Origin of the sequence: Desulfovibrio desulfuricans (assembly GCF_004801255.1) — a bacterium.
GTDB lineage: Bacteria > Desulfobacterota > Desulfovibrionia > Desulfovibrionales > Desulfovibrionaceae > Desulfovibrio > Desulfovibrio desulfuricans_C.
On the sequence record NZ_CP036295.1, the window covers coordinates 2,111,691 to 2,166,461 of the forward strand.

Here is a 54,771-nt window from a genome sequence, read left to right on the forward strand (position 1 = left end):
CCGAGCTGGTCTAAGGAGCACGATTGGAAATCGTGTGTACGTTAATAGCGTACCGGGAGTTCGAATCTCCCCCTCTCCGCCAGATTTCAAGGGGTTACTGAAAAACAGTAACCCCTTTTTTGTAACTGCCCGCTGCAGTTTGCAGTACTAGCTGAAAGCATCCCCAAGCCGCCGCAGCCCATCAGGTACAGCGCATCGTGGAACGATATCGCCATCACTTCGGCATTTGACATCTCGTTTTATCTCTCTCACGCCAGCCAGATTCGTCTAAATACGCTCACGGTCGTGCACTGCTCTTTATCTTACCGGCCTCAAATCAATCTGGCTCGCCTGCCCGATACAGAATTCATGAATGCCCTCAACCAACATCTCTATTTGCTGCTGAATGCTGGCGACAACGCTTCCGCCCTCGCCATCCAGGCTGCCCGCCTGCTGGCTGAGCTGCCCGTGGGCCTGGGCATTGTCCTTGTGGTCATAGCATGGTGCAGGCAGAAAGAACGGCGATTTTTTGCGCGGCGCCTGCTCCTGTCCGTGGCGCTGGCCATGGGCGCGGCAGTAGCCGCTCGCGCGCTGTTTTACAATCCCCGACCTTTTGTGCTGGGCCTTGGCCGCATGCTGATCGAGCACGAGGCCACGTCGTCCTTCCCCAGCCTGCACGCTACATTTTTGTTTTCTCTGGCCTTGCCGCTGCTTGCCATGCATGGTTCGCGCAGTATTGGCCTTATGGTTTTTGCGTCGGGAATCATGGTCGCATGGGCGAGGATATTTGTGGGGGTGCATTACCCCTTTGACATGGCTGGCGCAGTTGTCACCGCTGCAATGGCGACAGCCGTAGCCTGCGCCGTTGTAAAAAGAGCACGGCCGCCCCGCATTGTCTATCTGCAACGCTAGCGCTGCGCGTGGCGGCAACAAACGCACAATGGTGAAAGGCTTCATCCCCCCCGTACAGACACTGCAACGCAGGCAATATGGGTGCACTAGGTGTAGAGTGTCAACACGTTGTTCACCCTCCCAGCCTTGAAGCTTGAGGTTTTCTGCCAAGAGCCGAGTGTGGTCGCAAGAAATTATAACGATGCGTCCATATCGGCAGATACGCTGTTCTTTTCCAAGAGTGGGTATATGTTTCTGCGTATGCCCACTCTTGCATTGCTGTTCTGATGAAGCGTTCAGCCTTGCCGTTGGTTTGTGGTCGATAAGGCCGTGTCCGCTTATGCGTTATTCCGAACTCACGACAGGCGTCACGAAACTTCCTTGACCTGTAGCAAGATCCGTTATCTGTCAGAATTCGTTCTATCTTGATGCCGTGTGAGGCGTACCATGAAACGGCAAACCATAAAAATTCTACCGCCGATTTGGCTGTTTCGTCTGGAAGGACGGCGGTGTACGCAGCTCTGGAAGCATCATCCACGCACACGTGCAGGTATTCCCATCCTGGCCGTCTGCGATGAACTTGCCGCGTTCCCGCTTTTCTATGCCCAACGCCATCAATCTTGCCCAGCTTTTTGATGTCCAGGTGCAGCATTTGCCCTGGATTTTCCCATTGATAGCGCTGAATTGGTTCCTTGTGTTCCAGTGATGATAACCGTGAACAGGCAAGTTGCCGCAGAACACGAAAAACACTGCTTCGGCAAATGCCCAGGCGTAGGGCGATTTCATCCCCGGTTTTTCTCTCTTTTCGCAGCGTGTATATCTGACAAAAATCAAGCTCAGATAGTATGTTGCGACAATGTCTGGGGCGCGAACTGCGGTCTGCAAGTGCGTCTTGCCCACCATGAGCATGCCGACTTTTCCACTTCCTCGCGGTGCGCAAACTTACGCCATAACCAGCCGCCACTTTTGCCGCTGGTTCATGCTGCATACGCCGCACCATTTCTTCTCGACTACGAACCGTCAGTTTGGCATTCTTATGGCTGTTCACCCTTTCCCTCTCTCGGTTTGCTGTGTGTGGTAACTCCAGCTTTACCGATTTGGGGAGGGTGAACAACCTATTGGAACATTACAACTAGGCCTGCGCATACAAGCAACTACTACAAGCGGACGCGGCGATGCTCACCTGCGGCGTGAACCAGTGCCCTCATACAGGGCAAGGACCTTAAAAATATCGTTCTGGTTTTGCGCAAGCTCATCATGTGCGGCATCGGCCTGCTGCTTGAGAATTTTCTCCGCCCGTTTCAAAAAGGCCTCAGCGCCTTTGGTCTTGTAAGTTTCTTCGCTGCCAACGCTGATATTGACTGTTTTTCCATCGCCAACAGGCGAAACCAGCATTTTTTGTCCATCATACAATATAAAAACTTTTTCATCTTTGCTTTTGAGCACATTCAAGACAAGTCTTAATTTATAATTCATACTTACTCCATTTTTTTGCGCTATCAATTTAATATAATACAACACTATAATTGTTGTCTAAAAATAATTTTTGAAAAATAATTTTAAATCACATATCTAGCTGAACCATTTGATAATAGTGCAATAAAAGATGTTTTTATTCAAAAATAACCATTATTTTAAAAAAATATTTGTTGACATTTCATTGACTCAGCCCTACTTTCACCTATCACTGATTGGGTATAGTAAATTTTTCGCCAGAGACTTTACATGGGTAAGGCTTCAAGCAGAAAGTCTACCTACCGTAACCCCCATGGAGTCTATAATGGCTACTTCTATTTATGTCGGCAATCTTTCCTGGTCTGCCACCCAGGACGGCGTTGAATCCCTGTTCAAGTCTTACGGTCAGGTTCTTTCCGTTAACCTGATTTCGGACCGCGAAACCGGCCGTGCGCGTGGTTTTGGCTTTGTTGAAATGGAAGACGGCGACGCCGTCAACGCCATCGCTGCTCTCGACGGCAAGGAAGTTGACGGACGCGCCCTGCGCGTCAACAAGGCCGAGCCCAAAAAGCCCGCCGCCCGCCGCTGGTAAGACCACCAAGCATTGACTATGCAGAAGGCCGTGAGTAATCACGGCCTTCTTTTTTGTATTGAGGCCCGTTGGCGGCACAGACCGCGACAAGCCCCATCAAACGATCCACAAATTACAAACCGTGTTGCCTGTCTGGCAGCGGTATAAAACAAGGGCCGCAATAGTACGGCCCTGATTTTATCGCTTGGTTTTAAAAAATCGCCGCGTCGAGGCGTTTCCGTAATTCACTAGCAAATGACCGCAAATTATTACTAAAATCATCTTTTTTTACTAACGATGTATTCATTCCCAACCATTTATGCAATTTCAAATCATCTGATGCTGGCGGCAAACTATCAAGGTAATTATTCCAACCAGATAAAATTCGTTCTATCTCAACACGCTGTTTTGAGTTAATCCGCAAAGTCCATTCTCCTATTCCTTTTCAAAAAAAAGTACCTCCTTTGCCGGGCAAGCAACAAACTGGTTTGCCAGGGCAAAATAAAATACAGGTTATTTATCTGCTGAAGCAGAAACAAAAATTTTCATGAGCTTTGATTGCTGCCCAGATGGGCAACATTGCCCACAGCGGAGCCTTCGGCTTTATACATGGAGAGCACCTGACAGGTGTCCTGCCCCGCTCGCATTTCATCCCATCCGGTCACGTCTGTTTGACAGGATTTCTACAATTTTTTTGATAAAATCATCCGCTCCTTTTGTTTTATGTGACACATTGTCATCAATGTTGATGTTCATTGTTTTCCGTTGCCAGCAGGAGTGATTGTCATTTCATGACCGTCTTCGATAGTAATTTTTTACTACCAACACTCTTAAGCGCTATGGGGGCCAGCTCATACATATAGTCCATAATCCAGCCCCTTCGCATTACTGTTGAATACAGAATAGCACCACAAGCAAAAACAGTCTGTATAATCATATAAAATTAAAAAAAATTATATAGAATGATATTATAGCAATACAACTTGTTTTGAAGATATTGATCAATCTTGCAGGACGCCACCCGCGCCACGTCCGCCTTCACCCCGGTTTTGCCCGCATGTCAACCGCACGGTTATTGGCGTCGCACCCCAAACAGATATCCTCACTGCCAGTGCGCAACGCGCACGCCGCTTTCTGCTCAGCGCTGGAGCCGCACTGGTTGTTGACGCAAGGACAGTAACCGCTGCCGGAGTTGACGAATTGCACTCAGCCCTCGCGCTAGCTGTAATGTTTCCATAGGTTGTTCACCCGCACTTCAATCGGTAAAGCTGGAGTTGCCAGACAACAGCAAACCGAATGAGGAAGCGGGTGAACTGCCATAAGAATGCCAAACTGACGGTTCGTACGTAATCGAGCAGAAATGGTTCAGAGGATGCTGCATCAACCAGCGGCAAAAGTGGCGGCTGGTTATGGCGTAGGTTTGCGCACCGCGAGGAAGTGGAAAAGTCGGCATGCTCATGGTGGGCAAGACGCACTTGCAGACAGCAGTTCGCGCCCCAAACGTTGTCGCAACAAACTATCTGAGCTTGATTTTTTTCAGATATACACGCTGAGGAGAGAGAGAAAAACCGGGGATGAAATAGCCCTACGCCTGGTCATTTGCCGGAGCAGTGTTTTTCGTGTTCTGCGGCAACTTGCCTGCTCACGGTTATAATCGATGGAACACAAGGAACCAATTCAGCGCTATCAATGGGAAAATCCAGGGCAAATGCTGCACCTGGACATCAAAAAGCTGGGCAAGATTGATGGCGTTGGGCATAGAAAGGCGGGAACGAGGCAAGTTCATCGCAGACGGCCAGGATGGGAATACCTGCACGTGTGCGAGGATGATGCTTCCAGAGCCGCGCACGCCGCCGTCCTCCCAGACGAAACAGCCGAATCGGCGGTAGAATTTTTATGGTTTGCCGTTTCATGGTACGCCTCACACGGCATCAAGATAGAACTAATTTTGACGGATAACGGATCTTGCTACAGGTCGAGGAAGTTTCGTGAGGCCTGTCGTGAGTTCGGAATAACGCATAAGCGGACACGGCCTTATCGACCACAAACCAACGGCAAGGCTGAACGCTTCATCAGAACAGCAATGCAAGAGTGGGCATACGCAGAAACATATACCCACTCTTGGAAAAGAACAGCGTATCTGCCGATATGGACGCATCGTTATAATTTCTTGCGACCACACTCGGCTCTTGGCAGAAAACCTCCAGCTTCAAGGCTGGAAGGGTTAACAACGTGTTGACTCTCTACAGCTAGGGCGGCAAACGCAGGTTTGCCGCTTTTTTTCTGCATGCTCTTGACACTGATCAAACAATGTTGAAATATCATTGTATGGAAAGCAAAACCGCTGCAAGCATATTTGAAGCCCTCTCATCAGAGGTACGCCTGGATCTCTTCAGGCTGCTGGTCAAAAACGCCCCGAACGGCCTTGTGGCGGGCGACATCGCGCGGCAGTTGGGCATCCCCTCCACTAACCTTTCCTTTCACCTCAAGGCTGTTGTGCACAGCGGTCTTGTGACGGTTGAAAAAGAGGGGCGCTTTATGCGTTACAAAGCCAACATCGCCCTTATGCTTGAGGTCATAGCCTACCTTACGGCAGAGTGCTGCTCTGCCAACCCCGGAGAATGCCAACGCTTCCGGGTTGCCAGTGGTGTACTGCCAGGAATTTTGCCCAGCATATTACCTGACCGCTAGCGGGATGCATTTTTTTTGTTTTTAAATATCAACATTTCAACAAATATCAAAATATGAGCACGCGCCATGAGCAAACAAGACAAACAACAATGCTGCTGTGAGACAAACAGCCTGAAAAAAGCAGGCGCTTCATCCGGGCCTAACTGGAACAGCAAATACGCCCTTGTCATAACCGCCCTGGCGATATTGTGGGGAATGGCGTACGTGGCAATACAGCCAGCGGCCCACTGGCTGGCCGTCGGCGTTTTCGGTCTTGCGCAAGGTTCGCCCATGGCCGAATCGGTGGAGTTTTTCTTTTACGACACGGCTAAAATTCTGCTTTTGCTGGCGGCGCTCATCTATGCCATTGCCTGGGCGCGCGCTGGCCTCAATGTGGAGCGCGTACGCGACTACCTTAGCGGCAAGGCGCGCGGGCTGGGCTATTTTTTGGGTTCGTCGTTCGGCGCCATAACGCCCTTCTGCTCCTGCTCCAGCATCCCGCTGTTTCTGGGTTTTACCACGGCCAATATCCCGGTGGGCATCACCATGTCCTTTCTCATCACCTCGCCGCTCATCAACGAACTGGCGGTGGTTTTGCTGTGGGGGCTGCTGGGCTGGAAGATAACCGTGGCCTATGTGGTCGTGGGCATGGTCGCGGGCATTATCGGCGGCTACCTGATGGACGCCTTGCACGCCGACCGCTGGCTGCACCCCGCCATACTCGAGGCCATAGCCAGCATGCCCGCGCAACCGACCCCGGTTACGGCTTCCGCTTCCGCCCGCAAGATATCCCTGCGCCAGCGGCACGACTTTGCCTGGGGTGAAACCTCGTCCATTTTCAGACGCGTATGGAAGTGGGTGATCATCGGCGTGGGCCTTGGGGCCGCCCTGCACGGTTTTGTGCCCGACAACTGGTTTGCGCAGCATCTGGGTGCGGGCGAATGGTGGTCGGTGCCGCTCTCGGTGCTGCTGGGCATCCCCCTGTATTCCAGTGTTACGGGCATTATCCCCGTGATGGAAAGCCTCCTGGGCAAGGGGCTGCCCCTTGGCACGACGCTGGCTTTCTGCATGAGCACCGTTGTGGTCAGCCTGCCCGAAATGATCATGCTGCGGCAGGTTATGACCCCCCGCCTGCTGGCTGTTTTTGTGGGCTATCTGCTGACTATGTTCACCCTGGTGGGCTGGCTGTTCAATTTGCTTGGATCATTCACGATGTAAAAACAGGAGAACGCATATGGAAATCAAGGTATTCGGCCCCGGCTGCACCCGCTGCGTAGAGGCCGAGGGCGTGGCGCGGCAGGCGGCGGCCCAGGCGGGTGGGGATATTACGGTAAACAAGGTGACTGACTTCAGAGAGATCATGGCCGCGCGCGTCATCTCCACCCCTGCGGTCATGATTGACGGCAGTATAAAATGCACGGGCAGGGTTCCCAGCGTCGAGGAAGTGGCCCAATGGATTGAAGAGGCCAAAAGCTAACCCTGCAGACCCGCATGGATATTTTCGGCCCGCCGCGCCCGGCAACCCGCTTGCCCCGCACGGCGGGTCACGCTATTGTGCGCTGTGTTCAGGGTGCAGTTTCGCCCACTTTCAACAAGGCCCAAAACCCATGCACTATCCGCACATTGCCCTGCTCAAGACCGTGAGCCTTTTTCTGGTTGTGGTCATGCACTGCGTCATGTTCTTTGCCACGCCCTTTCCCTTCTGGAAGCTGTACGCCGATGCGCCGCAGCCCTTTGCCGACCTGCTCACGGCCATATCGGGTTCAACGCTGATTCAGTGCTTCATGCTGGCCTCTGGCTTTCTGTTTGCTGCCGCGTGGGATTCCGGCAAGCGCACCCCGCTGCAGCACCTGTTGCACCGTGGACGCAGGCTCTTGCTGCCCTGGTTTGGCGTGGGCATGCTGTGGATAGCGCCGCTGTACTGGCTTTTTTCCATCCCCGCCTTTGGGCACCCAGCCGACGCCAGCCTGCTGGAAACGTGGAAGACCGTAGCCCTCGGCCTGTTCACCGACCATCTGTGGTTTTTGCTGGTGCTGTTTTGGGTGACGGTTTTCTGGATTGCCGCCCTGGCGGCTCTGAACAAATGCGGGCGCGACACGGTTGTTGCGGGCGGGCTGACGGCTCTGGCAGCGGCACTGTGCCTGCAAAACTACGGCGGCTGGCTCAAGTGGTACTGCCTGTGGGAAGCGCCATCGTTCATTCTTTGCTACTATCTGGGCATTGTGGTTTTCAGAAACCACGAGGCGCTTGACGCGCTCTGCCGCAGGCGGCCTCTGGCCGTGGGCACCGGTCTGCTGGCGCTGATAATGCTGCTGTGGCCGTATGCCCTTGCCCCTGTGAGCGGCTGGGTTGTTTCACTGCTCTGCGCCCTGCTTGGCTATCATCTGTTTTTGCTGGCAGGCGGCATCTACCCCTGGCTGCAGGCCTTTGCGCCCTATGCCTGGTTTGAGCGCAACGGCTTTCGCCTGTATCTTTTTCACTTGCCCACGCCGCTGCTGGTCTTTATGTGGCTGTACAAACCTCTGCAGCTGCCGCCCGTGGCCTTTATCGTACTGAACATTGCCATAACCCTGACGGTGACGGCGGCCATTGTTGCCGCCAGCCGCAAGCTGGAGGCCCGGCTGGGCCTCAGGCTGTAGCGGATTGCCCCGCGCAGAAGGCACACATTCCCCCGCATTCCCAGCTCCGGCGTGCGCGTTGCGGCGCAACGCTCAAAACTTATTACGGGAGAGTCGCCATGATGGGATTTATTAAACTGCTGTTGTCGTTTGCACCGTGGCTGTCGTTTTTAATCATTGCCCACGGCAGCATGTTTCGGCTGGAGCTTGGCTTGTGCGTTGCCCTGGGCCTCAGCATTATCATGGGTGTGCTGCGGCTGCACCGGGGGATAATTCTGTGGGTGGGGCTGGCCTTTTTCAGCGCGGCGGCAGTGCTTGTGATCGGTTTCAAAAACATGTGGACCGTGCAGTACATGGGCGTGCTGGCCAATGGCTCGCTGGCTCTGGGAACCTGGGCCGGGGTTGTCACCGGCAAGCCCTTTACCCTTGAGTATGCCAAGGACCACACCGACCCGGCGTTGTGGAGTTCGCCCTTCTTTTTGCGTTCCAATACCATCATAGCCTCGGCGTGGGGCGGCGCGTTTACCTGCAACGCCCTGCTGGCCTGGCTGAAAATGAAGCAGCTCTTTTTTTCAGAACTTACCTGCGAGCTGCTCTCCTACACGGTGCTCATTGGCGTGGCCGTGTTTACGCAATGGTATCCGGCCTATCTGCGGGGTTTGCGGGCAAAGAGGACAGAGGCCGCATAGCTCCGCGCCGCCATTGAGACAGCGCGCCCCAATCCTCAGGCCGCCCACGCGGATACAGCGGTATCATGGCCCGCGCCGCATCCGGCGCCGGATTGCATATTGACAAGAGGGGCGAAGGGGAGCATGCGCTTTAACACATCATGCATCGGCCTGTTGGCAGGCCCGAATTTTTGTAACATTCAAGGATATCTTGCCATGAAGAAGACCGCACTGATCCTTGCCCTGTTGATGAGCACCTTTATGCTCACCGCCTGTGGCTCCAAGTACATTGCCGTTACCAAGGATTACACCATTTACATCGGCACCAAAAAGCCCGTGATCAATCCCGAAAACGATTCCGTGAGCTTTGAGGACGATACAGGCAAAACCCACACCATCCCCCGCGAAGACCTCAAGCAGGTTCGTCCCCTGCCCTAATAAGCATCAATTTGCTTGGTCAGGCCGCGTCACAGAGCGCAAAAAGGCAGCCGCCCTACAGTCAATGGACCGTAGGGCGGCTGCCTCAGTTATGGTCTGAAAAACCTTAGAACACGGGCACGATGCCGCGTTCAACCAGGTTCTTCTGGATATACGCCTTTACTTCGGGCGACAGCACGGCCTTCATCAGGGCCTTGGCCTTGGGGCTGTCCTTGTCTTCGCTGCGCACAACCACAATGTTGGCGTAGGGCGATTCGCTGCCTTCCATGACAATGGCGTCGCGCGAAGGCACCAGACCGGCTTCGCCGGCAAAGTTGGTATTGATGACGGAGGCTGTCACGTCGTCAAGGGTGCGGGGCAGCTGGGCGGCGTCAAGCTCGTGGAACTTGAGACCCAGGGGGTTCTTGGTGATGTCGGCCGCGGTCACAAGCGCACCGGACTTGATGGCGATGACGCCGTTGGCTTCAAGCAGACGCAGGGCGCGGGCCTCGTTGGTGGGGTCGTTGGGCACGGAGATGCTGTTGCCCTTCTTGAGGTCGGCCAGCTTTTTGATCTTTTTGGAGTACACGCCCAAGGGTTCGATATGCACCTTGCCGATAGAGACAAGGTCAAGCTTCTTTTCCTTGTTCATGTTGTCGAGATAGGGCTCGTGCTGGAAAAAGTTGGCAAACAGCTGCTTGCTGGCCAGGGCCATGTTGGGCTGCACGTAGTCGGTAAATTCCTTGATGACAAGGTTGTAGCCTTCCTTGGCCAGCAGGGGCTTGGCCGCCAGCATAATGTCCTTATGCGGGAAGGGGGTCACGCCGACAACGATGTCTTCAGCGGCGAACGAGGGGGCGGCCAGCGCCAGAACCATGGCCAGAGACAAAAGCAGACGTTTCATAAGCGCTCCTGCAGGATAAAGTGGATAAAATTCACACGCCGCCGGGGCCTAGCGCAATATCTTGTACAGAAAGTTGCACACGCCCTGGATAAGCAGCACGAGAAGACAAAGGATAATGACCGAATACACCATGATATCGACCTGAAAGCGGTTATAGCCGTATTTGACGGCCAGGTCGCCCAGCCCGCCGCCGCCCACGGTTCCGGCCATGGCCGAATACCCCAGCAGCGTAATGGCGATAACAGCCACGTTGAGCACAATGGAAGGCAAGGCCTCGGGAATCAGCACGCGAAAGATGATCTGCGTATTGCTGGCCCCAAACGACCGCGCCGCTTCAATGACGCCCCTGTCCACCTCGAGAAAGCAGGTTTCGATGAGCCGCGCCACAAAGGGAGCGGCCGCGATGGTCAGCGGCACAATGGCCGCCGCGCTGCCTATGGAGGTGCCCACCACAAGGCGGGTAAAGGGAATAAGGGCGATGAGCAGAATGATAAAGGGGAACGAGCGCAGCAGATTGACCACAAAATCCACTGCCTGATACACCGAGCGGTTGGGCTTGAGGCCGATGGGGTTGGTCACAATCATCAATATGGCCAGCAAAAAACCCGAGAGCAGTGAAAACAGCGTGGAAAGCAGCACCATGTCCAGCGTTTCCCACGTTGCCGTAACGATCTCCGGCAGCTTTTCCAAAAACCGCTCCCACAGCGGGTAGTAGGCCGCAAGGGCGCTTGTGTTCTCAATCATGCTGCTCACCCGCGTCTTCAGTGTAGGCCAGAATTTCCCAAAAGAGGTTCTGCGTCTTCAGGTAGTGCAGCACCGCATCCAGGTCTTTGTCCTGAACATTGATGATAAGAAAGCCAAATACGTCGTCAAGGTAGCGCTCGAGCTTGCCGCCGACGATGGAAAAATCAATGCCCAGGCTGCGCGCCATCTGGGTGATGACGCTCTGCTGCGAAATTTCGCGCGGAAACATGAGGCGGATGTTGGTGCCGCCGGGGATGAGCGTGTACTCGTCCTCGACCATGGCGTGCATTTCCTTGGTGGGCGACAGAAAGAGCTTTTCCGTCTTGCCCATGGCCACGGTTTTACCGCCGTCGAGCATGAGCAGGCTGTGGCAAAGGCGTTTGACCACTTCCATCTGGTGGGTGACCATGATGATGGTGAGGTTGAGCCGCTTGTTGATGTCTTCCAGCAGGTCAAGGATGGACGAGGTGGTCTTGGGATCAAGGGCGGACGTGGCCTCGTCGCACAACAGCACGCGAGGGTTGAGCGCCAGCGCACGGGCAATGCCCACGCGCTGCTTTTGCCCGCCGCTCAGGCTCTGCACGCGCTGTTTGGCCCGGTCGGCAAGGCCCACCAGCTCCAGCAGCTCCATAACGCGCTGCTCGCGCTTTTCCACACCCCACAACGAAAGCGGAAAGGCCACGTTGTCAAAGACGTTTTTGCGCGACATGAGATTAAAATTCTGAAAAATCATGCCCATTTTGCATTGCAGCTCGCGCAGGGCCGTCCCCTCCAGCGAGGAGACCTCCACGCCCATAACGGTGACGCTGCCCATCTGGTAGGGTTCCAGGCCGTTGAGGCAGCGTAGCAAGGTAGACTTGCCCGCGCCAGAATGCCCCACAATGCCGAAAATTTCCCCCTCATGCACATGCATATTGATGTCTTGCAGCACGAGGTGGCTTCCGTAGAGCTTGCCAAGATTGGTTACCTGAATCATGCGATGGTTCCTGAGCCTGTTTTCGGTGTCGCCAGACAATGCGTTATTTGTCGGCGAAAGTAAAGAATTCACGCAGGCGAAGCATGAATAACCCGGCATCATAGACCAAGGCGGCGCTCAAAATCAAGCCGCCTGCCGGGGCCTCGTGAGGCTGGCTGCAACGCTGCCGACGCAGCCCAACAGCCCGGCAGATGTGGCCCCCCTGCGACTGACCCGGAGTGCCGCACCAACCCGCAATGTCGGCCAGAAGACTGACTGCCTGCGTGCAGAGGACGTATATTGACGGCCCATGCGGGCGGTATGCCTTGTCAGTTATTGCTGGCCGGCCAGTACGGTCAGCCTCTACTGGCAGTCTGTACTGGCGGCTTGTGACGGCGGTCATGGACAGCCGCCGCCAATGGTGACACAACGTGTGCGTAAAAGTAATTATTCTAGCAGCTTCAAAGGATACCACAGCATGACTCAGACAACAGAATCACAGCCCGATGCGACAACCGCCGGGCCTGCCCATACCCCCTCCCCGACCGGCAAACATAACTCGCGCCTTGGCCCCACCCTGCTGCGCCGGGCTATACAGGGCGCGTTTGCCATTTTTCTCGTCTGGGTGGGCTGGAACTTTTACCTCTATGTGCAGTGGGCCACGGGCCAGAGCGAAGTGTTCACCCCCAAACCGCCCTCTGTGGAGGGATTTTTGCCCATCAGCGAGCTGATGGCCGCACGCCGCCTGTTTGCAACAGGCCAGTGGGATGCCGTGCACCCGGCGGGTCTGACGCTGTTTCTGGTCATCGCGCTCATGGCCCTGCTGTTTCGCAAGGGTTTTTGCGGCTACATCTGCCCGGTGGGCCTTGTATCCAACCTTGTAGGCCGCCTTGGCGAGCGTCTGGGGCTTGGCCGCAACCCGCCGCGCGTGCTGGAGCTGGCGCTCCAGTCCGTCAAGTATATTCTGTTGGCCTTATTGTGCTATTTCAGCCTGTTCGGCATGAGCATGGATGAGATCAACGCCTTTATGGGCGCGCCATTCAACATGGTGGCCGATTCAAGCATGCTGTTTTTCTTTTTGCACGCGTCCGCCGTCACCCTGACGGTGGTCGGCGTGATTGTGGCTGCTTCACTGGTGGTGCGCAACGCATGGTGTCGCTTTTTGTGCCCCTACGGCGCATTTTTGGGCCTTATCGCGCTGGCTGGCCCCGTGGCGGTGCGCCGTCACGCCGAAACCTGCACAAACTGCCGCCGCTGTCAGCGCGCCTGCCCCTCGGCCATTGCAGTGCATCAAAAGACACGCGTCAACTCGCCGGAGTGCCTGGGCTGCACGGCCTGCATAGAGGCCTGCCCGCAAAAGGGCTGCCTTGAGCTCTCCGCAGCTGGCCGCCGCGTACCCTTCTGGACAGTTGCCGCAGGCTGCGTCGTACTGCTGCTTGGCGCGTACGTCTGGGCTGCGAGCACTGGGCACTGGGCTTCCGAAATTCCTCCGGCCATGCTGCGGCGCTTTCATATGCTCCAGTTTGGCGGATAACGGCACACAGACCGCTGAAACGTAAAACAGACATGGCGGCGAGGGAACTCCCCTCGCCGCCATGTCTTCATCTTTTGTCAGGCAATGTGGCCTTGGTTGTTACCAGACCGGGGCTTCCGCCGGGTCGCGCTTGATGTGGCAGGACTGGCAGTCGTTAGCGCGGGGTTTTTCAATCTTCATGCGGGTATGACAGTCCATGCAGCGCTGGTGGTAGGCCGCCTTGAGCAGGGGCCTGCCGTCGGGCATGGTCGTTACGCCAGCGGGCAGGATTGCCGGATGGCACGATACGCACCTGGGCGGCGTCATGCCCGGCTTGAGGCGCGGGCTGTTGTGATGGCAGGCGGCGCATTCCAGGCCGTCCTTGGCGTGCATGCCCTGCAGTCCAGAGGCCTTGCGTCCAATAGCCGCCCGCAGCTTTTGCAGATGCTGGGCATGGGCAAAGTCCACCGGGCGGTATTCCTTGCTCATCAGCTCAATGCGCACCTTTTCGGGCAACCCGTCCGAAACCGGCCCCAAACTGGGCGCGTCAGACACGTTGTCTGCCGCATTGCCAGAGTCTGCCGGGGCAGCAGACGGCCCTACGCCGGGTGCGAGCACCTTTGCCGCCGCGCTGTTGTCCGCAGGTGCGGGCTTGGCGGCGTTTTTGTCGGCCAGGCCGTTGCTTGCGGCAGTTTTGTCGGGCGGCGGCAGCAAAATGGCCGTGGGCGCAAGGGGAGCTTCGACGGTCGACGCGGCTTTATCCGCAGGCTTTGAGGCGGTATCGGCAGGCAGCAGTATGGCCGATGGCGCAAGCCTTTCACCCTGCTGCGCCGCATGGGCGGCCTGTGTTTGCGGCTGCGTGGCAGCCTCAGCGGCAGGAGTTGCAGGCTGTGGCGCGGGCAGATTGCTGGGCAGCATCAGCCCCATGGAACCCTTAACGCCGGGGGCGGCGCGATGGCAAAAAGCGCAGTTGCTGCCGCTTTTGCTCACGGGCCTTGGGGTATGGCAGCCCGCGCATTCGGGCGCGGAGGTCGTCAGGCTGGTGTGACAGCTCACGCACGAGTTTTTGGACGTAACAGAGTGCATGGCCTGAGCCAGCGGAATGTTTTTGCCCTTGGGGTCGCCGTTGGGCGTGTGGCAGGTAATGCACGACTGCTTCACGCTGGTGTGGTGGCAGTCAACGCAGTTGAGCGCCCTTTCGTGCAGGCTGTGGTCAAAGGGTACAGCGGGCATGGCTGTGGGCCATTTGGATCCCTGAGGGTACAGGGGCGCAAGGGGCTTCTGCGGGGGCGTCATCTTGTCGGTCAGCAGCACGCCCGTGGGCCGGTCCATGGTCATGATGGCCGGGCTTGCCTCAAAGCGGGGCAAGGCGTCAAAACGGGCCTTGTCGTGGCAGGTGGCGCAATCCACAGGCCCGTGCGGCTGCTTTTGCTCCATCAGCGAGACATGGCACTTCATGCACACTTCGTGCGCGGCGGCCCGCAGGGGCGGCGGCGTGTAGGCGGCATCCTTTGTGGCCAGCGCCGAGCCGGGACCGCTGGCATGACAGGTACGGCACGAATCAACCGTGGGCGGCAGCATGGGTGAAAAGTCCTTGGCATGGTGACAGGCCACGCAACGCTGGGGGTCATTTTCGGCCAGAATTGCTCCCTCGGCCAGACCCTTGGGCGGCTTGGCGGGGAAGGCTCCGGACGTCAGATGCCGCTGGTGCAGCGAGGCGTCCATCTGCGGTTTAAAGGGCTTTTGCGAAGGCAGCTGCGCAGCATCCGCAACGGTGTGGCAGGTGCGGCACTGGGCCTGGGCCGGGCCAGCGCCCTTTTGGGCATGGCACGAAGCGCAGGCAGCATGAAAGGCCAGCTTGCGCTCGGCCTGATCGCTGGAAGCAACACCGGCAAACGCGCTGAATACCGGCGTCTGCATGATGTTGACCGGCAGCCCGGCGCTGTTTTTTTCCACGCCGGGGTCGACGGCGTGACAGCTGACGCAGGCGTTGGCCTTGGCATGAGCCGCGTGGTCAAAGGCCACCACGGGCATTTTAAGTTCCCTGGCGTGCTGGCCGCCAAGGTAGATGACATTGCCCGCCAAAGGCGCGGATTCGGCAGCCAGAGCCCCCGAGGCCGAGCACCCCAGCGCCGCGGCAGACAGTGCGCAGGCAACCGCAAGCCGCATGGCGTATGCATAAATCGAGGCAGTACTGAATGTGGTTTGCATTAATTCCCCCTTGGGGACTTTGATCTGAAAAACCATCAGCGCAACAACCGTGCAAACCGGCAACGAGGTGCGCACCACAAAAAAACATGCCCGGCAACCAGGTGCAGCAGCAGCCAGAACCCGTACCCCGGCAGGCCGGAGCGGGCCAGCAGGCCCGAAAAGGGCAGCAGCACCAGCAGGACCATAAGGGCCCAGTCGGCACGGGTGGCGGCAGAGCGCAGGTCGGCCAGCAGCAGATGGCGCAACGGCAGGGCTAGCGCCCCAAGGGTCAGCACCACGGCAAGGCCGTCGGCCCAGCGAAAGGCCATGCCCGGCCAGTCGAGGCCAAGGCCCCGCCCGATGAGCACCGCGTGGCCGGGGTTGAACACCACGACCACTGCGGCGATAAACACAAGCCAGAACACGGCGTCGTTGACCAGCACGCGCACAGGCCACTGGCCGTGCAGCAGGTCAAGCGGCACGAGGCGGGCACGCCAGCGCGCCGCGCAATCGCACGGCTGGCAGCCGCTGGCCCGGCACTGGCGCAGGCGCAGTACGCACCCCGCCAGACAGCCCAGCAGCGATATGAGCAGGCCCCAGCCAGAAAGAAACGAGATCAGCGTTGTCATTGCTAGCTCCAGGCTAATCCTTGCCGTTCAGGAAGAGGTAAAAGCCCAGCAGGCCGAACAGGGCAAAGCAGATGAAAATAAACATCCAGCCCGTGCCGGACATAAGGGAGGCGTAAAGCGAGTAAAATACCGTCTGCATGGCATCCTCCCTGTCAGGCTTCGGGTTTGTAGTCGGGGTGATCGCGCAGCACGGGCATTTTGGCGCAGATAAAGCGGTACACGGTCACAAGCCCCACCAGCATGAACAACGAGAGCGTTATTTCACCCAGCGAGGGAAAGTACTTGAGGTGCGTGGGCAGATTGTAGTTGTAGGCCACAAGGCTCACGTCCATACGGTTGAGCATGACCCCAAACACCGAGAGCCCAGCCGCCAGCCGGATAAGGCCGTAACGCCGCTCGCGCACGCCCACGGCAAACATGAAGGCAGGCACGATGACCAGCGCCATTTCGAGCAGCCACAACAGGCCGTAGCCGCTGAAAACATACCGCCAGCCGTTGTCGAGGGTAAGACCGCCGATCTTGATGACAAAATAGCCCATCAGCAGCAGGGAGGCCCCGCGCGCAAGGCTCAGGCTTACGCCGTCAAAACTCTTTATGTGGTTCTGGTCCATATAGCCGTGCATACCGGCGTGGGCCAGCGTGCCCTCAAATATCACCATGCTGAGTCCCGCGTAGAGGCTTGACGCAAAGAAGTACACCGGCAACCACGAAGAATACCACAGGGGGTGCATCTTTGACGGAACCATCACGTACAGGCCGCCCAACGAGGACTGGTGAATGGTGGAAAGAATGATGCCCAGTGCCACCAGCGGCATGACAAGCTTGAGCAGCATGGCCCGCAGCTTTTTAAGCCCCAGCCATTCGCAGGGGATCACAAACCACAGCACGGCCATGACGCACAGGTAAAAGAACTCGCACACGCCCACGGTAAACAGCAGCGAGGTGGTGCCCTGCGAGACGAACACGGGGTACGGCAAGCGCCAGGGCTGGCCTACGTCGTAGAGCAGGTCGGCAATGACAAAGGCGTAGCCAAAAAATGCCGTGGTCAGCGCGGGCCGCCACATGGAGCGCAGGTTGGTAAAACCGAAGATGTAATACCCGGCAGCCAGCGTAAAACCGCCAGCCGCAAGGGCTACGCCGCACAAAAGATCAAAGCCGATCCACAGGCCCCAGGGGTAATAGTCGTCGAGGTTGGTGACCGCGCCGATGCCCCAGCCAAAACGCATCACCGTGGCCACCGCTCCGCAAAACAGGATGACGGCGGTGATGATGTTGCCCGGCGTGTTGAGCAGGCCCAGCGTATTTTTAAGCAATTGCGAGGGCTTCAGCATTGTCCGCCTCCCTGACCCTTTTCAGGGTTTGCGTCAGTGGGCTTGCGGCAGCAGGCCTGAGCCGGGGTCTGCGCCCCGGCATCGGGAGCGCCCTGCTCCCCTGCCTGTTGCGCGCCCTCATGGCGGGCCTGCTCGACCATTTTTTTGTAGTGTTTGCTCATGGAGTATGCACCGCCCAAAATAACCGGCCACACGCCAGCGATCACAGCAAGGGAGCCAAGCATGCCGCGTGTGAGCTCCGGCGCTGAGACGGCGGGAACGTCAGGCTGCCCAAGCTCCGCGTGCGGCACGGGCGAAAGGTACAGCCAGTTGGTGCCGCCCATCTCGTGCTCGCCGTAAATGTGGTCCTCGTACATGCCGGGGTTGTCCATGATGCGGCGGCGGGCCAGATTGACAAGGTCGCTGCGCCTGCCAAAGACCAACGCCTCCTTGGGGCATGCCTCAACGCAGCCGGGCAGCAGCCCCTGCTTGAGGCGCGGCGCGCACATGGTGCACTTGTACACCAGCGGGTTCCAGGCGTTGTTGTAGTCGTAAGCCGGTACGTAAAAAGGACATGCCATCATGCAGTAACGGCAGCCAACGCACAGCTTGGGGTTATAGACAACCGGGCCCTGCTCTGTTTTGACAAAGGCTTTGACAAAACAGGCGGACGCGCACGCAGGTTCCTGACAGTGGTTGCACTGCAACTTGCGGAAAACGGGCGCGTGGCCTTGCGGCTCATATTTGTTGACCACGGTATAGGCCGTAAACGTGGGCCTGCGGGTCTGTTGAAACACCGACGTATCATCGGCGGGCTTATCCAGAGGGGGCAGCACGTCGGCGTTTACCTTCTGGCAGCCCTCCTCGCACTTGCGGCAGCCGATGCAGCGCACCGAATCGTGCAGCACGCCAACGGCATCGGGGCTGCCGTCATAGGCAAAGCGGGCCGCCCCGACAGTGCCGGGAAGCGCGGCTCCCGCCACGCCTCCAAGGCCCAATATCTTCAAAAACTGTCTGCGCCGCATGGCGATCCTCCCCTGCTTGCGCATTGCGTCATTTCATGCCCCGTTTCTGCCGTGGGGCAAGCCGCCAAGGCGGCGCCAAAACACGCACCCTGCGGCCTATGGGCTGGCAATAGCGCCCACATCCTGGTTTTCAGCCAAAAAGGCTGCGTAATCCTCATCAAGATACCGGGTGGAATACAGGTACACTGTGCCCACGGAGCTTTCCGTAAACCTGATATCCGCATATTCCGGGTCTGCCGCCATCTGGTTCAGGCACTGCTGCAAGGCCTCGGCCTCTAACAGAAATGGCGGATATTCAAATATTTCAAGGGCCACAGGCCGGGGATAGTCGCGCGAGCTCTCGCGCACCACACTGGCTATCTGCACCATCCTGTTGTTGCCCGTAGAAAGTATACGGGCGTACAGGCTGCTCATCTGCGGCTTGTAATGATAATATTCCTTGCCGTCCCAAGCGGTAAAAACCGCCACGTCGTCATCCTCCGCCGTCAGCTCAGCCAGCAGGGCCGCAGCGTATGCGCCCTCCACCACGCGGGGGGCGGCAGCGACCGGGGCGGATTCCGCCACGGGTGCTGGTTCCGCCGCCTGCGCGGTGGTTTCCGCCGTAGCGGCCAGAGCCTCTGCAGGATGCAGCAGCGAGCCCAGCAATTGTCTGCGGCTCAGCAGACGGCGGGTTTTGCGCAGACCCGGCACTTCCGGGTCGGGGGCCGAACCGGGCTGGACTTTTTCCATGGCCTTGATGCGGGCCATGTCTGCGGCTACGGTTTGCGAATCCGGCCCGGCAAAGCGGGGGTCGGGCAGACCGTTCAGCTCTTCGCGCACCTGAGCGACGGTAACGGGCGGCGCTGCCGCCGCACGTTCCATAAATGCCGCCAGCAGTTCGTCGACGGTCACAAGGCGCTCGTCGCTGCTGAAATCGGCCAGCGTTTCCACCAGCAGCACCTTGTCGGCCTTGCGCTGGTTTACCAGTTGCTGGTCCTCGGGCTGCGCCGCCTGCTCCGCATTGGCGGTGCCGGGCTGTTCCACCTGGGGGGCAGGGCCGCCCCCACCAAGGGGAGCGGCGGCCTGCGCCTGATTTTGATCGTTCATAGGCTCTCCAAGGTTACGCGCCGGGAACCAGCTTTTCCTTGGTCATGGTGTCGGCCACATCGTTGAGGCCCAGCGAACGGTAATGGTTCGCGCCGGGCAGGCCGGTTTTGACGTCCCAGCCCTGCACTTCGTAGAACAGGTCGAGGCTCTTTTCGATGTCGGCCCTGTCCATGCGGATGGTGCCCTTGGTGAAGGGAGCCTTGTTTTTTTTGTCTTCAAACAGCCAGTTGGGGTACTGGTCGTGCTTTTTACGCATGTCCGTGGTCTGCATCTGGCGCGCGGTGTACGCGCGGTGCAGGTTAAAGGCCCGCTCGGCGCAGCGGTCCAGTTCCTTGACGTCCAGATTATGGCCGGTAAGAATGCGGTAATACTTGCTTTCAAGGCTGTTATCACCCATGTAGCCATCCTGCTTGTTGGGGGTGGAGATCCACGGCCCCATCCAGTTGCAGAACGAAAGCATGTCGTGCAGTTCCTTGCGCTCGATGGACCACTTGGCGCGGATCATCTTGTACTTGTTGGTGGGCTTGTAGTCGCCGATGGCGTCCACCGCGTCGGCTGAACCCCAGAAGTGCTCGGCAAGGCGCTTTTGCACTTCAATGGGCAGACCGCTGCGCACAAAGTTGCAGTTGGAGTGGCACATGGGGTCGCGGTTGTACTGGGTGTTGATGACGCACCCGACCTGACCGTCGTCCTCGTTGGCGTGGTGCTTGGGGTGGCCCATCTTCCAGTAAACAGTGCGGTGGTCGTCCTTCCACTTTTCTTCGGAAATGCCCATTTTTTCGAGCATGTAACCTGTGCCCATGCCCAAAAGCTGGCCAAATTCGCCTTCTTTGTAGGCAATGCGATGCACGGCGGTTTTGATGAATTCGGGGTTGCAGGCGTCCACCATATCCCAAGGGATGGACTTGTATTCGTCCGCGCCCAACTTCTGCTTCCATATGCCGTCTTCGTACATGGTGCTGAAGTCGCGGAACAGCTGGCCGTAGTTTTCCCACACTCCCAGATCGTCCATGAGCTCAATGCCCACAAAACCGGCCTGACGCGCCAGATCGCTCTTTTTGCGCGAAAGCTTGGGAAACCACTCACGCCCGCCAAACATGCCCACGCAGGTATTGAACTGAATGGGGCTGACGCCAAACTTGCTGGCCGTGTCTTCATCCTTCATCACGGTGTAGCAGCGGATGGGGCATGAAAAACAGCCGTTGTTGCGCACGGTGTACTGCCACACGTTGTCGCCCAGAAAGTAGGCGGCATTGTTGGTGCGGTACGAGATACGGTTGAGCGAGCGCACATCGCCCGTAAGCGTAACCGGAGCCTCGGATGCGCCCCAGCGCTTGCCCGGCGCGCCCACCCAGCGGGAACCGGCGTCCCAGTACTCAAAAAGCGGGCTGGGAAAGTTGGGAACCACATGCTGGTTGTTGGCGCCGATGATGGTGCGGTGGTAGTTGATGAGCTTTTCCCAGTCGGCCTTGTCGCCCGCGATGTGTACGGGCTGACTGCCCTGAAGGGCAATGGCCTTGAGCATTTTGGAGCCCATTACAGCGCCGATGCCGCAACCTGCTGTATGGGCGCGGCTGTTGACCACCACGGAATACGGAACCAGATTTTCACCAGCGGGCCCGATGGCGGCAACGGTATTGTCAGCCCCCACTTCCTCACTGATCACGCGTGTGGTGCGGCGCGTGCCCTGCCCCCAGACATGGCTCGCGTCCTTGAGCCAGGCCTGCCCGTCGCGCACGTGCAGCCATACGGGGCGCTCGGCCTTGCCTTCGATAATAAGAAAGTCGTAGCCCGCGTATTTAAGATGTTCGGCAAAGTTGCCGCCCATGTGGCCCGAGCCGATCAGGTGCTGCGGCCACGAAACGGGCATGATGGTGGTGACTGCGGTACGCCCGCTGCACAACGCGCCCGTGCCGGCCAGCGGCCCCACGGCAAAAACGATCTTGTTGGCCTCGTCATAGGCCCTGGTCTTGGGCGGAACCTCGTCCCAAAAAACCTTGTAGCCCAGCCCCGTACCGCCAATAAGGTCAAGATACTGGTAGGTGTCCTCAACAGTGATGCGGCCCGTGCTCAGGTTGACCCTAAGGCCCTTGCCCTGATAGCCGCCGAATTTTCTGGCCATAAATTCCTCCAGCTCGCAAAAGGAGCATACTTCCTGTAAATGCCCGCGCTGCGCCTTGCCGCCCGCAGCGCACCGGATGCGCTACTGCTCGTACTTGAGGTTGCGCGGTCCGCCGGGCGATTCCACATGGCAGGCGTTGCACGCGGCGCGGCGGTCATCGGGAACCATCAGCGAAAACGATCCGCGCGTGGTGGCCTCGCGGGTACGGTCGCTCCAGGGCACGTAGCGCAGGGCGGCTGCCGGGCAGGCTTCCACGCACTTGGGCGCGCCGTTGCACAAAAAGCACTTGTCGGCCTTGCCCTGCTCCTCGTCAAAGGTCATCACGCCCCAGGGGCAGGCCTTCTGGCACAGGCGGCAGCCCACGCAGCGGTCTTTAAGCACCATGCGCGTGCCGGTTCCCTTTTGGGCAACAATGGCGTTTTGCGGGCAGGCCGTGGCGCAGGGCACCGGGTGCGGGCACTGCTTGCAGGTATCCTGAATAACCAGCGAGCTTGAGCCGTAGATGCCCTTGGTGGCGTTTTCCAGCCCGCCGTCAGGCCCAAGCATGGCGTTGCGGCTTATTTTGATGCGCGCGAGCTTGGGGTCGGCCTTGCCATTGTTAAATTCAGTGCAGGCAAGCTCGCACCGCTGACAGCACACGCACAGTGTGGGATCGCCCACAATCATGCCTGCCGATTTTTCCATAATTACCAGCGGCGAGGCCTTCATGGTGGCCAGGGCCTCCGAGGCCTGCAGCGTGGCCAATCCAAGTGCCGCGCACGAGGTTACCTTGATGAATCCGCGGCGCGAAAGATTTTCGAGCAGCAACTCTTCATCGGCACGTCTAAGTTTGCTCAACATATCAGCCATACAGCGCTCCTTGTCCTTATCGGCAACGGCATCACGGCAGCATCAGCTGCCCGTTTTCATGATATATGTGCATGCTGCCGGACTTAACATTGCCCAGCAGAGTCAACCCGGTAGCACGCGCCAGATCCACGGCGCGCGACATGGCGCGAGAAAGGGAGGCAAAAACAGGTACGCCCGCCCGAATGGCTTTTTGCGCTATTTCGGAGGCGATACGCCCGCTGCTGACAATCATGTGTTCAGCGGGGTCAAGGCCTTCCACAAGCATGTAGCCCACCAGGGTGTCAATGGCGTTGTGGCGGCCAATATCAAGGCAGTAAAAAACCATGCCCTGCCGGTTGAGCAGGGCCGCATTGTGGCAGCCGCCGGTCTGGTGAAACACTTCGGAGCGTTCTTCCAGCTCTTGCGCGCCGCGCAGAATAACCTGCGGATCCCAGGAAGGAGACTGGGCGCGGGGTATGGTGGCCAGCCGTTTGGCCGACATGGGGAGGTTCCAGCCCATGGCTGAAGTGATGGTGAGTTTTGGGGCGGCCTGCCCCGCATGCGCAGCCGCCTTGCTGCAGCAGGGGTCCTGCAAAAGCACATCCACCCGCACTTCTTCCGCCCCGTCAGGCGTTGCGCCCTCGGCAGGCAGGGGCGTTACGTCCACCCCGGCCAGATCGCGCAGGCTGTTGATAACCCCGCACGAATAGAGAAACCCCGGCACGAGGTACTGCAAATGCTGGCCCGAACAGGCCACCCGCACAAAAGGGACCCCGTTGACGTGCATCGTCAGCGTCTGCTCGCGGCACGACAAAAATACCGCCGGTTCAACCTTGCCTTTGCTGTACGTCAAAATATCATAACTACGCACAGAGGCCGGCGGCGAAGCCAGCGGCAATAACACCCCTGCAGTCATGTTTTTGAGCTGAGCCATAAACCCTTCCTTGTCTTACATCCAAGCCTTGACCTATGCGAGCAAGGCAAACCTGCCTACGGGGCAAAACTGCCCCGAAACGGCGTGATGACCAGCACTCGCCCCGCCAGAAGAGGTGGAGGTTGCAGTTAAAGCTTGTTCTTTTTTTCACACGGCCACTGCACAAGTCAGGGTGCGTGTGTCTCAACTCTGCAGAATATCTGTTTCCTGGGGCTGGCGGAGATAAAAACCTAAACCAGATGCGCCCGTAAGCGGAGGGGGGGGCTGCCGCATGGAAGACGAATTCTATACGCGCAACCTATTGATTACACGTGGATCATTGCAAATAGCAGTCATGCTTTTTGCTAATTGCGTGATAAAAGTTTAGGGAAATAGTTTGTTGCCGTCAACCCCATGAGAGCATTTTCACTATGCCCGTATTTTTCACAACAACTTGTAATTATGCAATATTTACAAAATCATTGTAACTTACTATAGTTACATAAGTCAAAACCTGTTGCGCCGGGGCGCTCCGGCAAGGAAGTTTTGCGCATGTCGCTGTATTTTTGCCTGCGGGAAACCGCGGACATTGCCGCCTTTATCAGCGGGACCGACGCTTTGCCGCAGGAGAGTATTCCTGCAAGCGAGGCTCTTGGGAGAGTGCTTGGGCAAAATGTTTACGCGCCCTTTCCCTGTCCTGCCTGCAACCGCTCCACCCGCGACGGCTACGCGGTGCGCTCTGCGGATGTGGCCGGGGCCAGACCGGAGAATCCCGTGCTGCTGCGTCTGGCGGGAGAATGCCGCATGGGCGCAATGTGCAGCAAAGCCCTGCACGCGGGCGAAGCATGGCGCGTATATACAGGCAGCGACGTGCCTGAGGGCGCTGACGAGGTGGTCATGCAGGAGGACGCTGCACCTGCAGGCCCGCCCCCGGCTTGGAGCATATCGGCAACCGCCATTGCTGTTTACCGCCCCGGCGCGGCGGGCCAGCATATGCTGACTCGGGGGGCTGACCTGCCTCAGGGCGAGTTGCTGGCCCAGGCCGGAACAAAGCTAGGCGCTCACCATCTTGCCCTGCTCGCCCAGTTTTTTCGGCACCTGCCGGTACACAGACGGCCAGTACTGGGCGTACTTGCCACAGGCGACGAATTTTGCCCCCCAACCCCTGCAACAGCGGTTGCCGCTGGTCAGTGCAATACCAATGCCCTGCTGCTGCAAGCGCTGGCAACCACACTTGGCGCGCGCTGCCAGCACCTCGGCACAGTGCCCGACAATATTGATGTTCTGCATAAGCACCTGCGCGCGGCCCTGCCAGATGGCCCAACCCCCTGCGATGTAGTGGTGGTGGTTGGCGGATCATCCGGCGGCAAACGTGATTTCAGCGCACAGGCCATTGCCGCGCTGCCGGGTTGCCGCCTCTACGGGCACGACCAGCGCGTGAGCAGCGGCCGCCCGCTTACCATTGCCCGCGTGGGTCAGACCAGCGTTTGGGGCTTGCCGGGGCATCCCCTGAGCCTTGCGCTGGCCGCACAGGTTTTTCTGGCTCCCCTGTTGCAAAAGCTTGGCGGTCAGCAGGCCGCGCCAGGGTTTATAAACCCTGCGCCCTCTGTACTGGCGCGCCTTGGGCTGGCCCTGCCGGTGGAGGGGACAGCCCCCGCCCACTACCCCGTCATGCTGCGGCGCGGCCACGGCCGTCTGACAGCCTGGCCCGTGCCCGCAGGCACGGGCAAAACCGCCGTGCTGCGCGACATGCACGGTTGGATAACCATGCCCGGTTGCCCGGATGCTGCCGCCGGCACAGCCAAAAGCGGCCTGCGGCGCGGCGCGGCCATACGGGTACGGCTTTTTGCCTGACGGCCCGGCTTGTCAGGGGGCCTGGGCGCGGCTACACTGACCCAACCCATACAACAACGGTAACAAGCATGCCCTCCCGCCTTCCGGCCATACGGCAGACCTTTACCGCACCGGGCAGGTTTCCCTACCTTGAAGTGCGCACAACCCTTGAAAGCACCCAGCCCTATGCCGAGCACTTTCATTCGGCATTTTCGTTCGGGTTTATCCTTGAGGGCGGCACGTGCTTTACGCTCCTGGGGCAGCCGCACACGGCCCTCAAGGGAGATATTGTGCTTATTGCCCCAGGCCTGCCGCACAGTTGCAACCCCCTGCACGGCCTGCCCCGCAGTTATCATATGGCCTACCTTGACGCCGCGTGGTTTGCGCAAAATATCTGCCGGCCCCTGGGCCTCGTCGATGCGTGCGAGGTAGTAAAAAACGTGGTGCGCGACCCGGCGCTTTTTCATCTGGGGCTTGCCGCCATTGAAGCTCTTTGCAGCAATACAGAAACAGCGGATCAGTCCCTTGCCGCGTGGTTTACGCAGCTTCAGGCCAGCCACGGCTGCCTTGCCGCTGTGGAATCCCCTGACGCGCACGACAGCAAGCCCACCACGACAGCGCTGCTCAGCGCCCCTGGCGCTGCGGGGCGGCTGCTCGCGGCTGCGGCCAATACGCCCAACGCAGATCATGCGCCTGTTACCTCGCTTGCCCGGCGCGCAGGCCTGCGGCGCGAGAGCTTCTCGCGGGCGTTCAGGCGCGCTGCGGGCCTGCCGCCCAAGGCTTGGCTGCATTGCCTGCGGCTTGAAAAGGCGCGCACCCTGTTGCGCCAGGGCAAAAGCATTGCCGAGGCCGCCCTGGCCGCAGGCTACGCCGATCAAAGCCACTTTCACCGCATGTTTGTAAAATTCTATTCCGTCACGCCGGGCTGCTATCAACGGGGACGGTCACATTCGTACAATACGCGCAAATAAAAAAAAGGTGATCTGCCACGCAAGGAGATCACCCATGATTGCTTTTGCATCCACACTGATTCCCGCTGCCTTTCCCGCGCTGGCCCTGGCGCACTTTCTCGCGCTGCTCAGCCCCGGACCGGATTTTTTTCTTATTCTCGGTCACGCCGTGCGCCACCGTCTGCGCGGCGCGCTGTACATCTGTCTGGGCATCGCCCTGGGCAACGCCCTGTACATCTGCCTTGCGGTTTCCGGCTGGTCGATCATGCGGCAGGTTCCCTCCCTGTACCGCATCATAGAGCTGGCAGGCTCTGGCTATCTTGCATGGCTGGGCTTTTTGCTGCTGCGGGCAAGCCGCCAGACGGCCATCGGGGCAGCCGGTCTTGCAACGGACGAGGCAAGCCCGCTCCCCCCAGGCAGGCAATTGCTCACCGGGCTGGGTTCTGCCCTGCTCAACCCCAAAAACGCCGTTTTTTACCTCACGCTCATGACGGTCATTCTGGGGCCCACCGCCACACTGCCGCAACAGACCTTTGCCGGGTTATGGATGACCCTGCTGGTCTTTGCCTGGGATGCCGGTCTGGCCGCCGCCATATCCCTGCCCGGAGCGCAGCGGGCACTGGAAAAGCGCATTCCGTTCATAGAAGGACTGGCTGGTCTCACGCTTGCCGGCATTGCCCTCTGGCTGGTGCTGCGGCCCCTGTTTGCCTGAAAAAACCGCAATACTGCAGGAGGCCCGCGTTGCAGCAACACGGGCCTCTGAATCATCTGTCTCAATATCAAAGCACCCTAGGGCGCATAGGGATCAAGCTGGATCTCCACCGGCGAGGTGATGGTCAGCTCGTGCTTGACCTCGGCCTTGCCGCCAGCCGCCACATCCACATTCCAGAACAGCAGATGCTCCTGCGCGTCCTGCTGGGCCTGCGGCTTGTCGCGATAGCTCACGGCAACGCCCTGATCGACCAGCATGGGCATGGGCCGCTCAAGCCGCACGGTCACGGCCTTGTCGCGCGTGTTGCGCACGGTGTATGTCCAGCCCCATGTCCAGGTGCGGCTTTTGCCGATAAAGCCCTTTTCGCCCCGCTGGCGTACATCGGCCGATGCGGCCACCTGCACGCGCGGGTCTGCGCCAAAATACAGCGTGGTCTCGTTGCCGCTGGCGTGGAACTTCCCTGCGCCCACGCTCTGCCCATCTACGCTGAACTCCGCCTGACCGTCTGGCCAAATCTGGCTTTCGGGCAGTGTGGGCCGGGCCATCAGCCACACCCGGCTTTCCCCCGTAGAGGGCCGCGCCAGCCATTGCAGGGGAGCCTTCCACTCCGACTCCAGCACCAGCAGTCGCGCGCGGCCTTCGGGCAGACCTTTTTCGCCCAGCTTCCAGCTGGCGTACACGCCGGTGACGTCGGCCGCCACAGGTGCGGCGGCGGGGGCGGCTTCGGGCATTGCGGCATCGGCGGTCATCATCATGCGAGGGGCCGCCTTGACCAGCGGCTGGGCCATGGGCTGCGGCTGCGAATCGATCACCCAGCGCGGCAAGGGGGCGGGCTCGCGCGGCCCCTGCCCGCGTGAAACAAGGATCAGCTGCGCATCAGCCCAGTCCATTCCCGAAAACTGCCATACCTCGGCCATAAAGCGCACGTTAACGGCATCGCCCTTGCCCTTGTCGGGCTGGGCGTCAAAACAATACACGGCTCGCCAGCCGCAGTTGCGCAGCGTGTAGCTGTAGCGCACGGGCAGGGTTGCGGCGGAGACGCTTTTTTGCAGGGTGACCAGCACGCTCTGCCCCATTTCCGGGCTGGGCGGCAGTTGCTGCAATTCCTGCTTCAGCAGGGCCAAACGGCGCTCCAGATCGGCCTTTTCGTAGCTGAGGGCGGGCACAACCTCGGCCAGACGCTTCTCGCGCTGCGTCATGTCCTGAAACCCGCCCTCCGTGGCCGGGGCCTCCCAGAGGGCCAGCTGGGCCTTTACGGCCTCGAGCTTGCCCGTAAGGGTCATGACGGCGTGCTGGCGCTCCTCGCGTACTTTGGCCAGATCACCGCTTTGATCAAGGGGTTGCGGTACGCTGGTCCAGCGCACAATGGTATGGCCCGGTACGGAAATCTGAAAATTTTCCGCTCCGGCGGGCAGCACCACGCGCACCTGACTCAGGCCATTGGCCGTGAGCACCGGGGCCTGCTGCTCGACCTCAAGCAGGCCCCCAGACGGCGTGATCCGAGCGGTGCGGGGAGGCGTTGGCGCGTTGGGCAGGCCTGCGGCCAGGGCCTCGCCGCAAACCAGGCTGATCAAGCTGCACAGCGCAAGCAGCAGGGCCGGAGCAAGCGCGGGCCGCCCTTTGCGTCGCTGACCACGGGCAGGAAAACAGAGCAGGGAAAACAGCGGGGATGCAATACGTACGTGCGACATCGGCCCTCCAGCGTTATCCGCCGCAGATGAAGCCGCCGCGCCGCAGGATGCGGCGCGGCGGGCGGCTAACGAGTCAGTTTGCGGTACTTGATGCGGTGCGGCGTGTCGGCATCCTTGCCGAGCCGCTTTTTACGGTCTTCTTCGTAGTCCGTATAGTTGCCTTCGTAAAACACCACGCTCGAATCGCCTTCAAAGGCCATGATGTGCGTGGCCACGCGGTCGAGAAACCAGCGGTCGTGGCTGATGACCAGCACGCAACCGGCAAAGTTGTCCAGCGCGTCTTCAAGGGCGCGCATGGTGTTGACGTCGATATCGTTGGTGGGTTCGTCAAGCAGCAGCACGTTGGCGCCGGACTTGAGCATGCAGGCCAGGTGCACGCGGTTGCGCTCGCCGCCAGAGAGCACGTCCACTTTCTTTTGCTGGTCCGCGCCGTGGAAATTGAAGCGCGTGCAGTAGGCGCGGGCGTTGACTTCGCGCCCGCCCAGCTTGATGGTTTCCGCGCCGTCGCTGATGATTTCGTACACGGTCTTGCCGGGCGTGAGCGATTCGCGGCCCTGATCCACATAGGCAAACTGCACGGTTTCGCCCACCTTGAGCGTGCCGGTGTCGGGCTTTTCCTGCCCCACAAGCATCTTGAACAGGGTGGTTTTACCCGCGCCGTTGGGGCCGATAATACCCACAATGGCGCCGGGGGGGATGATGGCGTTGACGTTTTCCATCAACTCCCTGTCGCCCATGCCCTTGCTGACGCCCTCAATCTCAAAGACAACCTTGCCCAGGCGCTGTCCCGGCGGAATGTAAATTTCCAGATCAAGCGCGCGCTTTTCACTTTCGTGCGAGAGCATGGCCTCATAGGCGTTGAGGCGCGCCTTGCCCTTGGCGTGACGGCCCTTGGGCGACATACGCACCCATTCCAGCTCGCGCTGCAGGGTTTTCTGGCGGTCGGCCTCGGTTCTTTCTTCGTTGGCAAGGCGTTTCTGCTTTTGCTCAAGCCACGAGGAATAGTTGCCCTTCCACGGAATGCCCCGGCCACGGTCCAGCTCCAGAATCCAGCCCGCCACGTTGTCGAGGAAGTAACGGTCATGGGTGACGGCGATAACCGTACCGGGAAACGTGGAAAGAAAGCGCTCGAGCCAGGCCACCGACTCGGCGTCGAGGTGGTTGGTGGGTTCGTCGAGCAGCAGAATGTCGGGCGATTCAAGCAGCAGACGGCACAAGGCCACGCGGCGGCGCTCGCCGCCCGAAATCTGGGCAACGGGCATGTCGCCGGGGGGGCAGCGCAGGGCGTCCATGGCCATTTCGAGGCGCGAATCCAGATCCCAGACGTTTTTGGCGTCCATGAGTTCCTGCACCCCGGCCTGCCGGGTGATGAGAGCGTCCATCTCGTCCGCTTCCATGGGTTCGGCAAACTTGGCGTTGATTTCTTCAAACTCGCGGGCAATGGCCGTGAGGTTGCTCACGCCGTCTTCAACCACCTCGCGCACGGTGCGGGTTTCGTCCTTCAGTGGCTCCTGCTCAAGGTAGCCGATGGTATAGCCGGGGGCCAGCACGGTCTTGCCGTCAAAGGCCTGATCCACGCCCGCCAGTATCTTCAGCAGGCTGGATTTACCCGCGCCGTTCAGACCAAGCACGCCGATTTTGGCCCCGTAAAAGTACGAAAGCGAAATGTCTTTCAGCACTTCCTTTTGGCCATGGCGCTTGGTGACGCGGATCATGGAATAAATAATCTTGTCCGGTTCGTTGCTCATGATGCTCCTCAAAATTTGGTGACGCTTCCACCCCAGGCGGCGAGACGCCATGCCAGGGAGAAGCGCGCGCCAAATGGGCGCGCTGGATTGATGACAAACCTGCAGTCAGGCCGACCCCAGGCTTGCGCCGCCAAACGGCAGCGCCGTCAGGCGGAAAGCGCAAACACCCCTTGCCCTCGTCCAGCATACGTTTGCCGGGGCAGCTCGGGCCTCCAGGCCATAAACGGCCCACAGGCGCGTAGGCGCTTGTGCAATATTTGACCGTATCCGTTCGCGTATTCTTTTTCAAGTGCGCAGCCGCTCAGGCAAGGGCGCGGCCAGACACGCCGCTTCGGGCCCTGCGCAGCTGAAGAGCGCGCCTCGCCAGGAGCCTGCCCCAAGCGGCAAACAATCGCCCTGCCCCATGCGGATGCACCGGGGGCCACGCCATGCCCCGCTGAACAGCGGTTGCACGCATATATGCAAATATTCCAGACTGTTTACCGGCCATAGGCGGCAGCGCTGCTTGCCACGCGCCGCGCTCTCTGCCAGTATGCACCTCAGCCCGGCGCACTCCCCCCATATGACGCCGTGCTGCAGGAGGTTGCGGTTGACCTGTCTTATACTGCGCGTTGGCAACGCCATTACCCGATACATGGGCGTGTTCATTCTTGCATGCTCGGCCCTGGCGTTGTGGAAGCCAGACCTGTTTAGCTGGGTGGCTCCTTATGTTACGCCGCTTTTGGGCTGCATCATGTTTGGCATGGGCATGACCCTGAGGCTCAAGGATTTTGCCCTTGTGTTCTCCCAGCCGCGCGCCCTGCTGCTGGGCCTTATGGCGCAGTTTGTCTGCATGCCGCTGCTGGCCTTTGCGCTGTGCCACGTGTTCGCCCTGCCGCCCGACCTGGCCATGGGCGTCATCCTTGTGGGCACAGCCCCCGGCGGCACGGCCTCAAACGTACTTACCTTTATTTCAAAGGGGGACGTGCCGTATTCCGTAGCGCTCACCTCGGTGACCACCGTTGTCGCTCTGGTGCTCATGCCGTTGCTCACATGGCTGCTGGGCGGCGTGTGGGTTCCCGTGGACATGGCCGGGCTGTTTGTTTCCATTCTCAAGATCGTGGTGATTCCCGTCATCATGGGCATTGTGGCGCACCGCTTCTGCGCGGGCCTGACAAGCCGCGCCCTGCCCTTTTTACCGCCCATCTCCGCCCTTACCATTACCCTGGTGGTGGCAGGCATCATAGCCATCAACGCCCGCAGCATCATTGAAGCCAGCGCCGACATCTTTCTTGTGGTGATATGTCACAACCTTTTGGGTATGGCCTTTGGCTATGCAGCCGGGCGCATGTGGAAATTTGACGAGGCCCGCTGCCGCGCCCTGTGCTTTGAAGTGGGCACGCAGAATTCCGGTCTGGCTACAGCGCTGGCTCTGGCGCATTTTTCACCGGTATCGGCCATAGCCGGAGCTCTGTTCAGCGTGTGGCAGAACATCTCTGGAGCGCTTGTTTCCAATTATTTTCACGGCAGTGAACCCCGGCAGCGTCCGCCCGCAGGGCAGTGACCCGAAAGACCCAGCCCCCTGCCGACGCGGCCGCCCGGCAAAAGCGCACCCTGCGCTTTGACTACCGCGCGCGCCTGTGCCAATTTGTAGGCAGCCGCCGCCGCTGACAAGCGTGCCGACGACTTTTCACGTTCAACCCATTACACTGCAATCGATGAAGGAATCGCCATGAGCAAGGAAGTCATCAGCACCAGCAATGCCCCCGGAGCGGTCGGCCCCTACAGCCAGGGCATCAAGACCGGCAACCTGTTCTTTTTTTCCGGGCAGATTCCCATTGACCCGGCCATCGGCAAACTGGTGGAAGGCGATGTGAAGGCGCAGGCCGAGCAGGCCTGCAAAAATGTTATGGCATTGCTGCAGTCGCAGGGGCTCACCGCTGCAAACGTGGTTAAAACCACTGTGTTTATTACCGACATGGGCAATTTTGGCGCAGTTAACGAAGTATACAAAAAGTACTTTACGGCCCCCTGCCCGGCGCGTTCGTGCGTTGAAGTCAGCAAGCTGCCGCTGGGCGCTCAGGTAGAAGTGGAGGCCATTGCCGCCCTGTAGCCTGCAACCGCAAAATCCCGGCGGCAATACCACCGCACCAAACGCAACGCGGCCCTCTGCATCTGGGCCGCGTTGTTTTTTGCGCCTTGCCCGCCGCCGCGCCAGCTGGCCTGCAAGGCCAACATTCGTTCATGAGCTTGCCCTTGCCAATTTACAGAAGTTATAAAATAGTGGACTATACAAGGGATAAACGGCAGATGCGAGGCGCACGGCATGGATACCCCACAATCCGATACGGCAGGGCAGTTTACCCTGCAAATGCAGAAGCTGCTTTTGCAGCACTGCCTTGGCGCGTGGCCACGCCGGGGGCGCACCCTGCTTGAGGTAAACTGCGGGCAGGGCGACTTTTTACCGCTGCTGTGGGAATGCGGCTTTGACATGACCGCCACGGAACTGAACCCCGACCAGCGGGCCAGTGCCGGGCGCATGGCCGACCGGGCCGAAGTGCTTGCCGCCGCAGACGACCACCTGCCCTTTGACGATGAGGAATTTGACTGGGTTGTGCTGCACCTGGTTTCGCCCGGCGCGGACAACGCGCGCAGGGCCATTGCCGAGTCGCTGCGCGTTGCTTCTGCCGGTGTGGCCCTCACATTCTGGAACGCGGCTTCACTTCCCTTTTTGCTCCACTGCCTCCGTGGGCGCAAAACCGCCTGGCCCGGCCCGGCGTTTTGCTGGTGGCAGGTATGGCGTATGCTCAGGGGCCTCTCCGCCGGCAGCATCAGCGGTGCAAGCGTGCTTGCTGGCCCGCAGTCAACCTGGAACGCCGCGTGCGGCCTCTCGCGCTGCAACAGGGTTTTGCCCTGGCTGCCCATGGGAGCATGGGGCGTCATACGCATTGACCTGGGCAAATCCCGCCCGGTTACCCCCCTGCCCTTGCGGCTTGAACGCAGGCGCATGCGCCGCCCCGAGCCAGCCATGGAGTGCGGGCACAAATCCCAGGCAAAAGCCGTCAACACTGAAAGGGAAACACCATGAGTCTGCCCTCTGTTGCCCCTATTGTTGCCTTTATTCGCAAGCATACCCTGCTGCTGGCCGCCGTGCTGCTTATTCTTCTTGCGGCAGCGGGCGGGTACAGCGGCTGGCAGCATTACCAGTTCAGGCAGACAGCCGAATTTGCCTTTTCGCAGATCAAGGACAGCCTGCACCCCGCCAAACCCGCCGACCTTGCCCGGTGGGTCAACTTTGACGCGCTGACAAAGCCGCTGGCCAAGGCCGTGGCGCAAAAATACCCCAATCTGAAGCAGGGCCCCAACCAGCTGCGCGACATCAGCGACATTCTGCAGGTCGGCCTGCTCAAACAGGCCCGCGCCAAGGAAGAACCCGTCAAGGACGAACCAGATGAAACCGCGCGGCTCAAAACGCCTCTCTATGTGCTGCCGCCGACCTTTTATACCCAGCTCAAGGAAACCCTGGCCCTGCAAAACCCCACAGAAAACACTGCCCTGATTGCCGCCAAGGTGCACCACCCGCTCATGAACAAGGAATTTTCGCTGCTGCTGCGCATGGACAAAACCCCTGAGGGCTGGCGCGTGGACAATCTTGTCAACGCCGATGATCTTGTGCGTCAGTTCCGCGAATACCAGATGGACCGCATGATCGCCCAACGGAAGATAATTCTTGACAGAAATGCCAACATAAAGAAACGCATCGAAGATACTCTGCCCATCAAGACCTGTTCCGTCAGCGCCGGGGTGATTTCAGACGGGCGCACGCTCCTGGTGGTGGTAAGCGTACTGGGCAAAAATACCGGCACGGTGGCGGTCAACAGCATGGATCTTTCGGCAAAAATCTGCACGCCAGACGGCAAGGAGCTGCTGCACAGGTTTCTCAATGCAGTGCAGCCCACCCCCCCCGGCGAGGACCTGGACCACAGCTGGACCATCGAAATGGACGGCGCAAGCGATCTTGGCAAATCCATTCTGGCCGCGCGCAAGCTTAGCTGCGAATCTTTCTGGAAAACCCTGGGCCTGGCCAACGGAGAGGTGCTGCACCTCAGCCTGCAACCGCCGCTGCTGGAAGAATTTCAGTAATTTTCACAATCACCTGCTCACAATGCCCTTTTCTCGCGCATGCTAATATGTCATAGTGTCGCGGTTGGCGGGCCGGGCAAAACGACCCGCGCCGACCGCACATAAACTCAAGGAGCCGCAACATGTCGGGTCTCAGCCGTTCCATACACCTTACGGTGCATATCCATAAAGATCCTGCAGCCATGGCCGAGCGCGCCGCCCACATTCTTGCGGCAGCCTGCGAGGAAGCCATCGCCGACAGGGGGATTTTTCGCATCGCCCTTTCGGGCGGGCAAACCCCCACGCCGCTTTTTCGCCTGCTGGCGGGCAAAGACTGGGCCGACCGACTTCCTTGGGACAAAATGACCTTTTACTGGGTGGACGAACGCTGCGTTGGCCCTGATCACCCGGACAGCAACTACGGCCTTGCCCGCCGAGAGCTGCTCAGCATGGTTCCGGCAATGCACTTTTTCCGCATGCGCGGCGAGGAAGACCCCGTTGAAGCCGCCGTCAAATACGAACAGCAGATCCGGGCCGAGTTCAATCTTGGCAGCCACGAGCTGCCCCGCTTTGACTTTATGCTGCTGGGCATGGGCGAAGACGGCCACACAGGCTCCATCTTTCCCAATTCGCCCGCGCTGGCCGAGCGCAAGCGCCTTGTCATCGACCAGTACGTGCCCGAGCGCAAGGCCGACCGCCTGACGCTGACGCTGCCGGTCATCAACAATGCCCGCTGCTGCATGTTTCTTGTGACCGGCAAGGAAAAGCACGACGTGCTTTCGCGCGCGCTCAACCTGCTGGCCGAGCCGACCCTGCCCGCGCAAAAAGTGCGCCCCGGCTTCGGCGAACTTATCTGGGTTGTGGACGAAGCCGCCGCCAGAGGCGAATAAGCCCGCCCACTGTCACGCTTATCAAGCAAAACCCCACCCGCATGCGGGTGGGGTTTTGTTGTCTGTCTGGTTATGCTCCCCGCCCGACTCTCCCCATGCAGCGTGCAAACCAGCCCCTATGGTACGGCGGGTGCTCCGTCGCCAGCGGGCGCTGGCTCCGCCGCAGGGCTGGCTTGCCGCTGCGCGGGCGAGGGCGTCGCATCCTGCCCTGGCAGATGTTCCTGCCCCTGCAGCACGCGGGCCTTGCAGATTATTTCCGGCCTGTATTCAAAATGCATCAGGTCATATTCGTGCCATTTGCCGCCCCAGATAAAGCCCTCGTTTTCAAAGGCCGCCACAATGGACGCTGGGTAATTTTTTTGCAGGGGATGCGGCCGCAGCTTGCTCCACCGCCAGTACGTGGCGATGCCGGGGCTGATGTCAAAGGCAATGCCAAAGGCGTGCGGGCTCAGACGATTTTCGCCCGCTATGCGCCGCCATGCAAAGCCGCCGTCCATCTTGAGCAAGGCCCTTAGCCGCGGCTCGTTGGCAACCTGCGGCGACAGGATGGCGTCGGCCCGGTTCATGGCCTGCGCGGCCGCTGGCGAAAGATGCAGGTTCTGTCCCATCAGCCTGGCCTGCACAAGATGACTGCTGACTGTCTTGAGATTTGCGCCGTAGAGAGCCTGCAGCAGATCATACGAGCGCCGCCGCCCGGGCGAAACCCCAAGCGGGGTATCGGGCCGCTCCGGCTCCAGGGGGTATGGTTCGGCCATGCTCGTGCGCACACTCACGACCCACTCCGATTCATGCCCGTTCGTCAGGGCTTCGGCGCCGGGTGCGGCCGCATACAGCACGCGGCGTCCGTCGACAAACATCAGCCATTGTCCCTGCGCGTCAGCCGTCATGCCGGTGATCTGGGGGTAGGCCCGGCGCAGGCAGTACATGTCGATGCGCCCGGTTTCGTCCAGCTCTGCGGGGAGCTCTGGTGCGGGCACGGGCTCAGCCGCCGGAACTGGCGAGGACTCCAGCGGCAAGTCGGGCAAGGACGCCGCAGCGGCATGCGCGACAAAGGCGCAGCACAAAAAAATACAAAGCAGCAATGTTCGCATCCCGGCAGACTATCCAACCCCGGCTTGTCAAGGCAAGCGCTTTTGCGTACACCTGCGCCATGTTTGCCTGGAAATTCTATCTGGTCACCTTTGGCTGCAAGGTCAATCAATACGAAACCCAATCCCTGCGTGAAGCCTGGCACGCTCTGGGCGGTGCGGAATGCAACGCCCCGGCCGAGGCCGACGTAGTGTGCGTCAACAGCTGCGCCATCACGGCCAAGGGCGAGAGGGACGCGCGCAACGCCGTATTCAGGTTGCGCAGGGAGGCTCCGCACGCGCGCCTGATCCTTACCGGCTGCGCCGCCAGGCTTTTTGCCGATTACAAACCACGCCCCGGGGCCATCTGGGCCGCGCCTGACCTGCTGGTTCCGCAGGAGGAAAAAAGCCGCCTGCTTGACGGCCCGTGGGCCGACCTTGACGGCGACCGCGCACCCCGGCCCTCTGCCGACGCGGCAACCGCCGACGCTACGGCGACTGCGCTGCAGGCGTTTCCGCCTTTTCAGATTTCGGCCTTCAAACGCGCCCGGCCTGTACTTAAAGTGCAGGATGGCTGCGCCCACCGCTGCACCTACTGCATTGTTCCGCTCACGCGCGGCAAACCGCGCAGCCGCCCGGTGGATGAAATTGTCGCAGAGGCGCGCCGTCTGCTGCAGGCAGGGCATGCGGAGATAATGGTTTCAGGCATCAATCTGGGCCAGTATGGCCGGGATGCCCAGACCGGCGATTTCTGGAGCCTGCTGCGCGCGCTCGACGCAGCCCTTGCCCCCGAATTTGCGGGCACGGCCCGCCTGCGCATCAGCTCGCTGGAACCCGGCCAGCTCGACCAACAGGGGCTGGATGCCCTGCTGGCCTGCCGCATGCTTTGCCCGCACCTGCACATTTCGCTGCAACACGGCAGCCAGCGGGTACTCAAACGCATGGGCAGGGGCCACTATACCCCCGCCATGCTCGAAAACGCCGTTGCCGCACTGACCCGGCAGTGGCCGGTCATGGGGCTGGGCGCGGATATCATTGCGGGTTTTCCTGGCGAGACGGAAGAAGACCTGCGCCAACTGCTTGAGCTTATCGAACGTCTGCCCATGAGCTATGCGCACGTATTCCCTTATTCGCGCAGACCAGGAACCGCCGCAGACCGCTTTGACGGGCAGATTGCCCACAGCCTCAAGCTTGAGCGGGCTGCCCGCCTGCGCGAGGCCGTGGCCCGCAAGCAACAGACATTTTTGGCCGCTCAGCTCAAGCTGCCGCGCATGTTGGTGGCCGCAGACAACCCGCAGGCATTTGCGGAACCAGCCCTCGCCGCGCCTGCTGGCGCAGACGAGGCCTCCATGCCCAATGCCGCAGGCAAGCCCAAAAAGAACAGCATCAAGGGCGTCAACGAATACTACGCGGTCTGCGCCATACGCCTGCCAGCGCAAGGCAAAAAAACCGGCGCGGGCGCTGGGCTCTTGCCCGCGCGCCCGGTAGCCCTTGCGGAAAAAGGGCTGGTTGTGGAGCTGATAGAATCAGAATAACGGGCGGTCGCGCAGCCGCCTACCCTGCCTCGGCAGCCATACCGCAACGCAACGCATAAAAATAAGGAAAGAAACAGGTCTGTTTCTTTCCTTATTTTTATTGCACGCAAAACGCGCTGACGCGCGCTGCAAGCCCACGGTCAAACATGGTTCAGACCAGGGCAAGCATACGCCTAGATGCTGATCTTCGCGCCCAGCAGTTTGACAAATTCGGCAATCAGGGCGGGATGGGCAGGCCAGGCCGGCGCGCTGACCAGGTTGCCGTCAACGGTGGCGCTCGAAAGGGTTTCGTTAAAATCGCACCAGGTCGCGCCAGCGTCCACCACGTCGGGTTTTACCGCCGGGTAGGCCGTGCAGCTGCGGTTTTTCAGCACGCCAGCCGAAACAAGGATCTGCGGGCCGTGGCACACGGCGGCAATGGGCTTTTTGGCGTTGTTGAATTCGCGCACTATTTCCAGAATGCGCGGGTTAAGACGCAGATATTCAGGGGCGCGGCCGCCGGGGATGACGAGGCCCGCGTAATCGGCGGTATTTACCTTGTCAAAGTCATAGTTGATGCCAAAGTTGTGCCCACGTTTTTCGGAGTAGGTCTGGTCGCCCTCAAAATCATGAATGGCCGTGCGCACGCTTTCGCCGGGCTTTTTGCCGGGGCATACGGCATGCACTTCATATCCAAGCATCTGCAGCATCTGGAAAGGAACCATGATCTCGTAATCTTCAACATAGTCGCCAGCCAGCACCAGAATTTTTTTCATATGTTCCTCCAAACGGGGAGCGGCCCGTTAACATGGTCGTCACGACCGGTTGTTGCGCGGCGGCCGGGCGGCAAAAGACCGCCCTTGCCTTGACCGCACATATACTTATATATGCACACAAAGCATGTGGGCAAGCCCCAAGGTTGCCCCAAAACGCTGCTCCGCCCGCTGCGCCTTGCAGCACGCGGATATGACCACGACAAGCAAGATACCGGCGCAAGCATACCGCGCTGTTTGTTGCGGCATGAGGCCGCAACGGTTTCATTACGGCAACAAGTGAGGAGTAAAACCATGCCCATGTATGATTTTGTCTGCACGGCCTGCGGCAATAAATTTGAAGAACTCGTTTTTGGCGACGAGGTTCCGCCTTGCCCCAAGTGCGCCTCGCCCGCCACAGAAAAGCAGATGTGCGTGCCAAGCCCCCTGAAGACCGGGGCTTTTCCTTACAAGCCCGGCCCGGTACGGCCCATGGGCACAGGCATGCCGCCCTCGTGCGCTGCTGGCGGCGGTTGCGGCGGCTGTGGCGGAAATTCCGGCGGATCTCAGGCATAAGACGCTGATTTTAAAAAATAAAAAAAAATATCCTCAGCGCCGGGCCTAGGGCATTTGTTGCATTCGCAAGCCCCTTGCTCTACACTGTCGCATACTTTTAGCAGGAAGGAAGCTATGCTCCGCAGCATGACCGGCTTTGGCCGCTGCCTGGTGGAAAACGACTACACCACCCAGCAGTGGGAGGTTAAAAGCGTCAACAGCCGCCATCTTGACCTCAAGTGGCGTCTGCCTCTCTCTGTGCGCAGTCTTGAGCCGCGGCTTGAAAAAGTCGTGCGCCGCTATGCCTCGCGCGGACGTGTGGATGTAAGTCTGGTTTTGCAGTACGCGCCGGGCAATGTGCCAGCCATGCGCTTTGACATGGTTCAGGCTGCCGCCATGATTGACAATTTACAGGCGCTGGCCAGCACAAGAGGCGAATCTTATGTTCCCGACTTCAACGCCCTGCTGCAGATACCCTCGCTTTGGGGCGACAGCGGCGAAGAGCTGGACGAAGGAATGGCCCTCTGCCTCGAAGAAGGCTTGGCTCTTGCCCTGGAAGACTGGAATGAAGCCCGCTCCGCCGAAGGCCGCGCTCTGGCCACCGACATGCACTCCCGCATACTGCGCATGGAGGAATGGACGGGCCTTATTGCCGAACGCGCGCCCAACATCAAGGAAGAACGCGCCAACGCCCTGCGTGAACGCCTGAGCGAAGCCCTCGCCCAAAACGGGCAGGAGCTGGAAGAAGGCCGTTTTTTGCAGGAGGCCGTCATACTGGCCGACCGTCTGGACGTGAGCGAAGAGCTTACGCGGCTCAACACGCACCTGTCGCGGCTGCACGACCTGCTCCAGACCGGCGGCGACGCCGGGCGCAGGCTCGACTTTACGCTGCAGGAGTGCTTCCGCGAGATCAACACCTGCGGCAACAAACTGCCCGACGTGCAGCTGTCGCGCATGGTGGTTGATTTTAAAAACGAACTGGAAAAATGCCGCGAGCAGGTCCAGAATCTGGAATAACATGCCTCGCGAACGACTTATCAATATCGGTTTTGGCAACTATGTGCTGGCGGGTCGGGTTGTGGGCATTGTCAGCCCTGCATCCTCGCCCATGAAACGCCTTCGTGAAGACGCGCGGGCAGAGGGAAGACTCATCGACGCCACTCAGGGTCGTAAAACGCGCTCCATATTGGTGACCGACTCCAACCACGTCATACTTTCCTCCATCCAGCCCGAAACAATCAGTCAGCGCTTTGCGCAAGAGGAAGGGGACTGATGCCCCGCGAAGGCATAGCACTGGTGCTCAGCGCACCGTCAGGCGCAGGCAAGACCACGCTGGTCAAACGGCTGCTGGCGGAGTTTCCGCACGTTGGCTACTCGGTTTCGTGCACCACCCGCCAGCCCCGTCAGGGCGAGGTGGACGGCAGGGACTATATTTTTTTGAGCCGTGAGGAATTTGAACAACGCCGCACGCAGGGATATTTTGCCGAATGGGCCGAGGTTCACGGCAATTTTTACGGCACGCCGCTCGGGCCGGTAAAGGACAGACTGCACCAGGGACAAGACGTGCTGTTTGATATTGACGTGCAGGGCGCTGCCCAGCTCAAGCTTTCGCTCTCTGAAGCCACGTTTGCCTTTATACTGCCGCCCAGCCTGCACGAGCTTGAAAACCGCCTGCGCGGACGCGGTCAGGACGACGAGCCGACCATCGCACGCCGCCTCGAAAACGCGCATGTAGAGATTCTTCAGGCCCGCTGGTACGATTCGGTGATTGTAAACGACGATCTGGATCAGGCCTACGACTGTCTGCGCGCGGTCTATGTAACCGCCAGCCTGGCCCCGGGGCGCAACCCGCATCTGCTGGACGAAATTCTGGCCCGATAGGCTGACCGGCAAATATCCAACCGGCGTAAGCCCCTGGCACATGCAACCTGAAACCGTATGCCGCACCCGTCCGGCGGGTTGCGACACCGGGCCGTCATACCAAGGAAACACCATGCCCACGCAGCAACACGCGCCGCAACTGGCGGTAGCCCTCGATTTGCCCGAAAAAAATCGGGCCGTCGCCCTTGCCGGGCAGCTGCGCGGCACGGTTCCCTGGTGCAAGGTTGGTATGGAGCTTTTTACCCATGCAGGCCCCGGTCTGCTGGAAGAGCTGGCGGGCATGGGCTTCAAGGTGTTTCTTGATCTCAAGTTTTACGACATCCCCAACACCGTGGCGCAGGCCGTCAAGGCTGCGGCGGCGGTGGGCGTAAACATGCTTACCCTGCACTGTCAGGGGGGCGAGCGCATGTGCCGGGCCGCAGCAGAGGCCGCTGCGGGCATTGCCGGGCCACGTCCCCTGCTGTTTGGCGTAACGGTGCTTACCAGTTTTGCGCCGGGCGAAATGCCCGGCATCGATGCCCTGCCCGCTGATTTTGCCCTGGCTCTGGCCCGTCAGGCCGGGCCGTGGGGACTCGACGGGGTGGTCTGCTCCGGGCACGAGGCGGCGGCCATCAAGGCGAGCTGCCCCGGCCTGCGTTGCCTGTGTCCGGGCATCCGCCCGGCGGGTTCCGCCGCCGGCGATCAGCGCCGGGTCATGACCCCCGCCATGGCCGTGGCCGCAGGGGCCGATTATCTTGTTGTGGGCAGGCCCATCACGGCGGCGCCCGACCCGCTGGGCATGGCGCGGCAGATTACGGCCGAAATGGCCTCAGCTCTCATATAACAGCAGTATTGAGGAACAGCATGGCAGGTCAAACGCCAAATAACGCGCATCCCACCAACGGCAAGGCTGACGTTCGGGGGGTCTTTTCCACCCAGGAGGTTCGCCGCGTCGGCACCGGCACCACGACGCGCAAAACAGTGCAAAAGACCTTTTGGTTTGTTGAACAGAACGGCAAGGAAATCGACTGCCAGCCGCTCAACACCAACTATGTGCCCAGCGGCCCCAAGCGCAAAATCACCCTGGACGAGCTGATTGCCAAATTTTCTCCCGAGCCCGAGTTTTACCTCAACTCCGTCTTTCCCAAAATGCAGGAGATGCAGCGCAACGTCGAAAACGGCGACACGCACCGCGAAAAGGGCGAGACCTTTGCTGCGGAATATGAATACGCACGGGCGCTCAATGTTGACGAAGAAAACGTACGGGCAAACTTTGGCATCGGGCTTACCTACCTTGAGCGCGGCGACAACGCCAAGGCGCAGGATATTTTTCAGCGGCTGGTAAAGCTTGAAGCCACGTTTGAGCCTGAGCACAAGCACCTGTTCAACGAGTTTGGCATCAACCTTCGCAAAAACAGAATGCTGCAGGAATCGCTGGAGTACTATCATCGGGCGCTTGAGCTTTCGCCCAACGACGAGAACCTGTACATGAATATCGCCCGCGTGCAGCTTGAGCTCAAAAACCTTGTCGAGTGCGTGGACAACCTGCTGAAGGCCCTTACCCTGTCGCCCCGGCACGAAACCTCGCTCAAGTTTCTGGCATGGCTCATCCAAAAACAGCTCGTGCCCGCCGACAGGCTGGACGGCGTGCGCGCGGCGTTGCAGGCCGCGCAAAGCGGGGCTGCCCGGCAGCCCAAACCGGCAGGCCGATAGCGTGAAAAACTGGCTGTTTCGCGAGCCTGCGCGCAGCGACTGCTCCATGCCGCCCCGGCAGTGGGCAGACGCCCTCTCCATCTCGCCCCTGCTTCTTGAAATTCTATGGCGGCGTGGCCTTTCCGAAAGGGAGGCCATAGACGCTTTTTTGTCCGCGCGCCTCAGCTCGCTGACTCCGCCCGACCAATGGCCGCAACTGCCAAAAGCAGCAAACCTGCTGGCAACGGAACTGCTGGCTGGCAAAAAACTGGCCGTGTGGGGCGACTACGACGTGGATGGCCTCACCGCCGCCACCCTGGTGCTGGATGTGCTTGAAAGCCACGGCATCACGGCCAGCTGGCATATCCCGGACAGACGCAGCGAAGGCTACGGCCTCAACGTGCAGCATATTGAAGCGCTGGCCGCCGAGGGATGCGGCATTCTGCTTACGGTCGACTGCGGCATTTCTGACTTCGCGCCCGTCAAACGCGCCAGAGAGCTGGGCATGACCGTGGTGGTCTCGGACCACCACCTGCCGCCCGCCGAGCTGCCCCCGGCCAACGCCATCTGCAACCCCAAGGTCTGTGCGGCGGAGGATCTGCCCTACCCGCACCTTGCGGGCGTGGGCGTGGCATTTTACCTCATGGGAGCCGTCAACGCGGCCCTTGCCCCACACACGGGCAAAAAGCACAACATGGGCGACAGCCTTGACCTTGTGGCCCTGGGTACGCTGGCCGACGTGATGCCCCTGACGGGAGAAAACCGCGTGCTTGTTCGCGGCGGGCTGGGCCGCATCGCACAGGCGCACCGCCCCGGCATGGCCGCCCTCAAGGTTGCCAGCGGCATAAACGCGGCTGCGGCCCTGAGCGCTGGACAAGCGGTATTTCGGCTTGCGCCGCGTATCAACGCTGCCGGGCGCATGGGCAAGGGCGAGCTGGCCCTCAAGCTGCTGCGCGAAAAAGACCACGCCGCAGCCGCGCTTATGGCCAAGGAGCTGGACGAGCTCAACCTCACCCGACGGCAGGAAGAAGAACGCATTTACGCCGAGGCCAAAAAACAGGCCTCTGACCTGCTGGCGCGCGGGCCGCGTATGGGCCTTGTGCTGTACGGCAAGGACTGGCACCCCGGCATTGTGGGCATTGTGGCCTCGCGCATTGTGGAAGACTATTACCGCCCGACCATCATTGTTTGCGAAGACCAGGGCAAGCTTAAAGGCTCGGGCCGCTCGGTGCGCGAGTTTGATCTGCACGGCGGCCTGACCCGTACAGCCGACTGTCTGCTGAATTTTGGCGGTCACAGACAGGCTGCCGGTGTACGGCTGGAGCCGGAACGGCTTGAAGAATTTCGCGCCCGGTTTGAAGCCGTGGCCGAAGAGGCTCTGGGCCCCACGCCCCTGCTGCCCACACTGACGCTGGAGTGCGATCTGCCGTTCAGCCATGCAAGCGACCATGACTTTCTCAAGGAACTGGAACTGCTGCAGCCCTTTGGGCCGGGTAATCCGGAGCCTGTGTTCCAGTCGCCGCCGCTGCTGGTCAAGGAGCGCTCGTACCTCGGACGCAGCCGGGAGCATGTGCTGTTGCGCCTTACAGACAGCGCCAGCGGCATCACGCTTTCGGCCAAGGCCTGGCGCATGGCCGACGAGCTGAAAGAATCACTGGTCAACAAGCATATACGCGTGGCCTACACCCCGCGCATGGATACCTTTAACGGCATCGCCTCTGTGGACATTGCCATCAAGGACTGGCGCCCGGCATAGTATCCGGCGCTTTTGCCCGCACGACCGGCAGCCCCCATACCAACGGCGCTGCCCCGTAAAAAACCGCTAAAACAACCGCCCGCTTTTTGCGCCTTGCAAGCCTGCGCAGGCCCTCGCAAAAACATGCAGTGGCTTTTGCACGGCCATACAGTCAACAGGGCTGCCGCTGCCCCCTCAGCGCACCTCAAGCCCCTTTTGCTGGCGCAAAGGCATACCCAGTGCCGGGCGTTAGCCCTGCTTCATTTCTGCAATCAGGTTGCTCAGGGCATGCGCCTGCCGCGTCAGCTCCGTCACGGCCTTGGACGCCTCGTCCATGGCAAGGGCCGTATGCCCCGAAATATCGTTGATTTTTACTATGGTCTGGTTGATTTCTTCGCTTGTGGCCGACTGCTGTTCACTGGCCGTGGCAATGGCGCGCACCTGATCGGCGGCAAACTCGACGCTGTTGACGATATGCGCCAGCGCCTCGCCCGATTGCGCGGCAAAATCAGAGGCGACCTCAACCTCGCGCAGGGCAATTTCCATAACATCCACGCTTTTGGCCGTGCTTGTCTGTATGGCCGTTATGGCGTTGCCCACGTCATTGGTGGAGGCCATGGTCTTTTCCGCCAGTTTGCGCACCTCGTCGGCCACCACGGCAAATCCGCGCCCGGCGTCTCCCGCCCGCGCCGCCTCGATGGCCGCGTTGAGGGCCAGCAGGTTGGTCTGGTCGGCAATATCCGAAATCACGTTCATGATGCGGCTGATGGCCTGGGCGTGGCCGTTGAGTTCGGCCATGTCGTTTTTGAGGCCGTGCGAAACCTCGCGCACCTGCCCAATGCTCTGCAGGGCCTTTTGCACGATGGCAGAGCCGCTTTCAGCGCTGCCACGCGTTTCTTCCGACGAGGAGTATGCCGCCGAGGAGTTGCGGGCCACCTCCTGCACCGTGGCGTTCATCTGGTTCATGGCTGTGGCCGCTTCCGCAAGGCGCTGGGCAGACTCCGAAGCGGCCTGCTCCGACTGCCCTATCTGCTCTGAAAGCCGGGCCGAGGCCGAGGCAAGCCCGGACGCCACGCCTTCGAGCTGACCGGCTGCCGCCAGCATGCCCTCGCGGCGGGCGTTTTCCGCCTGTCGGGCGGCTTCCGTGGCCTGCGCGGATGCTTCGCGGGCTTGCTCTGTAGCCTGTTGCGCGGCGGCGGTTTTTTCTTCACTTTCGCCCAGCAGACGCTTGATGTGGCCCAGCATGCGCTCCATGGCAAGCGACAGCACGCTGAATTCGTCGCCTCTTTTTTCAGAGGAGCGCAGCAGCCTTTCTTCCGCGACCGTACACTCAAGCCGCCCGTCGGCAATGGCCTCGGCCAGGCCGGAGAGGCCGCCAAGAAGGCGCACCATGCCCCGCACGATCAAAAAGATGACAATGCCAACGGCCAGGGCGCACCCCACGGCCAGCAGCACATTGTTGACCAGCATGTCGGCAATGGGCGCGAAAAGAATCTTTTTGTCCAGCTCAAGGCACAGTATCCAATGCTCTTCAGGCATCTCGGTGTAATACAATATTTTACCGCGCCCGTCGCCGTTCACAAATTCGAGTCTGCCCTTTTTGTTTTTGAGCACTTCGGACACCCAGGCCCCGCTCTCCTTCTGCCCGATGCGCGCGATATCCGAGTGCTGCACGATAACGCCGTCGGTATTGACCACAAAGGCCATGCCCGCATCGCCCAGGTCAACCTTGTTTGTAGTGGCCGCAGCCAGCCTGTCGTTGTCCGTGCCCCCGTAAATGACGCCCACAACCGTGCCGTTATCCACAATGGGCATGCCGATGATGGTGGTCATTTTTTGGGTGGCCACGCTGACCAGACCGACGGAACTGACCTGACCCTTCATGCCGTTGATAAAGTAGGCGCGCTTGGAAAAATCGTCGCCGATGGTTTTGCTGAATTTTTGGCTGTCGCCCTTTTTGCTGTGCACGATAACCTTGCCGTCCGGGGCGATAAGCCCGCAGGTGGCAATGTTGCTGTTGACGGCGGTAAAGTTTTTAAGGGCGTCTATGGCGTGGAGAAAAAGCTCGTCGTTATGGTCGATGACCCCGTTTTTGACATAGGAAGCCAAAAAAAGACGAAGACGGCGGTTTTCGGCAATCTGGGCCAGGGCTTCCTTCATGGACTGAAAAACAGCGTTGAGCCCTACCTCCTGCCCTTTAAGGATAGCTGCAATGTCTTGACGCGTCTGCCTGCGCAGGGCGTTTTCCGACGTATTGTGGCTAATGCCAGCCACAAGAGCGAGCCCCAGAATGGACGGAATAAGGATGCACAGCGACATCTTTGTCAACAGGCCCAGCTTCATGCTTCCTCCTGCGTTTTGACGCCAGATCGCGGCAAGGGGGACGTTTTACCTAATATTCGTCACAAATCTGGCATCCAATAGGGCGGACGTTGCATATTTGCATCATGCCTCAAATTGAAAGATACTAAAGTATGACCAATTATGGTCACATAAGCAATGGGGCTGCAAAAATGCAGGATCAGGCAAAAAAAATCCCCCGTCCGGCAAAGGGCGGGGGATTGCATGCGTACAATAGAATAAACGCGATCAGGGCATTGTGTATTCACGTTCGGTGTTAAAAATATTACCTTCTTTTTCCAGCCCCTGCGCGGCCGCCTTGCTATACCAGGCGGCGGCCTCGGACGGGTTTACGCTCACGCCGACGCCGTATTCATAGCACGCGCCAACATACCGCTGGGCCTGGGCAAAGCCCTGGTCGGCGGAGCGTTTGGCCCAGGCAAAGGACTGCTCGGGATTTTTGGCAAAGCCGTAACGTCCCTGGCTGGCGTACAGGGAGAGGTTAAACTGCGCCTCTGCATTGCCTGCATTGGCCGCGCGGGACATCAAATCGGCAACGGCTGCGTCGTTTTTGGGCACGCCAGCTCCAAGCTCGTACAGATAGCCAAGCTGCACCTGCCCCTCGGCGTAGTTCTGTTCTGCTGCAAGTCGAAACCACTTGGCGGCGGTTTCCATATCCTGGACGACGCCCAGGCCGTTTTCATAGCAGCGTGCGAGCAGCACCTGAGCGCGGGGGTTGCCGTCGCTGGCCAGAGGCTGCACCATTTGCACAACTTTATTGTATTGCCCGATATTATACGCGGTCCAGGCTTCATCCAGCGTCTGTTGGGCGGATTTGGCGGGGGCGGCCAGCACCGTTCCAACCATGCCTGCCCCCAGGACAAGCACTGCGGCCAGCAAAATTGCAGAACTCAGTTTTTTCATAACACGTCTCCTTTGCTTCCGGAGTTGCTTCCGGTATCGCACGGGCAGACAGTAGTACCAGCAAGGCCGTATGGCAAGGCCGCCCCTTGACGCGGTTGCAGGCAGAAGGCACAAACAACGGCAGGCGCGGGGCTTTTGCAAGCCCGCTTTATACGCCAGCGAGGAGATGCTGCATGATTGTTCCCCCTGACTCACCACGGCATGACCATCCCGATAATTACGGGCACGACACCCCTGCCCTGCCTGAAGGCACCAATGCCCCCAAGGGCGAGCCACGCGTGGTTGATGTGGAAGTGCTGCAGGGGCACGAAGATTCAGGGCGGCAAGGCCGCGCGCACGGCAACGGCTGGAACGGCAATGCGGGCTTTGACTCCCCCGGCAAACCATTTGGCGGCGGCGCGGGGCATACAGGCAAAGGGCGGCAGCGCTTTCAGGGCAGATTTTTTTACCATGAGACCTTTGGCTCCTCGGGCAATCTGGGCGGCATAAACTTTGGCCGCGTGTGGACCGGCGCACAGGACCAGACGGGCTGCCTGCCCCCCTGCGTCACCTTTGCCCTTTTTATGGTCTGCCTCGCCCAGTTTGGCCTTCTTGCGGGCATTGGCTTTGTTTTTTTTCACACCATCGGTTCGGTCATGGGCGTGTTGCGCGATGTGCGTCAATTCAGCATCGGCCGCCAGCCCAACCCCTGGATCTGGCGCCTGGGCAACTGGGGCTTTTCGTTTCTGCTCACCGCATGGCTTGCCGGAGCCTTCCACTAACCGTCAGCCGCCATGCCCGCCACCGATGCCGCAACCAACGCCGTATGGCTTGTGTATCTGCTGGAGTGCGCCGACGGCACCCTCTACTGCGGCATAACCACCGACATGCAACGCCGCCTGGGCCAGCACAATGGGCAAGCGCCCGGCGGCGCACGGTATACGCGGGGGCGACGCCCTGTACTGCTGCTCGGCAGCCGGGCCTGCAGCGGCAAAAGCGAAGCCCTGCGGCTGGAGCAGGCCGTCAAGGCGCGGCCCAAAGCCCATAAACTGCAATTTCTGCTTACCGGAGAGCTGGTTTCATGCTGACCCCCGACGCGCTGATGGCCTTTTTTGCTACCGCCCTGCTGCTTGGCATTGCGCCCGGGCCGGACAATATTTTTGTGCTCACCCAGTCCGCCCTGTTTGGCGCAAGGGCGGGCATGGTTACAACCATGGGGCTGGTCACTGGCCTTTGCGTGCACACAACAGCGGTGGCGCTGGGCGTGGCGGCCATTTTTCAGGCCTCCGCCCTGGCCTTTACGCTGCTTAAAACGGCTGGCGCGGGCTACCTGCTGTGGCTTGCCTGGCTCTCGTTTCGCGCCGGGGCCTCAACGGCAAAAATCGGCCGGAGCGACGCCGACGGCGGCTCTGCCGGCGCGGCGTTTCCCGGCTACATGGCGCTCTATCGGCGCGGCATAGTGATGAATGTCACCAACCCAAAGGTCTCAATATTTTTTCTCGCTTTTCTGCCGCAGTTCTGCGATCCCGCGCGGGGCAGCGTGGCTTTGCAGGTGCTAAGCCTTGGCGGCCTGTTTATGCTGGCCACCATTGTCGTTTTCTGGACAGTCGCCGCCCTTGGCGGGCGGCTGGCCGTGTGGTTCAACCGGTCGCAGCGCGGGCAGATCATCATGCAGCGCGTGGCTGGTTGCGTTTTTGTGGCGCTGGCGGCGGCCCTGCTGCTCAGCAGCCGCTGATTGCCCGGCCAACCTCGGCAAAATCAGGTGCACCGATGCGCAAAGTATCCCCCGCGACCTGTGCGCGGCCATTGTGGAGTTCTGCCACGCGGCTGGTATGCGCCGCAGAAGGGCTTGCCGGGCCGAACGACGATATGTATTGACATGATCGAGCAGTGAAGGTATGAAGTCCGACTTTCGAGGTATCACATGCAGAACTATCGCATCTCTCTCAATGACCTTCCCCCTGAGGGCAAGGAATTTACCATGGACGACCCCGCCATCTGGCAGGAACCCATGGAAGAATTCCAGTTGGATTGCCGCATAAGCAAACCGCTGTGCGCCCGCATTCTGGTATTGCCCATGGACGGCGGCTGGCTTGTGCGCGGCACGCTTGAGGGCGAAGCTGTTCTGCCCTGCAGCCGCTGCGCCGAAGACGCTGTTACCGCAATCTCCGCCCGTTTTGAGGAGTTTGAAAGCATCCCCGGCATGGGCGAGGACGAAGAAGAAGGCGACGACATCGCCCCCATTGGCGAGCTGGAAGATGTCGCCGAAGGCCGCATAGTATTTGAACGCAACTCCCCCATGCTTGATCTTGCCGCCATCTGCTGGGAAGAATTCATGCTGGCGCTGCCCGCAACACCCCTTTGCCGCGAAAACTGCAAAGGCCTGTGCGCCGGGTGCGGGGTTAATCTTAATGAAGGCATGTGCGCCTGCACAGAAGAGGAAGGCGACCCCCGCATGGCGGCATTGCGCGGCCTCACTCTGCACAAAAACTAGACAATCACAATTTTTTTTACTAATCTGCTGTGTCTTGCGGGCGGGCATGTGCGCCAAGCCGCCAATCCCGCACAAACATTCCGCAAGACAGGAAAAGGAGACTATCATGGCCGTTCAGCAAAACAAGAAATCCCGTTCCCGCAAGGGCATGCGCCGTTCCCATGACCGCGTGGCCGTGCCTGCCGTTATCTACTGCTCCTGCGGCGAACCCACCGTTCCGCACAGCGTGTGCCCCAACTGCGGTTCCTACAAGGGCCGTCAGGTGATCGCCAAAAGCGAAAACGAATAATGAACGAGCGCCCCATCATTGCCGTGGACGCCATGGGCGGGGACTTTGGCCCCTCTGTGGTCGTTCCGGGAGCTATTGAAGCCGCAAGGCTTTATGATCTGCATGTCCAGCTTGTGGGTGATACCCCCAAGCTGGAAGTCGAGCTTGAAAAACTCGACCTTACCGATGTGCATTTCGACATAGTTCAAGCCGATGATGTGGTGCACATGAATGAAAAGCCCTCGGACATTCTGCGCCGCAAAAAAAACGCGTCCATCCAGGTAGCCTGCCGTCAGGTCAAGGATGGCGCGGCGGATGCTGTTGTCAGTGCCGGGCATTCCGGCGCTACAGTGGCCTGCGGCATGTTCATCATGGGCCGTCTGCCCGGGGTGGAGCGCCCAGCGCTGGCCACGTTGCTGCCCACGGAAAAAAATCCCGTGGTCGTACTGGACGTGGGCGCCAATGTGGATTGCCGCCCCTACCACCTGTTCCAGTTTGGTCTCATGGGCGACGCATTCGCCCGCGACCTGCTGGGCTATGCCTCTCCGCGCGTGAGCATCCTCAGCATTGGCGAAGAAGAAGGCAAGGGCAACAGCCAGGTCAAGGAAGCCTACGACCTGCTGAAAATGGCCCAAAACCTCAACTTTGCGGGTAATGCCGAGGGGCGCGACATCTTTGTCGGCAATATCGACGTGGTTGTCTGCGACGGTTTTGTGGGTAACGTGGTCGTAAAAATGAGCGAAGGGCTGGCTGCCTCACTGGTGCGCATGCTCAAAAAGGTGTTTACCTCGGGCCTGCTGCCAGCCATTGGCGGCATGCTGGCCAAGGGCGCCTTCAAGCGCTTTGCCCGCACCATTGATTACGCCGAGTACGGCGGCGCGCCATTGCTGGGCCTTCAGGGCCTGGCCATTATCTGCCACGGACGCTCAAGCGCCAAGGCCATGACAAACGCCATCAAGATGAGCGGCACCTTTGTACGCAAAGGAACCAACCGTCGCCTCGGCGAAACCATTCTTGCCAACGAGGAACTGACACGTTTCTCCCGCGCCATCTAACCATACGGTATCTCTATGAATCCACTCTGTCATCTGCTCGCCTTGAGCGCCTATGTGCCGGACACGGTGCTGACCAATAACGATCTCGCCAAGGTGGTGGACACCAACGACGAATGGATTGTTACCCGCACCGGCATCAAGCAGCGCCACAGGCTGGACGATGCGGAAAATGCCTCGGATCTCGGCCTCAGGGCCGCCCGCAAGGCGCTTGCCGAGGCTGGGATTGAAGCCACGGAGCTTACCCATGTGGTTGGCGCAACCTGCACCCCAGACGTGCTCTCTCCCTCTGTGGCGTGCATTATCGCCGGACAGCTGGGCACACAAAAGGTCATGGCTTTTGACATCAGCGCGGCCTGCTCGGGCTTTTTGTACGGGCTTTCCATCTGCCGTGCCCTGCTGGCGCAGGACCCCGCCGCCAAAATTCTTTTTGTCTGCACCGAGGCGCTTACCCGCCGCGTCAACTGGGCGGACCGCTCTACCTGCGTGCTGTTTGGCGATGCCGCCACGGCCTGCATTGTCAGTTCTTCAAGCTCGGCCATGGCCGAAATTGAAGACGTGGTTTGCCACAGCGACGGCGTGCAGCGCGACCTTATCGTGGTTGGCGGCGGCACCCGCTGCCGTTACGGCCTGGGCGAGCCCGTAGGCGAAAATTTCTTTATTACCATGCAAGGCCGCGAAACCTACAAGCACGCAGTGCGCAATATGGTGCATGTCTGCGAGGAATTGCTTACGCGCAACGGCCTTACCGGTACGGATGTGGACCTGCTGGTTCCGCATCAGGCAAATATGCGCATCATCGAGGCTGTTGGCAGCCGCCTCAACCTGACAGGCGAGCGCGTGTTTACCAATGTGGAAAAATACGGCAACACCTCTTCTGCATCCATCCCCTTGGCACTGGCCGAGGCGCGGGCCGAGGGACGCATCCGTCCCGGCAGCCGCGTTCTCATGACGGCCTTTGGCGCGGGCCTTACCTGGGGTGCGGCTTTGTTACGCTTTTGAGGCAATGTCTCAGCGGGATTGCCGCGCTGAGCAGTGCCATGTATACTGATTATCAGTCGGGCGAAGCCGTGATCCGGGAAGCCATGCCGACCGGAACGCGCAGCAGCGAGTCTGCCGCGCAGACGGCCAAACCCTTTATCCATACGACTCAGACAAAGGCGAAATGAGCATGAGCACAGCGCAATCCATCCCTGCAGCCGGAGTGCCGACAGCCCTGGTTACCGGCGGTTCGCGCGGCATTGGTCGGGCCATTGCCCAAACCCTTGCCCGTGACGGCTTTCAGGTTTTCCTCACCTACGTCAGCAAACCCGAAGAAGCGGAAAAGGTCGCGGCCGACATCCGCGCCACTGGCGGCAAGGCTTTTGCCTTTGCCCTCGATGTGAGCAACAGCGAAGCTGTGACCGACTTTTTTGCTGCCCATATCAAGGACAAGGTTGATCTTGCCGTGCTTGTTAATAATGCCGGCATCACCAAGGACGGCTTTCTTGTACGCATGAAGGACGAAGACTTCGACCGCGTTATCGCCGTCAACCTTCGAGGCGCGTTTGTCTGCACACGCGAGGCCGCCAAAATAATGAGCAAGTCCCGCAAGGGGCGCATCGTCAATATTTCTTCCGTGGTGGGACAGATGGGCAATGCCGGACAGGCCAACTATGCGTCGGCCAAGGCCGCCCTGCTGGGGTTGACCAAGTCCTGCGCCAAGGAACTGGCCGCCCGCCAGATTACGGTTAACGCCGTAACACCGGGTTTTATCGAAACGGACATGACCGCAACGCTCAATGACGAAGTGCGCGCAAGCTACACAGACAGCATACCGCTCAAGCGCATGGGCAGCGCCGAAGATGTGGCCGAGGCCGTTGCTTTTCTCGCTTCGGACAAGGCGGCTTACATCACCGGTCAGGTGCTGGGAGTGAATGGCGGTATGTACTGCTAGGCTTTAACTACGGAAGACTCCCGGCTTGCCGGGGTTAAGCAGACCACTAATTTATCTGGAGGATACCATGTCTGAAGTTACAGAAAAAGTTAAAAAGATCATCATCGACCAGCTCGGCGTGAGCGCAGAAGAAGTGAAGCCCGAAGCTTCCTTCGTTGAAGACCTCGGCGCCGACTCCCTTGACCTGACCGAACTGATCATGGCCATGGAAGAAGAGTTCGACATCGAAATCGCCGATGACGACGCCCAGAAGATACTGAAAGTTCAGGATGCCATCAGCTACATCGAAAACAAGCAATAGCATCTGCTTGTTTGCAGTATATGAAGCGCGGGGGGGGCTGCCCCCCGCCTCAAAGGAGCATGCATGACCCGTCCCCGCGTAGTAATCACCGGCATAGGCGGCGTTACGCCCCTCGCCAATGATATTGAGAGCACCTGGAAAAAACTGCTCGCAGGCGAGTCGGGCATCGCGCCCATCACGCTGTTTGACGCCTCCGCCTACGATTCCCGCATTGCTGGTGAAGTGAAAAACTTTGTCGCCGAAGACTTCATGCCCATGAAATCGGCCCGGCGCATGGACCGTTTCACCCAGTTTGCAGTAGCCTCTGCCAAGATGCTGCTTGAAGACTCCAAGTACGAAATCACCGACGCAAACGCCTATGAGACGGGCGTTATCCTCGGCATCGGCCTTGGTGGTCTGCATACGATCGAAACCTACCACAGCAAGCTGCTGGAATCAGGCCCCCACAAAATTTCGCCCTTCATGATCCCCATGCTTATTTCCAACATGGGGCCGGGACAGATATCCATCTTCACCGGCGCCAAGGGTCCGAACATCGTTACCACCACGGCCTGCGCCTCGGCGATTCACGCCCTTGGCACGGCCTACAGCGAAATGGTCCTTGGCCGCGCCACCGCCGTTATTTCCGGCGGCGTCGAAGCTACGGTCACCCCTCTGGGCGTGGCTGGCTTTACGGCGCTCAAGGCTCTTTCGTCGCAGTTTAATGACGAGCCCACCAGGGCATCCCGTCCCTTTGACGCCAAACGCGACGGTTTTGTCATCGGCGAGGGCGCCGGTATGCTGCTGCTTGAAACGCTGGAATCCGCCCAGGCGCGCGGCGCCAAGATATATGCCGAAATGGTCGGCTATGGCGCTTCCGGCGACGCCTATCACATGACCGCCCCCTGCG

General features: G+C 59.6%; 58 protein-coding genes and 1 tRNA gene (2 of these 59 running past the window's edge). 39 read left to right on the forward strand and 20 right to left on the reverse strand.

Annotated features, from left to right (window positions below; all coding sequences use genetic code 11):
* Positions 1-82 (forward strand) — tRNA-Ser (locus tag DDIC_RS08800) (it extends 10 nt beyond the left edge of the window).
* 266 nt (positions 83-348) lie between these two features.
* On the forward strand, positions 349-891 hold the full coding sequence (locus DDIC_RS08805; protein WP_136400095.1) for a phosphatase PAP2 family protein: 543 nt from the start codon (positions 349-351) through the stop codon (positions 889-891).
* Positions 892-1,003: 112 nt separating this feature from the next.
* On the opposite strand, the gene DDIC_RS08810 is transcribed toward DDIC_RS08805, so the two are convergent.
* A complete protein-coding gene (locus DDIC_RS08810) occupies positions 1,004-1,918 on the reverse strand; it encodes an IS481 family transposase (RefSeq protein ID WP_168732516.1) in 915 nt (304 codons plus the stop codon).
* Between the two features lie 131 nt (positions 1,919-2,049).
* Positions 2,050-2,346, reverse strand: coding sequence for a hypothetical protein (locus DDIC_RS08815; RefSeq protein ID WP_136400096.1), 297 nt, complete (start codon positions 2,344-2,346; stop codon positions 2,050-2,052).
* Between the two features lie 304 nt (positions 2,347-2,650).
* On the opposite strand from DDIC_RS08815, the gene DDIC_RS08820 reads away from it, so the two are divergent.
* The 10 genes from DDIC_RS08820 (at position 2,651) to DDIC_RS08865 (ending at position 9,290) form a co-directional block, all read left to right on the forward strand.
* On the forward strand, positions 2,651-2,917 hold the full coding sequence (locus DDIC_RS08820) for an RNA recognition motif domain-containing protein (protein ID WP_136400097.1): 267 nt from the start codon (positions 2,651-2,653) through the stop codon (positions 2,915-2,917).
* A gap of 975 nt (positions 2,918-3,892) precedes the next feature.
* Complete coding sequence (locus tag DDIC_RS14180; RefSeq protein ID WP_136401081.1) at positions 3,893-4,135, forward strand: EutP/PduV family microcompartment system protein; 243 nt, start codon at positions 3,893-3,895, stop codon at positions 4,133-4,135.
* 133 nt (positions 4,136-4,268) lie between these two features.
* Positions 4,269-4,550 carry a leucine zipper domain-containing protein gene (locus DDIC_RS14185; protein WP_432612331.1) on the forward strand — a complete coding sequence of 94 codons (282 nt, stop codon included), beginning with the start codon at positions 4,269-4,271 and terminating at the stop codon, positions 4,548-4,550.
* A gap of 54 nt (positions 4,551-4,604) precedes the next feature.
* On the forward strand, positions 4,605-5,135 hold the full coding sequence (locus DDIC_RS14190; RefSeq protein ID WP_432612332.1) for an integrase core domain-containing protein: 531 nt from the start codon (positions 4,605-4,607) through the stop codon (positions 5,133-5,135).
* An 89-nt stretch (positions 5,136-5,224) separates the two neighbouring features.
* Positions 5,225-5,587, forward strand: coding sequence for an ArsR/SmtB family transcription factor (locus DDIC_RS08840; protein WP_136400100.1), 363 nt, complete (start codon positions 5,225-5,227; stop codon positions 5,585-5,587).
* 195 nt (positions 5,588-5,782) lie between these two features.
* Positions 5,783-6,784, forward strand: a complete 1,002-nt coding sequence (locus DDIC_RS08845) for a permease (RefSeq protein ID WP_247647434.1) — start codon at positions 5,783-5,785, stop codon at positions 6,782-6,784.
* A 16-nt stretch (positions 6,785-6,800) separates the two neighbouring features.
* On the forward strand, positions 6,801-7,043 hold the full coding sequence (locus DDIC_RS08850) for a thioredoxin family protein (protein ID WP_136400102.1): 243 nt from the start codon (positions 6,801-6,803) through the stop codon (positions 7,041-7,043).
* A 130-nt stretch (positions 7,044-7,173) separates the two neighbouring features.
* Positions 7,174-8,205 (forward strand): acyltransferase family protein, encoded by a 1,032-nt coding sequence (locus tag DDIC_RS08855; protein ID WP_136400103.1) that lies wholly within the window; start codon positions 7,174-7,176, stop codon positions 8,203-8,205.
* Between the two features lie 98 nt (positions 8,206-8,303).
* Positions 8,304-8,873 (forward strand): hypothetical protein, encoded by a 570-nt coding sequence (locus DDIC_RS08860; protein ID WP_136400104.1) that lies wholly within the window; start codon positions 8,304-8,306, stop codon positions 8,871-8,873.
* 195 nt (positions 8,874-9,068) lie between these two features.
* The gene (locus DDIC_RS08865; RefSeq protein WP_168732517.1) at positions 9,069-9,290 is read left to right on the forward strand and encodes a YgdI/YgdR family lipoprotein; all 222 of its coding nucleotides are present in this window, start codon (positions 9,069-9,071) and stop codon (positions 9,288-9,290) included.
* A 106-nt stretch (positions 9,291-9,396) separates the two neighbouring features.
* On the opposite strand, the gene DDIC_RS08870 is transcribed toward DDIC_RS08865, so the two are convergent.
* Genes DDIC_RS08870 through DDIC_RS08880 form a run of 3 tightly spaced genes read right to left on the reverse strand, consistent with a single transcriptional unit; the run spans position 9,397 to position 11,893 of the window.
* Positions 9,397-10,173: a MetQ/NlpA family ABC transporter substrate-binding protein gene (locus DDIC_RS08870; RefSeq protein WP_136400106.1), complete on the reverse strand. Its 777-nt coding sequence runs from the start codon at positions 10,171-10,173 to the stop codon at positions 9,397-9,399.
* A 48-nt stretch (positions 10,174-10,221) separates the two neighbouring features.
* Entirely contained in the window at positions 10,222-10,917 is a 696-nt protein-coding gene (locus tag DDIC_RS08875) for a methionine ABC transporter permease (protein WP_136400107.1), read from the reverse strand.
* A complete protein-coding gene (locus DDIC_RS08880) occupies positions 10,910-11,893 on the reverse strand; it encodes a methionine ABC transporter ATP-binding protein (RefSeq protein WP_136400108.1) in 984 nt (327 codons plus the stop codon). The genes DDIC_RS08875 and DDIC_RS08880 overlap by 8 nt, the downstream gene beginning before the upstream one ends.
* A gap of 457 nt (positions 11,894-12,350) precedes the next feature.
* Between DDIC_RS08880 and DDIC_RS08885 the strand changes: the two genes are divergently transcribed.
* Positions 12,351-13,406, forward strand: coding sequence for a 4Fe-4S binding protein (locus DDIC_RS08885; RefSeq protein WP_136400109.1), 1,056 nt, complete (start codon positions 12,351-12,353; stop codon positions 13,404-13,406).
* Between the two features lie 99 nt (positions 13,407-13,505).
* Here the strand turns inward: DDIC_RS08885 and DDIC_RS08890 are convergent, their stop codons facing one another.
* The 9 genes from DDIC_RS08890 to DDIC_RS08925 form a co-directional block, all read right to left on the reverse strand.
* Complete coding sequence (locus DDIC_RS08890; protein WP_211088866.1) at positions 13,506-15,554, reverse strand: cytochrome c3 family protein; 2,049 nt, start codon at positions 15,552-15,554, stop codon at positions 13,506-13,508.
* A gap of 77 nt (positions 15,555-15,631) precedes the next feature.
* Positions 15,632-16,204 (reverse strand): hypothetical protein, encoded by a 573-nt coding sequence (locus tag DDIC_RS08895; RefSeq protein WP_136400111.1) that lies wholly within the window; start codon positions 16,202-16,204, stop codon positions 15,632-15,634.
* Between the two features lie 13 nt (positions 16,205-16,217).
* Positions 16,218-16,343 (reverse strand): hypothetical protein, encoded by a 126-nt coding sequence (locus DDIC_RS14060; RefSeq protein ID WP_022658500.1) that lies wholly within the window; start codon positions 16,341-16,343, stop codon positions 16,218-16,220.
* Between the two features lie 13 nt (positions 16,344-16,356).
* Positions 16,357-17,535, reverse strand: coding sequence for an NrfD/PsrC family molybdoenzyme membrane anchor subunit (nrfD, locus tag DDIC_RS08900; RefSeq protein ID WP_136400112.1), 1,179 nt, complete (start codon positions 17,533-17,535; stop codon positions 16,357-16,359).
* A complete protein-coding gene (gene hmcB / locus DDIC_RS08905; RefSeq protein WP_136400113.1) occupies positions 17,529-18,539 on the reverse strand; it encodes a sulfate respiration complex iron-sulfur protein HmcB in 1,011 nt (336 codons plus the stop codon). The genes nrfD and hmcB overlap by 7 nt, the downstream gene beginning before the upstream one ends.
* 96 nt (positions 18,540-18,635) lie before the next feature.
* Positions 18,636-19,625, reverse strand: coding sequence for a hypothetical protein (locus DDIC_RS08910; RefSeq protein WP_136400114.1), 990 nt, complete (start codon positions 19,623-19,625; stop codon positions 18,636-18,638).
* A 13-nt stretch (positions 19,626-19,638) separates the two neighbouring features.
* The gene (locus DDIC_RS08915) at positions 19,639-21,747 is read right to left on the reverse strand and encodes an aldehyde ferredoxin oxidoreductase (RefSeq protein WP_136400115.1); all 2,109 of its coding nucleotides are present in this window, start codon (positions 21,745-21,747) and stop codon (positions 19,639-19,641) included.
* Between the two features lie 81 nt (positions 21,748-21,828).
* The gene (locus tag DDIC_RS08920) at positions 21,829-22,596 is read right to left on the reverse strand and encodes a 4Fe-4S dicluster domain-containing protein (RefSeq protein ID WP_211088867.1); all 768 of its coding nucleotides are present in this window, start codon (positions 22,594-22,596) and stop codon (positions 21,829-21,831) included.
* A gap of 31 nt (positions 22,597-22,627) precedes the next feature.
* Positions 22,628-23,509, reverse strand: coding sequence for a formate dehydrogenase accessory sulfurtransferase FdhD (locus DDIC_RS08925; protein ID WP_136400116.1), 882 nt, complete (start codon positions 23,507-23,509; stop codon positions 22,628-22,630).
* Between the two features lie 531 nt (positions 23,510-24,040).
* Between DDIC_RS08925 and DDIC_RS08930 the strand changes: the two genes are divergently transcribed.
* From DDIC_RS08930 to DDIC_RS08940, 3 genes are all read left to right on the forward strand, one after another.
* Positions 24,041-25,342: a molybdopterin molybdotransferase MoeA gene (locus DDIC_RS08930; RefSeq protein WP_136400117.1), complete on the forward strand. Its 1,302-nt coding sequence runs from the start codon at positions 24,041-24,043 to the stop codon at positions 25,340-25,342.
* 68 nt (positions 25,343-25,410) lie between these two features.
* A complete protein-coding gene (locus DDIC_RS08935) occupies positions 25,411-26,292 on the forward strand; it encodes an AraC family transcriptional regulator (protein ID WP_136400118.1) in 882 nt (293 codons plus the stop codon).
* A 34-nt stretch (positions 26,293-26,326) separates the two neighbouring features.
* Positions 26,327-26,983 carry a LysE family translocator gene (locus DDIC_RS08940; protein WP_211088868.1) on the forward strand — a complete coding sequence of 219 codons (657 nt, stop codon included), beginning with the start codon at positions 26,327-26,329 and terminating at the stop codon, positions 26,981-26,983.
* A 77-nt stretch (positions 26,984-27,060) separates the two neighbouring features.
* Here the strand turns inward: DDIC_RS08940 and DDIC_RS08945 are convergent, their stop codons facing one another.
* Both DDIC_RS08945 and ettA read right to left on the reverse strand, forming a co-directional pair.
* Positions 27,061-28,674, reverse strand: a complete 1,614-nt coding sequence (locus DDIC_RS08945; protein ID WP_136400119.1) for a DUF4139 domain-containing protein — start codon at positions 28,672-28,674, stop codon at positions 27,061-27,063.
* A gap of 65 nt (positions 28,675-28,739) precedes the next feature.
* Positions 28,740-30,422 (reverse strand): energy-dependent translational throttle protein EttA, encoded by a 1,683-nt coding sequence (gene ettA / locus DDIC_RS08950; RefSeq protein WP_136400120.1) that lies wholly within the window; start codon positions 30,420-30,422, stop codon positions 28,740-28,742.
* 589 nt (positions 30,423-31,011) lie between these two features.
* On the opposite strand from ettA, the gene DDIC_RS08955 reads away from it, so the two are divergent.
* The 5 genes from DDIC_RS08955 (at position 31,012) to pgl (ending at position 35,413) form a co-directional block, all read left to right on the forward strand.
* Positions 31,012-31,965 (forward strand): bile acid:sodium symporter family protein, encoded by a 954-nt coding sequence (locus DDIC_RS08955; protein ID WP_247647435.1) that lies wholly within the window; start codon positions 31,012-31,014, stop codon positions 31,963-31,965.
* Positions 31,966-32,133: 168 nt separating this feature from the next.
* Positions 32,134-32,514, forward strand: coding sequence for a RidA family protein (locus DDIC_RS08960; protein WP_136400122.1), 381 nt, complete (start codon positions 32,134-32,136; stop codon positions 32,512-32,514).
* A 213-nt stretch (positions 32,515-32,727) separates the two neighbouring features.
* The gene (locus DDIC_RS08965) at positions 32,728-33,489 is read left to right on the forward strand and encodes a class I SAM-dependent methyltransferase (protein WP_136400123.1); all 762 of its coding nucleotides are present in this window, start codon (positions 32,728-32,730) and stop codon (positions 33,487-33,489) included.
* A complete protein-coding gene (locus tag DDIC_RS08970; protein WP_136400124.1) occupies positions 33,486-34,544 on the forward strand; it encodes a translation initiation factor IF-2 in 1,059 nt (352 codons plus the stop codon). Before DDIC_RS08965 ends, DDIC_RS08970 begins: the two co-directional genes overlap by 4 nt.
* Before the next feature lie 122 nt (positions 34,545-34,666).
* Positions 34,667-35,413, forward strand: a complete 747-nt coding sequence (gene pgl, locus DDIC_RS08975) for a 6-phosphogluconolactonase (protein ID WP_136400125.1) — start codon at positions 34,667-34,669, stop codon at positions 35,411-35,413.
* Between the two features lie 116 nt (positions 35,414-35,529).
* On the opposite strand, the gene DDIC_RS08980 is transcribed toward pgl, so the two are convergent.
* Positions 35,530-36,495 (reverse strand): M15 family metallopeptidase, encoded by a 966-nt coding sequence (locus DDIC_RS08980; protein WP_247647436.1) that lies wholly within the window; start codon positions 36,493-36,495, stop codon positions 35,530-35,532.
* A gap of 68 nt (positions 36,496-36,563) precedes the next feature.
* Between DDIC_RS08980 and DDIC_RS08985 the strand changes: the two genes are divergently transcribed.
* Positions 36,564-38,015, forward strand: coding sequence for a MiaB/RimO family radical SAM methylthiotransferase (locus tag DDIC_RS08985; protein WP_136401084.1), 1,452 nt, complete (start codon positions 36,564-36,566; stop codon positions 38,013-38,015).
* 173 nt (positions 38,016-38,188) lie between these two features.
* On the opposite strand, the gene DDIC_RS08990 is transcribed toward DDIC_RS08985, so the two are convergent.
* Positions 38,189-38,770, reverse strand: coding sequence for a DJ-1/PfpI family protein (locus tag DDIC_RS08990; protein WP_136400127.1), 582 nt, complete (start codon positions 38,768-38,770; stop codon positions 38,189-38,191).
* A 291-nt stretch (positions 38,771-39,061) separates the two neighbouring features.
* Between DDIC_RS08990 and DDIC_RS08995 the strand changes: the two genes are divergently transcribed.
* From DDIC_RS08995 to recJ, 7 genes are all read left to right on the forward strand, one after another.
* On the forward strand, positions 39,062-39,322 hold the full coding sequence (locus DDIC_RS08995) for an FmdB family zinc ribbon protein (RefSeq protein ID WP_136400128.1): 261 nt from the start codon (positions 39,062-39,064) through the stop codon (positions 39,320-39,322).
* A gap of 114 nt (positions 39,323-39,436) precedes the next feature.
* A complete protein-coding gene (locus tag DDIC_RS09000; RefSeq protein WP_136400129.1) occupies positions 39,437-40,318 on the forward strand; it encodes a YicC/YloC family endoribonuclease in 882 nt (293 codons plus the stop codon).
* Position 40,319: 1 nt separating this feature from the next.
* Entirely contained in the window at positions 40,320-40,574 is a 255-nt protein-coding gene (locus DDIC_RS09005) for a DUF370 domain-containing protein (protein WP_136400130.1), read from the forward strand.
* Positions 40,574-41,182 carry a guanylate kinase gene (gmk, locus tag DDIC_RS09010; protein WP_136400131.1) on the forward strand — a complete coding sequence of 203 codons (609 nt, stop codon included), beginning with the start codon at positions 40,574-40,576 and terminating at the stop codon, positions 41,180-41,182. Before DDIC_RS09005 ends, gmk begins: the two co-directional genes overlap by 1 nt.
* A 112-nt stretch (positions 41,183-41,294) precedes the next feature.
* Positions 41,295-42,005, forward strand: coding sequence for an orotidine-5'-phosphate decarboxylase (pyrF, locus tag DDIC_RS09015; protein ID WP_136400132.1), 711 nt, complete (start codon positions 41,295-41,297; stop codon positions 42,003-42,005).
* 20 nt (positions 42,006-42,025) lie between these two features.
* Positions 42,026-42,874 carry a tetratricopeptide repeat protein gene (locus tag DDIC_RS09020; RefSeq protein ID WP_136400133.1) on the forward strand — a complete coding sequence of 283 codons (849 nt, stop codon included), beginning with the start codon at positions 42,026-42,028 and terminating at the stop codon, positions 42,872-42,874.
* A 1-nt stretch (position 42,875) separates the two neighbouring features.
* Positions 42,876-44,609: a single-stranded-DNA-specific exonuclease RecJ gene (recJ, locus tag DDIC_RS09025; protein WP_432612320.1), complete on the forward strand. Its 1,734-nt coding sequence runs from the start codon at positions 42,876-42,878 to the stop codon at positions 44,607-44,609.
* 228 nt (positions 44,610-44,837) lie between these two features.
* Here the strand turns inward: recJ and DDIC_RS09030 are convergent, their stop codons facing one another.
* Both DDIC_RS09030 and DDIC_RS09035 read right to left on the reverse strand, forming a co-directional pair.
* Positions 44,838-46,931, reverse strand: a complete 2,094-nt coding sequence (locus DDIC_RS09030) for a methyl-accepting chemotaxis protein (RefSeq protein ID WP_136400134.1) — start codon at positions 46,929-46,931, stop codon at positions 44,838-44,840.
* 246 nt (positions 46,932-47,177) lie between these two features.
* Positions 47,178-47,852, reverse strand: a complete 675-nt coding sequence (locus DDIC_RS09035; protein ID WP_136400135.1) for a tetratricopeptide repeat protein — start codon at positions 47,850-47,852, stop codon at positions 47,178-47,180.
* A 173-nt stretch (positions 47,853-48,025) separates the two neighbouring features.
* Here DDIC_RS09035 and DDIC_RS09040 point away from each other — a divergent pair, with 173 nt between their 5' ends.
* The 10 genes from DDIC_RS09040 to fabF form a co-directional block, all read left to right on the forward strand.
* Positions 48,026-48,613 (forward strand): hypothetical protein, encoded by a 588-nt coding sequence (locus tag DDIC_RS09040; RefSeq protein ID WP_136400136.1) that lies wholly within the window; start codon positions 48,026-48,028, stop codon positions 48,611-48,613.
* A 12-nt stretch (positions 48,614-48,625) separates the two neighbouring features.
* Positions 48,626-48,919 carry a GIY-YIG nuclease family protein gene (locus DDIC_RS09045; protein WP_136400137.1) on the forward strand — a complete coding sequence of 98 codons (294 nt, stop codon included), beginning with the start codon at positions 48,626-48,628 and terminating at the stop codon, positions 48,917-48,919.
* Positions 48,913-49,566 (forward strand): LysE family translocator, encoded by a 654-nt coding sequence (locus DDIC_RS09050; RefSeq protein ID WP_136400138.1) that lies wholly within the window; start codon positions 48,913-48,915, stop codon positions 49,564-49,566. The genes DDIC_RS09045 and DDIC_RS09050 overlap by 7 nt, the downstream gene beginning before the upstream one ends.
* A gap of 189 nt (positions 49,567-49,755) precedes the next feature.
* Positions 49,756-50,325, forward strand: coding sequence for a YceD family protein (locus DDIC_RS09055; protein ID WP_136400139.1), 570 nt, complete (start codon positions 49,756-49,758; stop codon positions 50,323-50,325).
* Positions 50,326-50,431: 106 nt separating this feature from the next.
* Positions 50,432-50,614 (forward strand): 50S ribosomal protein L32, encoded by a 183-nt coding sequence (rpmF, locus tag DDIC_RS09060; protein ID WP_136400140.1) that lies wholly within the window; start codon positions 50,432-50,434, stop codon positions 50,612-50,614.
* A complete protein-coding gene (plsX, locus tag DDIC_RS09065) occupies positions 50,614-51,648 on the forward strand; it encodes a phosphate acyltransferase PlsX (protein ID WP_136400141.1) in 1,035 nt (344 codons plus the stop codon). Before rpmF ends, plsX begins: the two co-directional genes overlap by 1 nt.
* Before the next feature lie 15 nt (positions 51,649-51,663).
* A complete protein-coding gene (locus DDIC_RS09070) occupies positions 51,664-52,647 on the forward strand; it encodes a beta-ketoacyl-ACP synthase III (RefSeq protein ID WP_136400142.1) in 984 nt (327 codons plus the stop codon).
* Between the two features lie 169 nt (positions 52,648-52,816).
* A complete protein-coding gene (fabG, locus tag DDIC_RS09075) occupies positions 52,817-53,581 on the forward strand; it encodes a 3-oxoacyl-[acyl-carrier-protein] reductase (protein ID WP_136400143.1) in 765 nt (254 codons plus the stop codon).
* A gap of 67 nt (positions 53,582-53,648) precedes the next feature.
* Complete coding sequence (acpP, locus tag DDIC_RS09080; protein WP_136400144.1) at positions 53,649-53,882, forward strand: acyl carrier protein; 234 nt, start codon at positions 53,649-53,651, stop codon at positions 53,880-53,882.
* Positions 53,883-53,945: 63 nt separating this feature from the next.
* Positions 53,946-54,771 carry the 5' portion of a beta-ketoacyl-ACP synthase II gene (gene fabF, locus DDIC_RS09085; protein WP_136400145.1) on the forward strand. It continues 422 nt past the right edge of the window, so the window shows 826 of its 1,248 coding nt (coding positions 1-826); its start codon is at positions 53,946-53,948; its stop codon lies beyond the right edge, outside the window.

What these genes read in the sequence shown, in the direction of transcription:
- DDIC_RS08915 (WP_136400115.1), bottom strand. Translation starts at nt 21,747, where the DNA reads ATGGCCAGAAAATTCGGCGGCTATCAGGGCAAGGGCCTTAGGGTCAAC.
- hmcB (WP_136400113.1), bottom strand. Translation starts at nt 18,539, where the DNA reads ATGCGGCGCAGACAGTTTTTGAAGATATTGGGCCTTGGAGGCGTGGCG.
- DDIC_RS09020 (WP_136400133.1), top strand. Translation starts at nt 42,026, where the DNA reads ATGGCAGGTCAAACGCCAAATAACGCGCATCCCACCAACGGCAAGGCT.
- DDIC_RS14190 (WP_432612332.1), top strand. Translation starts at nt 4,605, where the DNA reads ATGCTGCACCTGGACATCAAAAAGCTGGGCAAGATTGATGGCGTTGGG.
- DDIC_RS08820 (WP_136400097.1), top strand. Translation starts at nt 2,651, where the DNA reads ATGGCTACTTCTATTTATGTCGGCAATCTTTCCTGGTCTGCCACCCAG.
- DDIC_RS09005 (WP_136400130.1), top strand. Translation starts at nt 40,320, where the DNA reads ATGCCTCGCGAACGACTTATCAATATCGGTTTTGGCAACTATGTGCTG.
- DDIC_RS08890 (WP_211088866.1), bottom strand. Translation starts at nt 15,554, where the DNA reads ATGCGGCTTGCGGTTGCCTGCGCACTGTCTGCCGCGGCGCTGGGGTGC.
- DDIC_RS08935 (WP_136400118.1), top strand. Translation starts at nt 25,411, where the DNA reads ATGCCCTCCCGCCTTCCGGCCATACGGCAGACCTTTACCGCACCGGGC.
- DDIC_RS09070 (WP_136400142.1), top strand. Translation starts at nt 51,664, where the DNA reads ATGAATCCACTCTGTCATCTGCTCGCCTTGAGCGCCTATGTGCCGGAC.
- DDIC_RS08880 (WP_136400108.1), bottom strand. Translation starts at nt 11,893, where the DNA reads ATGATTCAGGTAACCAATCTTGGCAAGCTCTACGGAAGCCACCTCGTG.
- DDIC_RS08945 (WP_136400119.1), bottom strand. Translation starts at nt 28,674, where the DNA reads ATGTCGCACGTACGTATTGCATCCCCGCTGTTTTCCCTGCTCTGTTTT.
- DDIC_RS09030 (WP_136400134.1), bottom strand. Translation starts at nt 46,931, where the DNA reads ATGAAGCTGGGCCTGTTGACAAAGATGTCGCTGTGCATCCTTATTCCG.
- DDIC_RS08870 (WP_136400106.1), bottom strand. Translation starts at nt 10,173, where the DNA reads ATGAAACGTCTGCTTTTGTCTCTGGCCATGGTTCTGGCGCTGGCCGCC.
- DDIC_RS08910 (WP_136400114.1), bottom strand. Translation starts at nt 19,625, where the DNA reads ATGAACGATCAAAATCAGGCGCAGGCCGCCGCTCCCCTTGGTGGGGGC.
- nrfD (WP_136400112.1), bottom strand. Translation starts at nt 17,535, where the DNA reads ATGCTGAAGCCCTCGCAATTGCTTAAAAATACGCTGGGCCTGCTCAAC.
- DDIC_RS08970 (WP_136400124.1), top strand. Translation starts at nt 33,486, where the DNA reads ATGAGTCTGCCCTCTGTTGCCCCTATTGTTGCCTTTATTCGCAAGCAT.
- pgl (WP_136400125.1), top strand. Translation starts at nt 34,667, where the DNA reads ATGTCGGGTCTCAGCCGTTCCATACACCTTACGGTGCATATCCATAAA.
- DDIC_RS08840 (WP_136400100.1), top strand. Translation starts at nt 5,225, where the DNA reads ATGGAAAGCAAAACCGCTGCAAGCATATTTGAAGCCCTCTCATCAGAG.
- DDIC_RS08930 (WP_136400117.1), top strand. Translation starts at nt 24,041, where the DNA reads ATGTCGCTGTATTTTTGCCTGCGGGAAACCGCGGACATTGCCGCCTTT.
- DDIC_RS08925 (WP_136400116.1), bottom strand. Translation starts at nt 23,509, where the DNA reads ATGGCTCAGCTCAAAAACATGACTGCAGGGGTGTTATTGCCGCTGGCT.
- DDIC_RS08885 (WP_136400109.1), top strand. Translation starts at nt 12,351, where the DNA reads ATGACTCAGACAACAGAATCACAGCCCGATGCGACAACCGCCGGGCCT.
- DDIC_RS08940 (WP_211088868.1), top strand. Translation starts at nt 26,327, where the DNA reads ATGATTGCTTTTGCATCCACACTGATTCCCGCTGCCTTTCCCGCGCTG.
- pyrF (WP_136400132.1), top strand. Translation starts at nt 41,295, where the DNA reads ATGCCCACGCAGCAACACGCGCCGCAACTGGCGGTAGCCCTCGATTTG.
- plsX (WP_136400141.1), top strand. Translation starts at nt 50,614, where the DNA reads ATGAACGAGCGCCCCATCATTGCCGTGGACGCCATGGGCGGGGACTTT.
- DDIC_RS08850 (WP_136400102.1), top strand. Translation starts at nt 6,801, where the DNA reads ATGGAAATCAAGGTATTCGGCCCCGGCTGCACCCGCTGCGTAGAGGCC.
- DDIC_RS08860 (WP_136400104.1), top strand. Translation starts at nt 8,304, where the DNA reads ATGATGGGATTTATTAAACTGCTGTTGTCGTTTGCACCGTGGCTGTCG.
- DDIC_RS08875 (WP_136400107.1), bottom strand. Translation starts at nt 10,917, where the DNA reads ATGATTGAGAACACAAGCGCCCTTGCGGCCTACTACCCGCTGTGGGAG.
- DDIC_RS08965 (WP_136400123.1), top strand. Translation starts at nt 32,728, where the DNA reads ATGGATACCCCACAATCCGATACGGCAGGGCAGTTTACCCTGCAAATG.
- DDIC_RS09040 (WP_136400136.1), top strand. Translation starts at nt 48,026, where the DNA reads ATGATTGTTCCCCCTGACTCACCACGGCATGACCATCCCGATAATTAC.
- DDIC_RS08990 (WP_136400127.1), bottom strand. Translation starts at nt 38,770, where the DNA reads ATGAAAAAAATTCTGGTGCTGGCTGGCGACTATGTTGAAGATTACGAG.
- DDIC_RS09055 (WP_136400139.1), top strand. Translation starts at nt 49,756, where the DNA reads ATGCAGAACTATCGCATCTCTCTCAATGACCTTCCCCCTGAGGGCAAG.
- DDIC_RS09045 (WP_136400137.1), top strand. Translation starts at nt 48,626, where the DNA reads ATGCCCGCCACCGATGCCGCAACCAACGCCGTATGGCTTGTGTATCTG.
- DDIC_RS09000 (WP_136400129.1), top strand. Translation starts at nt 39,437, where the DNA reads ATGCTCCGCAGCATGACCGGCTTTGGCCGCTGCCTGGTGGAAAACGAC.
- DDIC_RS08920 (WP_211088867.1), bottom strand. Translation starts at nt 22,596, where the DNA reads ATGGCTGATATGTTGAGCAAACTTAGACGTGCCGATGAAGAGTTGCTG.
- gmk (WP_136400131.1), top strand. Translation starts at nt 40,574, where the DNA reads ATGCCCCGCGAAGGCATAGCACTGGTGCTCAGCGCACCGTCAGGCGCA.
- DDIC_RS14060 (WP_022658500.1), bottom strand. Translation starts at nt 16,343, where the DNA reads ATGCAGACGGTATTTTACTCGCTTTACGCCTCCCTTATGTCCGGCACG.
- rpmF (WP_136400140.1), top strand. Translation starts at nt 50,432, where the DNA reads ATGGCCGTTCAGCAAAACAAGAAATCCCGTTCCCGCAAGGGCATGCGC.
- DDIC_RS14185 (WP_432612331.1), top strand. Translation starts at nt 4,269, where the DNA reads ATGCTGCATCAACCAGCGGCAAAAGTGGCGGCTGGTTATGGCGTAGGT.
- DDIC_RS08815 (WP_136400096.1), bottom strand. Translation starts at nt 2,346, where the DNA reads ATGAATTATAAATTAAGACTTGTCTTGAATGTGCTCAAAAGCAAAGAT.
- DDIC_RS09050 (WP_136400138.1), top strand. Translation starts at nt 48,913, where the DNA reads ATGCTGACCCCCGACGCGCTGATGGCCTTTTTTGCTACCGCCCTGCTG.
- DDIC_RS08995 (WP_136400128.1), top strand. Translation starts at nt 39,062, where the DNA reads ATGCCCATGTATGATTTTGTCTGCACGGCCTGCGGCAATAAATTTGAA.
- DDIC_RS08845 (WP_247647434.1), top strand. Translation starts at nt 5,783, where the DNA reads ATGGCGTACGTGGCAATACAGCCAGCGGCCCACTGGCTGGCCGTCGGC.
- DDIC_RS08960 (WP_136400122.1), top strand. Translation starts at nt 32,134, where the DNA reads ATGAGCAAGGAAGTCATCAGCACCAGCAATGCCCCCGGAGCGGTCGGC.
- acpP (WP_136400144.1), top strand. Translation starts at nt 53,649, where the DNA reads ATGTCTGAAGTTACAGAAAAAGTTAAAAAGATCATCATCGACCAGCTC.
- DDIC_RS09035 (WP_136400135.1), bottom strand. Translation starts at nt 47,852, where the DNA reads ATGAAAAAACTGAGTTCTGCAATTTTGCTGGCCGCAGTGCTTGTCCTG.
- DDIC_RS08895 (WP_136400111.1), bottom strand. Translation starts at nt 16,204, where the DNA reads ATGACAACGCTGATCTCGTTTCTTTCTGGCTGGGGCCTGCTCATATCG.
- fabG (WP_136400143.1), top strand. Translation starts at nt 52,817, where the DNA reads ATGAGCACAGCGCAATCCATCCCTGCAGCCGGAGTGCCGACAGCCCTG.
- DDIC_RS08805 (WP_136400095.1), top strand. Translation starts at nt 349, where the DNA reads ATGAATGCCCTCAACCAACATCTCTATTTGCTGCTGAATGCTGGCGAC.
- DDIC_RS08985 (WP_136401084.1), top strand. Translation starts at nt 36,564, where the DNA reads ATGTTTGCCTGGAAATTCTATCTGGTCACCTTTGGCTGCAAGGTCAAT.
- DDIC_RS08865 (WP_168732517.1), top strand. Translation starts at nt 9,069, where the DNA reads ATGAAGAAGACCGCACTGATCCTTGCCCTGTTGATGAGCACCTTTATG.
- ettA (WP_136400120.1), bottom strand. Translation starts at nt 30,422, where the DNA reads ATGAGCAACGAACCGGACAAGATTATTTATTCCATGATCCGCGTCACC.
- DDIC_RS08855 (WP_136400103.1), top strand. Translation starts at nt 7,174, where the DNA reads ATGCACTATCCGCACATTGCCCTGCTCAAGACCGTGAGCCTTTTTCTG.